This is a genomic window from Bradyrhizobium sp. Mp27, from assembly GCF_029953005.1.
GTDB lineage: Bacteria > Pseudomonadota > Alphaproteobacteria > Rhizobiales > Xanthobacteraceae > Bradyrhizobium > Bradyrhizobium barranii.
Genome location: NZ_JASAUS010000040.1, coordinates 1 through 54,649 on the forward strand (window position 1 = coordinate 1; position 54,649 = coordinate 54,649).

Annotated in this window: 51 protein-coding genes and 3 pseudogenes (1 of these 54 cut by a window edge); 27 read left to right on the forward strand and 27 right to left on the reverse strand. The window is 64.3% G+C overall.

Annotated features, from left to right (window positions below; all coding sequences use genetic code 11):
* The coding region (locus QJT78_RS21070) for an adenylate/guanylate cyclase domain-containing protein (protein ID WP_281460289.1) at nt 1–1,032 on the reverse strand (1,032 nt) is incomplete at its 3' end.
* 330 nt (nt 1,033–1,362) lie between these two features.
* On the opposite strand from QJT78_RS21070, the gene QJT78_RS21075 reads away from it, so the two are divergent.
* A complete protein-coding gene (locus QJT78_RS21075; protein ID WP_038945884.1) occupies nt 1,363–1,815 on the forward strand; it encodes a cupin domain-containing protein in 453 nt (150 codons plus the stop codon).
* A gap of 843 nt (nt 1,816–2,658) precedes the next feature.
* On the opposite strand, the pseudogene QJT78_RS21080 reads toward QJT78_RS21075, so the two are convergent.
* Nucleotides 2,659–3,105 (reverse strand): annotated as a pseudogene (locus tag QJT78_RS21080) (IS110-like element ISBj4 family transposase); the annotation flags it as partial.
* 158 nt (nt 3,106–3,263) lie between these two features.
* On the opposite strand from QJT78_RS21080, the pseudogene QJT78_RS21085 reads away from it, so the two are divergent.
* Nucleotides 3,264–3,727: pseudogene (locus QJT78_RS21085) on the forward strand (long-chain fatty acid--CoA ligase); the annotation flags it as partial.
* A gap of 79 nt (nt 3,728–3,806) precedes the next feature.
* Nucleotides 3,807–4,133 (forward strand): hypothetical protein, encoded by a 327-nt coding sequence (locus QJT78_RS21090; protein WP_028153156.1) that lies wholly within the window; start codon nt 3,807–3,809, stop codon nt 4,131–4,133.
* A gap of 95 nt (nt 4,134–4,228) precedes the next feature.
* Here the strand turns inward: QJT78_RS21090 and QJT78_RS21095 are convergent, their stop codons facing one another.
* Complete coding sequence (locus tag QJT78_RS21095; RefSeq protein WP_028153155.1) at nt 4,229–4,789, reverse strand: TetR/AcrR family transcriptional regulator; 561 nt, start codon at nt 4,787–4,789, stop codon at nt 4,229–4,231.
* Nucleotides 4,790–4,889: 100 nt separating this feature from the next.
* On the opposite strand from QJT78_RS21095, the gene QJT78_RS21100 reads away from it, so the two are divergent.
* The 3 genes from QJT78_RS21100 (at nt 4,890) to QJT78_RS21110 (ending at nt 8,114) form a co-directional block, all read left to right on the forward strand.
* Nucleotides 4,890–6,299 carry an amidase gene (locus tag QJT78_RS21100; RefSeq protein WP_038943280.1) on the forward strand — a complete coding sequence of 470 codons (1,410 nt, stop codon included), beginning with the start codon at nt 4,890–4,892 and terminating at the stop codon, nt 6,297–6,299.
* A gap of 228 nt (nt 6,300–6,527) precedes the next feature.
* On the forward strand, nt 6,528–7,493 hold the full coding sequence (locus tag QJT78_RS21105) for a LysR family transcriptional regulator (RefSeq protein WP_162136513.1): 966 nt from the start codon (nt 6,528–6,530) through the stop codon (nt 7,491–7,493).
* Nucleotides 7,494–7,679: 186 nt separating this feature from the next.
* On the forward strand, nt 7,680–8,114 hold the full coding sequence (locus tag QJT78_RS21110) for a cupin domain-containing protein (RefSeq protein WP_014490468.1): 435 nt from the start codon (nt 7,680–7,682) through the stop codon (nt 8,112–8,114).
* Between the two features lie 47 nt (nt 8,115–8,161).
* Here the strand turns inward: QJT78_RS21110 and QJT78_RS21115 are convergent, their stop codons facing one another.
* The gene (locus tag QJT78_RS21115; RefSeq protein ID WP_028153152.1) at nt 8,162–9,112 is read right to left on the reverse strand and encodes a LysR family transcriptional regulator; all 951 of its coding nucleotides are present in this window, start codon (nt 9,110–9,112) and stop codon (nt 8,162–8,164) included.
* A gap of 98 nt (nt 9,113–9,210) precedes the next feature.
* On the opposite strand from QJT78_RS21115, the gene QJT78_RS21120 reads away from it, so the two are divergent.
* Nucleotides 9,211–10,392 (forward strand): MFS transporter, encoded by a 1,182-nt coding sequence (locus QJT78_RS21120; RefSeq protein ID WP_038943283.1) that lies wholly within the window; start codon nt 9,211–9,213, stop codon nt 10,390–10,392.
* A gap of 10 nt (nt 10,393–10,402) precedes the next feature.
* Nucleotides 10,403–11,437, forward strand: a complete 1,035-nt coding sequence (locus QJT78_RS21125; RefSeq protein ID WP_028153150.1) for an aldo/keto reductase — start codon at nt 10,403–10,405, stop codon at nt 11,435–11,437.
* 7 nt (nt 11,438–11,444) lie between these two features.
* On the opposite strand, the gene QJT78_RS21130 is transcribed toward QJT78_RS21125, so the two are convergent.
* Nucleotides 11,445–13,055, reverse strand: coding sequence for an amidohydrolase family protein (locus QJT78_RS21130; RefSeq protein WP_212480769.1), 1,611 nt, complete (start codon nt 13,053–13,055; stop codon nt 11,445–11,447).
* Nucleotides 13,052–13,870, reverse strand: coding sequence for a uracil-DNA glycosylase (locus QJT78_RS21135; RefSeq protein ID WP_028153148.1), 819 nt, complete (start codon nt 13,868–13,870; stop codon nt 13,052–13,054). The genes QJT78_RS21130 and QJT78_RS21135 overlap by 4 nt, the downstream gene beginning before the upstream one ends.
* A 264-nt stretch (nt 13,871–14,134) precedes the next feature.
* Here QJT78_RS21135 and QJT78_RS21140 point away from each other — a divergent pair, with 264 nt between their 5' ends.
* From QJT78_RS21140 to recQ, 5 genes are all read left to right on the forward strand, one after another.
* Nucleotides 14,135–15,709, forward strand: coding sequence for an amidase family protein (locus tag QJT78_RS21140; RefSeq protein WP_028153147.1), 1,575 nt, complete (start codon nt 14,135–14,137; stop codon nt 15,707–15,709).
* A gap of 382 nt (nt 15,710–16,091) precedes the next feature.
* Nucleotides 16,092–17,393, forward strand: a complete 1,302-nt coding sequence (locus tag QJT78_RS21145; RefSeq protein ID WP_028153146.1) for an O-acetylhomoserine aminocarboxypropyltransferase/cysteine synthase family protein — start codon at nt 16,092–16,094, stop codon at nt 17,391–17,393.
* 12 nt (nt 17,394–17,405) lie between these two features.
* Nucleotides 17,406–18,407, forward strand: a complete 1,002-nt coding sequence (locus tag QJT78_RS21150) for a homoserine O-succinyltransferase (RefSeq protein WP_038943288.1) — start codon at nt 17,406–17,408, stop codon at nt 18,405–18,407.
* A gap of 103 nt (nt 18,408–18,510) precedes the next feature.
* On the forward strand, nt 18,511–19,254 hold the full coding sequence (locus tag QJT78_RS21155; protein WP_281460290.1) for a polysaccharide deacetylase family protein: 744 nt from the start codon (nt 18,511–18,513) through the stop codon (nt 19,252–19,254).
* 234 nt (nt 19,255–19,488) lie between these two features.
* A complete protein-coding gene (gene recQ / locus QJT78_RS21160) occupies nt 19,489–21,354 on the forward strand; it encodes a DNA helicase RecQ (protein ID WP_028153144.1) in 1,866 nt (621 codons plus the stop codon).
* A 104-nt stretch (nt 21,355–21,458) separates the two neighbouring features.
* Here the strand turns inward: recQ and QJT78_RS21165 are convergent, their stop codons facing one another.
* Complete coding sequence (locus tag QJT78_RS21165; protein WP_028153143.1) at nt 21,459–22,472, reverse strand: 1-aminocyclopropane-1-carboxylate deaminase; 1,014 nt, start codon at nt 22,470–22,472, stop codon at nt 21,459–21,461.
* A 163-nt stretch (nt 22,473–22,635) separates the two neighbouring features.
* Here QJT78_RS21165 and QJT78_RS21170 point away from each other — a divergent pair, with 163 nt between their 5' ends.
* Nucleotides 22,636–23,100, forward strand: a complete 465-nt coding sequence (locus QJT78_RS21170) for an Lrp/AsnC family transcriptional regulator (protein ID WP_038943290.1) — start codon at nt 22,636–22,638, stop codon at nt 23,098–23,100.
* Nucleotides 23,101–23,124: 24 nt separating this feature from the next.
* On the opposite strand, the gene QJT78_RS21175 is transcribed toward QJT78_RS21170, so the two are convergent.
* A complete protein-coding gene (locus QJT78_RS21175) occupies nt 23,125–23,700 on the reverse strand; it encodes a hypothetical protein (protein ID WP_038943291.1) in 576 nt (191 codons plus the stop codon).
* A 151-nt stretch (nt 23,701–23,851) separates the two neighbouring features.
* Here QJT78_RS21175 and QJT78_RS21180 point away from each other — a divergent pair, with 151 nt between their 5' ends.
* Nucleotides 23,852–24,412: a carboxymuconolactone decarboxylase family protein gene (locus tag QJT78_RS21180; protein WP_028149518.1), complete on the forward strand. Its 561-nt coding sequence runs from the start codon at nt 23,852–23,854 to the stop codon at nt 24,410–24,412.
* A 16-nt stretch (nt 24,413–24,428) separates the two neighbouring features.
* Here QJT78_RS21180 and QJT78_RS21185 read toward each other — a convergent pair whose 3' ends face one another.
* Complete coding sequence (locus QJT78_RS21185; protein WP_028149517.1) at nt 24,429–26,012, reverse strand: sensor domain-containing diguanylate cyclase; 1,584 nt, start codon at nt 26,010–26,012, stop codon at nt 24,429–24,431.
* 177 nt (nt 26,013–26,189) lie between these two features.
* Nucleotides 26,190–26,452, reverse strand: a pseudogene (locus QJT78_RS21190) (hypothetical protein); the annotation flags it as partial.
* Between the two features lie 285 nt (nt 26,453–26,737).
* Between QJT78_RS21190 and QJT78_RS21195 the strand changes: the two are divergent.
* Complete coding sequence (locus tag QJT78_RS21195) at nt 26,738–26,986, forward strand: hypothetical protein (protein WP_028149515.1); 249 nt, start codon at nt 26,738–26,740, stop codon at nt 26,984–26,986.
* 96 nt (nt 26,987–27,082) lie between these two features.
* Here QJT78_RS21195 and QJT78_RS21200 read toward each other — a convergent pair whose 3' ends face one another.
* Nucleotides 27,083–28,018 (reverse strand): alpha/beta hydrolase, encoded by a 936-nt coding sequence (locus tag QJT78_RS21200; protein WP_028149514.1) that lies wholly within the window; start codon nt 28,016–28,018, stop codon nt 27,083–27,085.
* A 104-nt stretch (nt 28,019–28,122) separates the two neighbouring features.
* Between QJT78_RS21200 and QJT78_RS21205 the strand changes: the two genes are divergently transcribed.
* A complete protein-coding gene (locus tag QJT78_RS21205) occupies nt 28,123–29,010 on the forward strand; it encodes a branched-chain amino acid aminotransferase (RefSeq protein ID WP_281460291.1) in 888 nt (295 codons plus the stop codon).
* Between the two features lie 21 nt (nt 29,011–29,031).
* Here QJT78_RS21205 and QJT78_RS21210 read toward each other — a convergent pair whose 3' ends face one another.
* Nucleotides 29,032–29,649 carry a class I SAM-dependent methyltransferase gene (locus QJT78_RS21210; protein ID WP_028149512.1) on the reverse strand — a complete coding sequence of 206 codons (618 nt, stop codon included), beginning with the start codon at nt 29,647–29,649 and terminating at the stop codon, nt 29,032–29,034.
* A gap of 103 nt (nt 29,650–29,752) precedes the next feature.
* Nucleotides 29,753–30,352 (reverse strand): polyhydroxyalkanoate synthesis repressor PhaR, encoded by a 600-nt coding sequence (phaR, locus tag QJT78_RS21215; RefSeq protein WP_028149511.1) that lies wholly within the window; start codon nt 30,350–30,352, stop codon nt 29,753–29,755.
* Nucleotides 30,353–30,656: 304 nt separating this feature from the next.
* Here phaR and QJT78_RS21220 point away from each other — a divergent pair, with 304 nt between their 5' ends.
* From QJT78_RS21220 to QJT78_RS21230, 3 genes are all read left to right on the forward strand, one after another.
* Complete coding sequence (locus tag QJT78_RS21220) at nt 30,657–31,835, forward strand: acetyl-CoA C-acetyltransferase (protein WP_281460292.1); 1,179 nt, start codon at nt 30,657–30,659, stop codon at nt 31,833–31,835.
* A 247-nt stretch (nt 31,836–32,082) separates the two neighbouring features.
* Nucleotides 32,083–32,808 (forward strand): acetoacetyl-CoA reductase, encoded by a 726-nt coding sequence (gene phbB, locus QJT78_RS21225; protein ID WP_028149509.1) that lies wholly within the window; start codon nt 32,083–32,085, stop codon nt 32,806–32,808.
* Between the two features lie 100 nt (nt 32,809–32,908).
* Entirely contained in the window at nt 32,909–33,778 is an 870-nt protein-coding gene (locus tag QJT78_RS21230; RefSeq protein WP_028149508.1) for an EamA family transporter, read from the forward strand.
* Between the two features lie 51 nt (nt 33,779–33,829).
* Here the strand turns inward: QJT78_RS21230 and QJT78_RS21235 are convergent, their stop codons facing one another.
* Together QJT78_RS21235 and gloB are read right to left on the reverse strand one after the other, a co-directional pair.
* Nucleotides 33,830–34,252: a cupin domain-containing protein gene (locus tag QJT78_RS21235; RefSeq protein ID WP_028149507.1), complete on the reverse strand. Its 423-nt coding sequence runs from the start codon at nt 34,250–34,252 to the stop codon at nt 33,830–33,832.
* Between the two features lie 23 nt (nt 34,253–34,275).
* Nucleotides 34,276–35,043 (reverse strand): hydroxyacylglutathione hydrolase, encoded by a 768-nt coding sequence (gloB, locus tag QJT78_RS21240; protein ID WP_028149506.1) that lies wholly within the window; start codon nt 35,041–35,043, stop codon nt 34,276–34,278.
* Between the two features lie 107 nt (nt 35,044–35,150).
* Between gloB and QJT78_RS21245 the strand changes: the two genes are divergently transcribed.
* Complete coding sequence (locus QJT78_RS21245; RefSeq protein ID WP_038943294.1) at nt 35,151–35,891, forward strand: methyltransferase domain-containing protein; 741 nt, start codon at nt 35,151–35,153, stop codon at nt 35,889–35,891.
* Nucleotides 35,892–35,949: 58 nt separating this feature from the next.
* Here QJT78_RS21245 and QJT78_RS21250 read toward each other — a convergent pair whose 3' ends face one another.
* Complete coding sequence (locus tag QJT78_RS21250) at nt 35,950–36,735, reverse strand: DUF4167 domain-containing protein (RefSeq protein WP_028149504.1); 786 nt, start codon at nt 36,733–36,735, stop codon at nt 35,950–35,952.
* Nucleotides 36,736–37,199: 464 nt separating this feature from the next.
* On the reverse strand, nt 37,200–38,096 hold the full coding sequence (gene prmC, locus QJT78_RS21255; RefSeq protein ID WP_038943296.1) for a peptide chain release factor N(5)-glutamine methyltransferase: 897 nt from the start codon (nt 38,094–38,096) through the stop codon (nt 37,200–37,202).
* Between the two features lie 90 nt (nt 38,097–38,186).
* Between prmC and QJT78_RS21260 the strand changes: the two genes are divergently transcribed.
* Entirely contained in the window at nt 38,187–38,612 is a 426-nt protein-coding gene (locus QJT78_RS21260) for an HIT family protein (protein ID WP_028149502.1), read from the forward strand.
* Nucleotides 38,613–38,747: 135 nt separating this feature from the next.
* On the opposite strand, the gene QJT78_RS21265 is transcribed toward QJT78_RS21260, so the two are convergent.
* From QJT78_RS21265 to QJT78_RS21285, 5 genes are all read right to left on the reverse strand, one after another.
* The gene (locus QJT78_RS21265; protein ID WP_028149501.1) at nt 38,748–39,689 is read right to left on the reverse strand and encodes a DUF5996 family protein; all 942 of its coding nucleotides are present in this window, start codon (nt 39,687–39,689) and stop codon (nt 38,748–38,750) included.
* Between the two features lie 156 nt (nt 39,690–39,845).
* The gene (locus QJT78_RS21270) at nt 39,846–40,544 is read right to left on the reverse strand and encodes an ABC transporter ATP-binding protein (protein ID WP_028149500.1); all 699 of its coding nucleotides are present in this window, start codon (nt 40,542–40,544) and stop codon (nt 39,846–39,848) included.
* The gene (locus QJT78_RS21275) at nt 40,541–42,385 is read right to left on the reverse strand and encodes a branched-chain amino acid ABC transporter ATP-binding protein/permease (RefSeq protein WP_038943298.1); all 1,845 of its coding nucleotides are present in this window, start codon (nt 42,383–42,385) and stop codon (nt 40,541–40,543) included. Before QJT78_RS21275 ends, QJT78_RS21270 begins: the two co-directional genes overlap by 4 nt.
* Nucleotides 42,386–42,396: 11 nt before the next feature.
* Complete coding sequence (locus QJT78_RS21280) at nt 42,397–43,272, reverse strand: branched-chain amino acid ABC transporter permease (protein WP_028149498.1); 876 nt, start codon at nt 43,270–43,272, stop codon at nt 42,397–42,399.
* A 99-nt stretch (nt 43,273–43,371) separates the two neighbouring features.
* On the reverse strand, nt 43,372–44,706 hold the full coding sequence (locus tag QJT78_RS21285; RefSeq protein ID WP_028149497.1) for a substrate-binding protein: 1,335 nt from the start codon (nt 44,704–44,706) through the stop codon (nt 43,372–43,374).
* 249 nt (nt 44,707–44,955) lie between these two features.
* Here QJT78_RS21285 and QJT78_RS21290 point away from each other — a divergent pair, with 249 nt between their 5' ends.
* Nucleotides 44,956–45,585 (forward strand): hypothetical protein, encoded by a 630-nt coding sequence (locus QJT78_RS21290; RefSeq protein ID WP_028149496.1) that lies wholly within the window; start codon nt 44,956–44,958, stop codon nt 45,583–45,585.
* A gap of 112 nt (nt 45,586–45,697) precedes the next feature.
* A complete protein-coding gene (locus tag QJT78_RS21295; protein ID WP_028149495.1) occupies nt 45,698–46,168 on the forward strand; it encodes a helix-turn-helix domain-containing protein in 471 nt (156 codons plus the stop codon).
* Between the two features lie 8 nt (nt 46,169–46,176).
* On the opposite strand, the gene prfA is transcribed toward QJT78_RS21295, so the two are convergent.
* The 3 genes from prfA to QJT78_RS21310 all read right to left on the reverse strand — a co-directional run bounded on the left by prfA (nt 46,177) and on the right by QJT78_RS21310 (nt 51,132).
* Nucleotides 46,177–47,262, reverse strand: coding sequence for a peptide chain release factor 1 (prfA, locus tag QJT78_RS21300; RefSeq protein ID WP_028149494.1), 1,086 nt, complete (start codon nt 47,260–47,262; stop codon nt 46,177–46,179).
* 57 nt (nt 47,263–47,319) lie between these two features.
* On the reverse strand, nt 47,320–49,587 hold the full coding sequence (gene ptsP, locus QJT78_RS21305) for a phosphoenolpyruvate--protein phosphotransferase (protein ID WP_028149493.1): 2,268 nt from the start codon (nt 49,585–49,587) through the stop codon (nt 47,320–47,322).
* Between the two features lie 288 nt (nt 49,588–49,875).
* Nucleotides 49,876–51,132: an aspartate kinase gene (locus QJT78_RS21310; protein ID WP_028149492.1), complete on the reverse strand. Its 1,257-nt coding sequence runs from the start codon at nt 51,130–51,132 to the stop codon at nt 49,876–49,878.
* A gap of 174 nt (nt 51,133–51,306) precedes the next feature.
* On the opposite strand from QJT78_RS21310, the gene QJT78_RS21315 reads away from it, so the two are divergent.
* The 3 genes from QJT78_RS21315 to QJT78_RS21325 all read left to right on the forward strand — a co-directional run bounded on the left by QJT78_RS21315 (nt 51,307) and on the right by QJT78_RS21325 (nt 53,568).
* Nucleotides 51,307–51,774 carry a PH domain-containing protein gene (locus QJT78_RS21315; protein ID WP_028149491.1) on the forward strand — a complete coding sequence of 156 codons (468 nt, stop codon included), beginning with the start codon at nt 51,307–51,309 and terminating at the stop codon, nt 51,772–51,774.
* Nucleotides 51,775–51,788: 14 nt separating this feature from the next.
* Entirely contained in the window at nt 51,789–52,562 is a 774-nt protein-coding gene (gene ubiG, locus QJT78_RS21320; RefSeq protein ID WP_038952113.1) for a bifunctional 2-polyprenyl-6-hydroxyphenol methylase/3-demethylubiquinol 3-O-methyltransferase UbiG, read from the forward strand.
* Between the two features lie 106 nt (nt 52,563–52,668).
* Nucleotides 52,669–53,568: an EamA family transporter gene (locus QJT78_RS21325; RefSeq protein ID WP_028149489.1), complete on the forward strand. Its 900-nt coding sequence runs from the start codon at nt 52,669–52,671 to the stop codon at nt 53,566–53,568.
* Here QJT78_RS21325 and QJT78_RS21330 read toward each other — a convergent pair.
* Both QJT78_RS21330 and QJT78_RS21335 read right to left on the reverse strand, forming a co-directional pair.
* Complete coding sequence (locus QJT78_RS21330) at nt 53,565–54,047, reverse strand: DUF1178 family protein (protein WP_028149488.1); 483 nt, start codon at nt 54,045–54,047, stop codon at nt 53,565–53,567. The genes QJT78_RS21325 and QJT78_RS21330 overlap by 4 nt on opposite strands.
* Nucleotides 54,044–54,649: the 3' portion of a carbon-nitrogen hydrolase family protein gene (locus tag QJT78_RS21335; protein WP_028149487.1), read on the reverse strand. It continues 273 nt past the right edge of the window; only the last 606 of its 879 coding nucleotides appear in the window; its start codon lies off the right edge, out of view; its stop codon occupies nt 54,044–54,046. Before QJT78_RS21335 ends, QJT78_RS21330 begins: the two co-directional genes overlap by 4 nt.

Sequence of the window (54,649 nt, forward strand, 5' to 3'; positions counted from 1 at the left end):
GCAGTAGTGGCTCAGGGGCGTATGCGGCTCATTCTCAAGTCGCCCGCGCAGCGCTCGCAGGAGGCGCGACTTGCCGATGCCAGGCTCGCCCGTCAGCAGAACCACCTGGCCCTCACCCTCCTTGGCGCGCTCCCACTGCTCGAGCAGCAGGCCGATCTCATGCTCGCGCCCGACAAGCGGTGTCAGGCCGGCGCCGTGCAGTGCCTCGAACCGGCTCTCGGCGGCGCCTTCTCCGACCACGCGCCACGCCCGCACCGGAACGGGAAACCCCTTCAAGATCTGCAGGCCGAACTCGGCGAGCTCGAACAGCCCACCAATGAGCTCGCGGGTCCGGGCGGAGATCATCACCGTACCCGGCTCGGCGAGGGCTTGCAGCCGCGCTGCGAGATTCGGCGTATCGCCGACCACCGTCTCCTCGCGCGCCGCGCCTTCGCCGATCAACTCGCCGACAACCACCGACCCGGTCGCGATGCCGACACGGGCCGCCAACGTCTCGCCGTGCCCCGATCCCAGGCTCTGCACCGCCACGACCGCGGCAAGGCCGGCCCGCACCGCGCGTTCGGCCTCATCCTCATGGGCGCGCGGGTAGCCGAAATAGGCCAGTACACCATCCCCCATGTACTTCGCCACATGCCCTTCGAACCGCGCGATCGCACCCGCCACTACGCTGTGATAGCTCCGCAGCACTTCGGCCATTTCCTCCGGATCGAGCCGCGCCGCGAGCGCGGTCGAGTCGACCAGATCGACAAACATCACAGTGAGCTGGCGGCGCTCGGCCTCGGATGCAAGTGAGACGCTGGCGGAGATGGCGGCGGGTGCGGCCGTAGCAGGGGCGGTCACTGACATTGAGCCGGCGCGCAGGGCGGCAATGGCGGCGAGCAGCTTGCGGCGATGGCCGATCGAGGCGACGCCGAGCCCGATCAAATCCTCGGCCGTGAGGTCCAGGAGGACCTCGGCATCGATGTCGTTCTCGCGGAACGCCTGTGCGTACTGTCCCAGCCCCAGACCACACAGCCAAGCTGTGACGTCCATGGGCTACTCCCGGCTCTCGTCTCCACTAAAGTGCGTCAGCTTACTGCAAAACAGTTTGAGCGAGGGCGCGATAAAAGGTCACGTGATCACTGCGGGGGAGGGCTAACTCCTGGCATCTTTTGAGGTCGCCGCTCCCTGGAAACGTCCGCTGGTAAGGAAAGAAGGGACGTCATCAGCGTCGGCTCCAAACGTCGCGAATGACCCAATTCGGACTTGGTTCGCGATGGATGGTTCAAGCCGATCCGAGAATGAATTTAAGCGCTTCAGTCTGAATTTTTTGCTGTATCCTATCGGGCCTTCCAGCTCCGCAACATTTGGGAGGAGGTTAGGATGAACAAGTCCTTTGTCGCCGCCGCTTTGATCGCGTTGGCAAGTTCTGCGATGGCTCAAGATGCGATGAAGGTGGTCAAGCCCGATGGGCTGACGTGGATAGAGCATCCGGTCTTCAGGGGCGTGCAAACCGCCATCTTGATCGGTGACCCAACAAGGGCCGAGACGATCGTCCAGCGGGTGAAATTCCCGCCGAATTATAAAGTTCCGCCGCACACTCATCCCTATGCCGAGGTCGTCACCGTGATGAGTGGCAGCTTTGGGAACGCCATGGGGGAAAAGTTTGATCCCTCGAAAGGCGAGATTTTGAAGCCGGGCTCCGTCTTCGCGCTGCCGGCGAAGCACCCCCATTATGTTTGGACGACAAACGAAGAAACGATGGTCCAAATTGTATTCACCGGGCCGGGGGGCATCGTGTTCATCGATCCAGCCGACGATCCGCGCAAGAAGTAAAAACGAAGCGCCGAAGCATATAAAGAGGCTACCTCAATCGGCGGCCTCTTTCGTCATTCCGGCACAGGCGCGATGTCGGCTGTTGGCCGATATTGTTGCAAAGGTCAATTTTCGCCGATGACCAAAATTCTGCGGGCCGCGGGCGCGACTTTCGCGTACAACATGCGAGGGACCTCACGGCCTCACGCAAAATTCACAGGCGACTTTGGTAACGCGATTGAGGTCATACGAATCAGCGATCGCTCGCTGCTTAGTGTTTTCGCGAAAAATCTTGAGCCCTACAACTTTCGACTTTTGCAACACAATCGGCCCTTAGCCGAAGGTCAATTGAGCGCGTGTCCTGTCGGCTGCCAGGGGCAAACCGGACGCCGATCCAACTTGGCGTCCATAGCTGCTTTTGACCCACATGTATGGTCCGGCCGTGCGTAGCAAGAGGTTCATCGATCAGGTGGTGAGTGGTCTTGCATCAATGTATCCGGCCTTTGATTGGAGCATTTGCTCCGGGCCATCATGGATATCAGCGCGTGCGTTCTCATTAGCGGACAGGCCTCGATTGGGCCATTTGGGTCACCAGTGTTCGCATGCGCCGGGAAGACCGAACCTCCATCTCGTCTCATCCTCTCGCAGACCTCGGCTGGAACCTGTTGATGGGGTTACGTCATCGCATGCTCCTCCTACCTCGCAGTTCCTGTGTTCGAGCCAGGGGCCGTTCCTTCGTCCCGGCCCGCAGGACGTGCGTCGCGTCGCGCGCACGGGCGGTCAAGGCCGGCCGTTGCGCTTGGCTTGCGGCTGGCTCCGGCGTTGCCAGGCCGCGCCTTGACCGCGCCGAGCACGGCGCGAGGATCAAGCGGGTCGGACGCCTGCATCGTTGGTCCTTGTCAGCTCGAAGGCGCGTCCTTTAGCCAGCACCGCCCAGGCGATGCGGGCAAGCTTGTTGGCGAGTGCGATCGCCAGCACGTTGTGGTGCAATCGCTTCTTGGCGGCTTCGATCCAGGATCTGAGTCCGTAACGTTCCCAGTTCTTGATCCTGACCAGCACAACCCATGCCGCCTGCACGAACAGAACGCGCAGGTAGCGATTGCCGCGCCGTGAGATTTTGCCGAGGATCGTGCGGTCTCCCGTCGAGATCTGCTTAGGCACCAGTCCGAGCCAGGCGCCGAAGTCGCGGCCTTTGGAGAAGACGTCTCCAGTGCCGATCGCGGCCACCATGGCGCTCGAAATGATCGGCCCGATGCCAGGCACCGTCATCAGGCGCGAACACGCCTGATCTTGACCGGCCAGTGCTTCAATTGTAAATAAGCGCCGAACTTTGACCCCCATCGGCTTCCAACATTGACCCCACACGAGATGAGCATTCCGGTGATGGTTTCAATGAATTGGGCGGTGTTGGGCGGGGTCAACCTTCGGCGCCGATCGGGGGGCAAGCCGTACGCCGAATAACAGTCAAACAAGGACGTGCGCTTTTCGGGGTCGAAATCGGCATTCGCGATGCCAACAACAGAAAGCTCCCCCACGATGGCAAGGCCGTTGGCGACCTCGTGGTTCGGGGGCCCTGGATTGCCCGCGCGTATTACAAGATGCCGGAGAGCGAGCGGGTTATATGCAGGTTACGGATCGCGCGAAGGACGTCATCAAGTCCGGAGGCGAATGGATATCGTCTATCGAACTCGAAAACCTGGCGATGGCCCACCCCGAAATCGTCGAAGCGGCGGTGATTGGTATTGCGCATCCAAAATGGGACGAACGCCCGCTCCTGCTTGCGGTCCGGCGCCAGGGGTCGAGGCTCAAGGCGCAAGATCTCCTGACCTTTTACGAGGGCAAGATCGCGAAGTGGTGGATGCCGGACGACGCTCTGTTCGTCGACGAGCTTCCGCACGGAGCGACCGGAAAAGTCCTGAAGACCAAATTGCGCGCGCTTTACGGAAACCGCGATTCCGCCGCGATCAGCCAGACGGGCAACCCGCCCGCCGCCGAAGCCAACGGAGGTTCCTATGTCAGTCCGCAGCTCGCTTCTCGCAGCCGCCGTCACCTTCGCCTCACTCGGAGCCGCACACGCTAACGGCCTGCGGCCGATCGAGGGCCTGAGCATCAATCTCGGCGATGTATCCGGCGTCGCCTACTACACGGTCGAGCCCGATGGATTCCGCGTCGTCACGACTCTTCCACAGGGTGAAGCGGGAACGCCGATCCGCTTTGTGACAGTACTGGCGCCCGGTCAGCGCGTCGTTGTCTCAACGCCATACCAGGCACCCGCGCTCGAAATCAGCCGAAAGGGCGATGAACTGCTCGTCCGCAAGGCGAGCACGTTCTCCAATTGACTGTCAATTGGCACGCAAGCGCCGATGTGAAGGAGCCAAGGATGTCCACGATTCATCTCCGCCAGCTATTTGGACGGCGCAGGCAGGATCGGCCTTCAAGTCGGGATCAAGCCTGATCCGCGATAGCTTTCGATCAGCACATCGAACAATTTCAGGTCGGCGCGGCTCCGCGCCATCAGTTGTGCGCCGGCAACGGCCGCATAGATCGCGCGCGCCCTCGCTTCTCGCTTGCCGGCGGGAATTGAAGCCGCAGCGAGCATTCTGGTTAGCCACGCCACGTTGACATCGGCGAATGCCTGCACCTCGGTCTTCACGGCGTCCGGCAGATCATCATATTCGGCTGCCATGAAGCTACAGAGGCACATGCGATTGTCGTGCTCGAGCGATCGACGAAAGAGCCCCGGGTAGGCCCGGAGCGCCTTTCTCGGATCTCCGTTCGCTTTTGAAAGAGCTTCAAGGTTCGCTGCCGTATCCTCCCAGTAGCGTCTCGCCACCGCCGCACCCAGCTCGGCCTTGCCGGGGAAGTGGTGATAGATGCTCGCAGCCTTGATGCCGACTTCAGCCCCGATGTCGCGGAAGTTCAACCCGCCATATCCGTGCGCCTGGGCCGTCCTGCGCGCCGCGGCCAGGATTGCTTCTCTCGCATTTTCGCTCATCGTCATCACCTTAACGTGTCCCTACCAAATGACAGGTAGGGATTGAAGTCCCCAAATGCGAGGGACATGTCCAGCCTACCAAATGACAGGTAGGATCGATATGACTGATGACATCGTTAGAATGGACGCCACCCGCATCGCACAGCTCATCGCTCAACGGGAGCTTTCGCCCGTCGAGGTCATGCAGGCGCATCTCGACCGCATCGCGGCGGTCAATCCCAAGCTGAATGCGATCGTGACGCTGGCCGATGGCGCGATGGAAAGCGCCGGGAAGGCCGAAGCGGCGGTGATGTCGGGCGCCCAGCTCGGCCCTCTCCACGGCGTTCCGTTCACCGTCAAGGATGGAATCGACACGGCGGGCGTGCTGACACAGCGCGGTTCGCCGATTTTCAGAGGGCGCGTGCCTGATACTGATGCCACCGTCGTGGCCAGGCTGAAGGCCGCCGGCGCCGTCCTCATCGCAAAGACGAATCCACCGGAATTTTCCTATTCGATCGAAACCGACAATCTCCTGACGGGCCAAACCAACAACCCCTGGAACCTCGACTACACGCCGGGCGGATCGAGCGGCGGTGAATCCGCTGCCATCGCAGCGGGCATGTCGCCACTCGGTGTGGGCAGCGATCTCTCGATCTCGTTGCGCGGCCCGGCAGCGCATACCGGTGTCGTCGGATTTAAAGCGACTCACGGTCGAATGCCGATGACGGGCCACTGGCCTCGGGTGCCGAGCCGTTTCTGGCACGTCGGTCCGATGGCGCGTTCCGTTCGCGATGTGGCGCTCGCTTATTCCTTGATGGCAGGCCCCGACGGCGCCGACGGCTTCTCGGTGAGCTCGCCCAACTTCGATACAGGGATAGGTACGAAATCGACCCGTGAGCTTCGCGTGGGCTGGATGGCCTCTCCGGGCTTCTTCGGACCCATCGATCCGGAAGTGGTCGCGACCGTGAAGGCAGCGGCACATTCGCTGAGCAATGCCGGCGACCACGTCGAACAGGTCCGGTTGCCGGTGGTGGAGCAGACCGATGCCAACAGCGTCCTCTGGCAGCTCCAGCAGATGGAATCCCGGCGCGAGTTCGAGAAGGTCACCGCCGGCCATGAGGCCGAGATCTTCAGGCACGCCAAACTGGTCCTTGGTGCACCTGATACGCCGATCGCCGACTTCGTCGCCGCCGAGCAGGCCATAGAGCGCCTTCGCGACAGCTTCGCCGAATACTTCCAGCGGTACGATGTGCTGCTATGTCCGGTGACCCCGTTCCCGGCGACCAAACACGGTCTCAAGGACCTCGTGGTCGATGGCGTGACGGTTTCGCCCTTCCACGTGATGAGCGCCACATCACCGTTCAGCTTGACGGGAATGCCCGCGCTATCAATGCGGTTTGGAACGAGCCACGACGGCCTTCCGATCGGCGTGCAGATCGTCTCGTCCTGGCTGGCGGAATCGACGGTGCTCAAGGTAGCCTCGCTCCTCGAGGAGTTGAGCCCGGTCCGCAACCTTCACCCGACTATCTGACGATGAGAGGGCGGGATTCATCCCGCCCTCTCCCCAGAGAGCATCCACCATGAACGATGAGCTGACGATATCGCGGCTTGCTCAATCAACCGACGGTCACGTTCAATTGCGTCGCAAATCCTGGTGCGCTCCGGTCATTGTTGCCGTCCATAGGTTCGCTATCGGTTGCCGCTCCCTTCCCTCATGAAGTTCCCGCGCGCGCCGGACCATCACCGGAAGCAGGACGTCATGAAGGCACACAGCAGCGCTCTCGAAGAGGCCGAGAAGGATGATCACAATGAACATTCAAGTCTCGCTCACACCGACGCGCAGCCGATCGACCTGAATTCCCTGCAGACATTCGTCGCTGTCGTGCGCGCCGGCGGATTTGCGGCGGCAGCCCGCGAAACCAACACGCCGAGGTCGTCCGTCAGCTTGCGCATCCGCAGCCTGGAGGCGGCGCTCGGTGCGCGGCTCTTCAAGAGGTCTACGCGCGCTTTTGCCCTCACGGCCGCAGGACGAGAACTCTACCAGCGTTCGGCTGGCGCGCTTGCCCTGCTTGTCAACGCGCTCCGGGGGGTAAGCGGTGCTAACGACCCATATGCCGGCGAAATCCGTATCACGCTGCCGGCCGACTTTCCGGTCAGGATCGTGGCAGCCGCGATCGGGGATTTCAGAAACGATCACCCCAATGTGCGCTTTGAGGTGTCGCTCACTAACGACGTGCTCGATCTCATCTCCCAGGATATTGATATTGCGCTCCGCATCGGAGCGGCCAATCCTCAGGAAGCCCTGATCAAGGGCGCAATCGACATGAAGTTTGGTCTTTATGCGAGCGCAGACTATGTGAGCAGTCACGGGATTCCCGTCGATATTCGCGAGGCGTCAACTTTGATCGGGCCATCGAGGCCGGAATTGCTGCGCCTTCTATCCCGCTCCTTGCCGGGCGGGGCAACGTGGCCCGCCTTTCATGTCGCGGTCGACTCCTTCGCTCTTGCTCGTGAGCTTGTGCTGAATCACCGGGGGATTGGTCTGCTTCCGGAAGCCCTCTGCAGAGTGGAATACGCATCGGGGCTCGTCGTGCCGGTTTTGCCAGAGCAGTTCTCCGGGACGATCCGCCTGCATCTCACATATCCGTCGCGGGCCGATCTAAGCGCCAAGGTCGCGGATTTTAGCCGTGTGTTCGAGCGACACCTTGCATCTGCGGGGCGGTGATTTCCGTTGTCGTCGTTGTTCATGCCGACAGTTTGAGGTGGACCGTTCGGGCAGCAGAACTGGTCTTCGGGAAACTCCGACGCCAATTGGCCAGAACTACAGCGGCTGTGGCTTGCGGAAGGGGACTAATCCGCAGCCCTCCCGCATGCAATCTATCGAGCTCCGAAGTCAATGGAGCCTTGGCCAATGCAGAGCGTCATCACGACGAAGTTCGAAACGACCGAATTTGCCGGTCTCACGACGAAAATTATCAATCCGCAGGAAAGCCCGTTCACGGTGCTGGACATGACCATCAAGCCGGGCTTCGGCGCACCCGCCCACATCTCCGAGGAGGAGGACAAGCTGTTTGTCCTCCTGGAGGGCCAGGTGAAATACCTCGTGGGAGACCAGACCGAGGTCGCGGGACCCGGCTCGCGGATTCTCGTGCCGAGAGGAGTTGTTCACGGCTTCACCAATGAGGGGCCGGCCGACGCGAGACACATCCTCGTCTCCACGCCGCGTCGTCACGAGGAATTCTTCCGCGATCTGCACAGGATCCCCGAGCCGCGCGAGCAGCACATGGACATGCTGCCGACGATCGCAGCGCGCAACGGCCAACGGATAGTTGGTCCGCTCCCATGACACGATGGGCAGCACCGAACGCGCGTATCGCCGCGATTTCGACGTCCCTAGGCCACCCTCCACCTCCCGTCCCCCGCGCGCTTCAGCACTGGGTCGCTCACCCGCACATGCTCGGCGAGGAAATCGATGAACGCGCGCACGCGCGCGGGCAGGGGGGCGGTGTGGCCGACATAGACGGCGTGGATGTCTTCGCGGTCGCCGGGATTGTAACTCTGCAAGACCGGAACGAGACGGCCCGATTCGATGTCGGGGCCGATGTGGAAGAGGGCGAGGCGGGCGAGGCCGACGCCGCCGAGGGCGAGGCGGCGGGCGATTTCGCCGTCGCTGGCGCGCGCGACGGGCGGTGGCAGGGCTTCCTCGGTGCGGTCGCCGCGCCGGAATGGCCAGCCGCCGCGGATGCGCGGAAAGGTCCAGCCGATGCCGCGGTGCTCAGTGAGATCCGCCGGCGTCTTCGGCGTGCCGAAGCGCGCCAGATAGTTTGGGGTGCCGACGACGACCATGCGGCTGGTGCCGAGCTTTCGCGCGACCAGACGTGAAGCTTTCAGGGGCCCGACGCGGATGGCAATATCGGCCCGTTCCTGCATCAGGTCGATCAGCGTGTCGGTCAGCACGAGGTCGAGTGTGACCTCGGGATGCCGTTCCAGGAAGCGGGGAATCAGCGGTAGGACGTGCAGCATGCCGAAGGGAATGTTGCAGTTGACCGTGAGGCGGCCGCGCGGCGCTGCGCCTGAAGCCGCCTCGCGCTCGGCCTCTTCCATCTCTCCGAGAATGCGCACGGCGCGCTGGTAGAAGGCCTGGCCTTCCTCCGTCAGCGTCAGCTTGCGCGTGGTGCGGTTGATCAGCCGCGAGCCGAGGCGCGTCTCCAGCCGCGAGATCAGCTTGCTGACGCCCGACGGGGTCAGGCGCAGTTTTCGCGCGGCCTGGGTGAAACCGCCGAGATCGACGACGCGGACGAAAACCTCCATCTCGGCGGAGCGGTTGGTGTCGAAACGGGCCATGTTGAATTCACGTCACAAATGGTTGGATTGCGGACATCCTAATGGTTTCGCTGCGCTGCGGCTATCTGCGTGGCTCGTCCCTCGCATTGGAGCCGCGCATGCCTCCCGCCGTCCTCGCCCTCACCGCCGGTGCCTTCGGCATCGGCACCACCGAGTTCGTCATCATGGGCTTGCTGCTCAAGGTCGCCGCGGACATGCACGTCTCCGTGCCGGTCGCGGGGCTGCTGATCTCCGGCTATGCGCTCGGCGTCTTCGCCGGCGCGCCCGTCCTGACGCTGGCGACGCGGCGGATGCCGCGGAAAATCGTTCTTCTCGCCCTGATGGCGATCTTCACGCTCGGCAATGCGGCTTGTGCGCTTGCGCCGAACTACGAATGGCTGATGGCGGCGCGGGTGCTGACCTCGCTCGCCCACGGCACCTTCTTCGGCGTCGGCTCGGTGGTCGCCACCAGCCTCGTCGCGGAGGAGAAGCGCGCGTCGGCGATTGCGACCATGTTCATCGGCCTGACGGTCGCGACGCTCCTGGGCGTGCCCTTCGGCGCCTGGTTCGGCCTGATGCTCGGCTGGCGCGCGGCATTCTGGGCGGTGACGGTGATCGGCGTGATCGCCTTCGCAGTGGTGGCCACATTCGTGCCCGGCCATGTCGGCAATGGCGACAAGCCGATCTCGCTCTCCGAGGAGGTCGCGGTGCTCGGCCGTCCGCAGGTGCTGCTCGGCCTCGCCATGACCGTGTTCGGCTTTGCCGGCCTGTTCGTCGTCTTTACCTATATCCAGCCGATCCTGACGCGCTTCACCGGTTTCTCGGAAGCCGCGGTGTCGCCGATCCTGCTGGTGTTCGGTGCGGGTCTCGCGATCGGCAACGTCGCCGGCGGCAAGCTCGCTGATCGCGGCCTCGCGCGTGCCCTGATCGGCACGCTCGCCGCGCTCGCCATCGTGCTGCTTGGCCTTGCCGCCGTGCTGTCGGTCAAGATCGCAGCCATCGCGCTGATCCTGCTGCTTGGCATTGCGGCCTTTGCGACCGTCGCGCCGCTCCAGCTTCGCGTGCTGGAAGCTGCCGGCCCCAGCGGCCGCACGCTCGCTTCCAGCCTCAACATCGCCGCCTTCAATCTCGGCAACGCGCTCGGCGCGTGGGTGGGCGGCGTCACCATCGACCGCGGCCTCGGTCTCTCCGCGCTGCCGCTGGTCGCGGCCGGCATCACGGCCCTCGGTCTTGTGCTCGCGCTATGGAGCCTTCAGCTCGATCGAACGCAGTCCGCAGTCGCGGCGTGCCCGGCGGAATAGGAGAATGATCATGGAACATCGCAATCTCGGCGCCTCCGGCCTTAGGGTACCTGTCCTCAGCTTCGGCACCGGCACGTTCGGTGGACAAGGGCCGCTGTTCTCGGCCTGGGGCCGCAGCGGCGCCGACGAAGCGCGCAGGCTGGTCGACATCTGTCTCGAGGCCGGCGTCAATCTGTTCGACAGCGCCGATGTCTATTCGAACGGCGCGTCAGAAGAGATCCTCGGCGCCGCGATCAGGGGACGCCGCGACAAGGTGCTGATCTCCACCAAGATGAGCCTGCCGATGGGCGACGGTCCGCTCGATGCCGGCTCATCGCGGCATCGCTTGATCGCTTCGGTCGAATCGGCGTTACGGCGGCTCGGCACCGATTACCTCGATCTGCTCCAGCTCCATGCCTTCGATGCGTTCACGCCGATCGAGGAGGTGCTGTCCACGCTCGATACGCTCGTACGCGCCGGCAAGCTGCGCTATGTCGGTGTCTCCAATTTCGCCGGCTGGCAGCTGATGAAGTCGCTCTCCATCGCCGACCGGCACGGCTGGCCGCGCCATGTCGCGCATCAGGTTTATTATTCGTTGCTCGGCCGCGACTATGAATGGGAGCTGATGCCGCTCGCACGCGACCAGGGCGTCGGCGCGCTGGTCTGGAGCCCGCTCGGCTGGGGCCGGCTCACCGGCAAGATCCGGCGCGGCGAGCCGCTTCCTGCGGGCAGCCGTCTGCACGCCACCGCGCAGTTCGGCCCGCCCGTGGACGAAGAGCGGCTCTATGCCATCGTCGACGTGCTTGATACGATCGCCGCGGAGACCGGCCGCACCGTGCCGCAAATCGCGATCGCCTGGCTGCTGTCGCGTCCCACCGTATCCTCGGTGATCATCGGCGCCCGCGACGAAGCGCAGTTGCGCGACAATCTCGGCGCGGTTGGCTGGTCGCTGAGCGCTGCGCAGATCGCGCGTCTCGACGAGGTCAGCGCCGTGATGCCGCCTTATCCCTACTACCCCTATCGCATCCAGGAAGGCTTTACGCGCCTCAATCCGCCGCTGGTGTGACGAACGACTAGTAAAAAGCAGCGATCGCAGTCGCGATTCCCGCTGGAAGATTCGGCTCGTTCCTCAGCGTGTCCAGAAACGCGGGATCGCCTGATACCGTGAGGCCATCCAGCTTGATCGGATGCAGCGGCTCGGCCGCTGCCGCGACCGCCGCCAAATCCGGACCGGTCCTGACACCGTTGAATTCGAGCCGCGGGCGCAGTTGGACATTGTTGCCGAACTGCTCGTCCAGCGCGAGGCGCCATCCGGTGCGTGACACCGCTCCGCGGGCGATCGCATCGCTCATGGCGAGGCTGTGCGGCTGCAGCGTGCCGAGATTGCCGAGCGCGGCGCGAAGGCGGCTCGTCGCCTCCGCCAGCGTGATCCTCTCGATGCCGGGATCCTGGTCGGGCGAGGTGAAGTCGATCACCCGTGCGCTGCTGCCGATCTTGAGCGCCTCGCCGATTCCGCCCGCCTTCTGCATGACCGTCTTCGTCCCATAACGGGCTCGTCCGCCGATGGTGACCAGAACGATGTCCTGCTCGCGCGATTTGATCAGATGAGCGTAGGGATCGCCGGTGACTCCCTTCACGACCAGAAGGTCGGCGAACTTGCCCTTGGCGATCGTTCCCAGCTTCGCATCCCACTTGAGAATGGCGGCCGGATTGCGCGTCGCCATCGAGACGATGTCGTAGTCGCTGAAGCCGAGATTGAAATGCGCGGACACGACCTTGGCCGCCTTCAGCTCGTCGAGCAGGTTCTTGCTGCCGGACGGCGACCAGTCCGAACCGAGCGCAATCGTGAGGCCGGCCGTGCGCGCGGCAACGACATTGGTCGTCTTTCCGTAGAGCAGCAGATTGCTCAGGGGCGACCAGACGACCTTGGCATGGTTTTCGGCCATCGTTCCGAAGTCGGTCGCATCGAGTGCCGTGCAATGAATGCCGGCGAGCGACGGCTCGATCGCCCAATCTCCCTCGGAATTGCGCAAGGCGAGGAAGTGGCTATGCGCCTTGGTGTCGATGCCTTCGCTGAGATGCAGCAGGAAGCACGATGACGATTTCAGCTCGTTGTCGAACTTCGCCCAATCCTCGGCATCGATGTCGGGAATCTTCGAGTGGGCCTTCGGCAGATCGGGCGGGCTGCCGATCTCGGCGGCGCGCAACGCACCCTTGTAATATTTGTGGATCGTGCCGCTCCAGTTCGACAGCGTGATCCCCTGGCTCCTCGTGGTGCCCGCGACCATGCACTTGGCTTCGACATAGCGGACCAGGGCCGGCAGCAGCGAGCCGTCGTCGGCCAGCGCGATCGCACTCATGGGGCCGGTCACCGACGTCTTGTACGATTTGGCGTTCTGCCATTGGTCGCGATTGCCGTAGGGCTGCGGCACGCGCCAGAGCGGCAGGATGTTGTAGCTCAGGTGATTATGCAGCTCGATCAGGCCGGGATAGATGGTGCCGCCGGTCGCCACTGCAACGACGGCCTCGAAGCCTGCCGGGGCCGGCTGTCCCTTGGGTACGATCGCCGCGATGCGATTGTCCTCGATGAAGATCGTCCCGCTCTTGATGACGTCGCCCTCGGCGGTCATCGTCACGATCCGCCCGCTCAGGGCCCATCGCTTCGGGTTGGCAGCCGGGCTCATGGGATCACTCCGTCGGGGATGGTGATCGTGATCGTGCGCCGCTTGGTGGCCGCGTCGGCGCCCTGGCGCACGGCCCACGGCGTGTCTCCACGCATCCACGCCGGCAGCCCGGCGGGGAGATCCTTTGCGATGATGTCGAAGAGCTCGGTCGGCTTGAAGGCGTCGCCATATGGCACGAGCGTCGTCGGCTCGTCGGGATGCAGGACCTCAGGTGCGAGAGCCGCGAGCGCGGCGTTCCACTTGGTCAGCATGATCTTGGTGTTCGCGGCCCGCGTCGCGTTATCGTGGGCCGAGCTTTCCGGCCAGGTCGGGTGCGTGATGTGCTGATAGGCGAGGGTCTTGTAAGCCGTGCCATCGGGCGTCTTGAGCCAGGCCTTCCAGGCCTCTTCGGCGAGGCCGCCGAGCGAGACAACGGCTTCGATATTGCCCGGCGCGAGCACGGCCTTGAACCATTTGTCGCGATACTCGACGATGCCCGGCTCGTTCTTGTGCTTGTTGCCGCCGCTCTGCCCGTAGACGCTGTACAGGAAGGTGTTCACCATCACGTAGCTCTGCGTGATGCCGAGCTTGGCGAGAAAGCCCTGAGTGCGGCGCCCCGCGGTGCCGACCAGGATCCGGCGCACGATCGTCTCGTGCTGGGCGGGATCCTGACCGACGACGAGCACGCGCGCCGATCCGTCGAGCCGGCCGCGATGAAAGATCGGCCCCCATTCAATCCGGAAATCGTCGGGATCGTAGGTTTCAGCGGTCGGATAGTCGGCGCACAGATCGCGAAATGGCTGCTGGTCGTATCCGCTGTCGAATTCCACCAGCATGGCAAATGCTCCGATGTATCGCTGTCAGAATAGCTAGGTCAAAAACCTAATCGCCATGGCACAATCTTGATGGCACAATCTTGGCGGTGGTTTGTTCCACCATTCAACCAGTATATGGGTCAGGAGAGCGGGGCCAAAGGTTCACGCGCGTCTCTCGCGCCGGCCCGTGGCAGAGCGTCGCGGCGACGCGCCATGCAGAAACGCGCCTGTACACGCTCGCGTGATCTCCATAACCTCCGCCGCGCAATTTTTTGGAGATGCGGCGTGGCGAAGAAGACGGCGACGAAGAAGAAAAGTGTTGCAAGGAAAGTAACGAAGACCTCGGTCAAGACGAGCACCGCCCGCAAGGGGGCCGTTGCGAAGGCGGCCAAGAAGACGGTCAAGAAGCCGGCGCCGCGCAAGTCGGCGACGGCGCGCCGTCCGAAAGGTCCGGTCTGGCAATGGTCCGCGGTCGACACCGCAGCTGCGATCCGCAACGGCGCGATCTCCGCGGTCGAGACCGTCGAAGCGCATCTGGAACGAATGCGCGCCGTCAATCCGCGGCTGAATGCGGTTGTCGTCGATCTCAGCGAGGAAGCGCTGAAGGCTGCGCATGCGGCCGACAAGCAGCGCGGCAGGGGCGGCGCGCTCGGCCTGCTGCACGGCGTGCCCATCACGATCAAGGAGAATGTCGACTACGAAGGCCGGCCGAATTTCAACGGCGTGCCCGCCAACAAGGATTTTGTCGCGCCGTCGGACTCGCCCGTGGTGCGCAATCTCAAGAAAGCCGGCGCGATCGTCATCGGCCTCACCAACACGCCGGAATTCTCCTTCCGCGGCTTCACCGACAATCCGCTGCACGGGCTGACGCTGAACCCCTGGGACCCGAACATCACCTGCGGCGGCTCTTCGGGCGGCGCGGGCTCGGCGGTGGCCGCCGGCATCGGCACCATCGCCCATGGCAACGACATCGGCGGCTCGCTGCGCTGGCCGGCGCATTGCAACGGCGTCGCCACGATCAAGCCGACGCAGGGCCGCATCCCCGCCTTCAACGGAAGCGCCACAGCCGAGCGGCCGATGCTGGCGCATCTGATGTCGGCGCAGGGCCCGCTCGCCCGTCACGTCGGCGACGTCCGCCTCGCGCTCGATGTGATGAGCGAGCGCGATCCGCGCGATCCCTGGTGGGTGCCGGCGCCGCTGGCCGGGCCGAAGCCGAAGGGACCGATCAAGGTCGCACTGGCCAGGATCCCGGAGGATATGGACGTCGATCCGTCCGTCCGCGCGGCGCTGCGTCAGGCCGCCGATCACCTGGAGCGTTCCGGCTATCGCGTGACCGAGGTCGATGTCCCCGACATCGACGGCGTCTGGCAGACCTGGTGCGACATCATCACCAACGAGACCGTGGTGATGCAGGAGGCCGGCATGCTGAAGGTGACGTCCGAGGACTTCCACAAGGCCTGGGGTGGCATGAAGACCAAGGCCAATATGCTCGATCTCAAGGCGTGGATGCAGGCGACGGCCGCACGCAACGGCCATATCCGCGCCTGGCAATTGTTCTTCGAGGAGTATCCGGTCGTGCTGGCGCCGACCACGGTGAAGCCGACGCCGGGACCGCGCGACGACACCGTGAGTGCCGATCGCGTCAAGGAAATCTTCTGGGGCGAGATCCGCTTCATCTCCGCCATCAACGTGCTGGGCCTGCCCGGCGCGGTGGTGCCGGTGACCCTGCATGACGGCCGGCCGATCGGCGTGCAGCTCATCGCCGGCCGCTATCGCGAGGACCTCGCGCTCGATGCGGCGGCCGCGATCGAGAAGCGTGCCGGTGTGCTCGCTCACCGGCTCTGGGAGACGATGGAGTAGGGTGTACTCTCACCCTCTCCCCTTCTTGTGGGAGAGGGTGGCTCGCCGCAAAGCGGCGAGACGGGTGAGGGGCATGTCTCCGCGAATGCCCCTGCTGCAGCAAATGCGCGGAGAGAGACCCCTCATCCGGCGCTTCGCGCCACCTTCTCCCACAAGGGGAGAAGGGAAGAGACCCAGCGAGCCTAACGGATTCTCAGCAATTCATTAATCCAATTCGATTCAAGTTTTAGCCAATTCACCAACAATCGTTAGGGTTACTTCCTCGATCTCTAGGCGAATTATTGTCCGCTTTACCACCCGCCTCTAACAGAGGAACGGCGGACAACGCACATGCCTCATACAGGCCAAATAAGTGCGGCCCGCTCCACGCGGAGGTGGCACGATGCGCAACGAGACGATCGCTATTCACGCCGGCTACGAGCCCGAAGCCACCACGCACGCGGTTGCGGTGCCGATCTACCAGACCGCGGCCTATGCCTTCGACAGCGCCGATCATGGCGCCGCGCTCTTCAATCTCGAGGCCGAGGGTTTTCGCTACAGCCGCATCGCCAATCCGACCAGCGCGGTGCTGGAGAAGCGTATCGCCCAGCTCGAAGGCGGCGTCGGCGCGCTCGCGGTTGCGACCGGCCAGGCTGCGCTGCATTTCGCCTTCGTCAACGTCGCCGATCACGGCGGCAACATCGTTTCCGTGCCGCAGCTCTACGGCACCACGCACACGCTGCTCTCGCACATCCTGCCGCGGCAGGGCATCACCGGCCGTTTCGCCGAGAGCGACAAGCCGGATGCGATCGCAAAACTGATCGACGAGAACACGCGCGCCGTGTTCGCCGAGACCATCGGCAATCCTGCCGGCAACGTCTGCGACATCGAGGCGCTCGCCAAGATCGCGCATGCGCATGGCGTGCCGCTGATCGTGGACAACACGGTCGCGACCCCGATCCTGCTCAAGCCGTTCGATTACGGCGCCGACATCGCCGTGCATTCGCTCACCAAGTTTCTGGGCGGCCACGGCACCACGCTGGGCGGGGCCATCGTCGATTCCGGAAACTTCCCCTGGGCCAAGCACGCGGACCGCTTCCCGGCCTACAACAAGCCCGACGCCTCCTATCACGGCCTCGTCTATGCCGAGCGCTTCGGCAGGACCGCCTATATCGAGCGCGCCCGCAGCGTCTATCAGCGCACCATGGGTTCGGTGCTGTCGCCGTTCAACGCTTTCCTGCTGCTCCAGGGCATCGAGACCGTCGCGCTGCGCATGGAACGCCATGTCGAGAACGCCCGCAAAGTCGCCGAATTCCTGCGCAAGGACTCGCGCGTTGCCTGGGTCAACTACACCGGCTTTCCGGACAGCCCCTATTACCCGCTCGTTCAGAAATACCTCGACGGTAACGCCTCCTCGCTGTTCACCTTCGGCATCAAGGGCGGCATGGAGGCCGGCAAGACCTTCTACGATGCGCTGAAGCTGATCACGCGCCTGGTCAATATCGGCGATGCCAAGTCGCTGGCGTGCCATCCGGCCTCGACCACCCACCGGCAGATGTCGGCGGAGCAGCAGCGCGTCGCCGGCGTGCTGCCGGAGACGATCCGCCTGTCAATCGGCATCGAGCATTCCTCAGATATCATCGACGACATCGACCAGGCGCTCGAGAAGGCCTGCCCGTCGGCACGCCTCCAGGCCGCGGAGTAGGCGACGGCGCCGATGACGATCTTGATCGACAGGGATCAAGGTATATCGAGCCCTGCGCTGGTACCGGCCGAGGGCGATCTCGCGCGCGACCACGGTTTCGCCGATCTCACGATCGGTCTGATCAACAACATGCCGGATCCGGCGCTGAAGGCGACCGAGCGGCAGTTCATGCGGCTGCTCCAGGCGGCCGCAGGTCCGCGCCGCATCCGTTTCCATTGTTTCTCGCTGCCCTCGGTGAAGCGGTCACCCGAGGCGAAGTGGCATGTCGAAAGCGAATATTCGGAACTCAGCGAGCTCAGGCACCACAAGTTCGACGGGCTGATCGTGACCGGCGCCGAGCCGGTCGCGCCCGAGCTCGACCAGGAGCCGTACTGGCGCGACCTCACCGAGCTGATCGACTGGGCCAAGGTCAACACGCGCTCGACGATCTGGTCGTGCCTCGCCGCGCATGCGGCGGTGCTGCATCTCGACGGCATCGCGCGGCGGCGGCTCCCGGCCAAATGTCACGGCATTTTCGACTGCGAAGCTGCGACGACCGATCCGCTGACGCGCGCTGCGCCTGCGCCCCTCAAGGTCTCGCATTCCCGCCTGAACGAGATCGCTGAGAGCGACCTCACACAGGCCGGCTACCAGGTGCTGACGCGTTCGGCAAAGGCCGGCGTCGATATCTTCGTCAGGCAATATGCCAGCCGCTTCGTGTTCTTCCAGGGCCACCCGGAATACGATGCGCTGTCGCTCCAGCGCGAATATCTGCGCGACATCGGCCGCTATCTCGCGCGCGAGCGCGAGGCCTATCCGCACCTGCCCGTGAGTTATTTTGACGCAGCGACCGAAGAGAAGCTCACCCGCTTCGAGAAGAAGGCGACCCAACAGCGCCACCCGGCGCTCACCAACGAACTGCCTGCGCTGAATCTGCGCGCCGATATCGCTGCCGGCAGCGCCGCGGCGGCGCTTTTCCGCAACTGGCTGCAATATCTCGGTGCGGAAGCCGATATTTCGGTCCTGGCACGCTAGACGAAGGGCGTTGGTTCCGCATTAGGATTACCCGGGCGTTAGGCTTGCCTCGACCAGCGCACGAATGTTTCAGTAGATAGATAGGAAACCGCAGGAAACGACGGTGTGGTCGGCACTCCAGGGACGCGTGAGCAATCGGCTGGCCCGGCATTTCCGTGCCGCGCCGCACCGGCTGCCTGCGCATGCGCCGATGGTGAGCTTCACGTTTGACGACGCGCCCGATAGCGCCGCAGGCGAGGGCGCCGCGCTTCTGGAGGCGCATGGTGGCCGCGGCACCTATTACCTCGCCGGTAGCCTGATCGATCGTCCGTCGGATCATTGGCACGGCCTGTCGAACGACGCGATCGTGCGGCTTCACCGGGCCGGTCACGAGATTGCCTGCCATACCTTTTCGCATCAGAGCTCGGCCGATCTCGACGAGGCCGCCATGGCGCGCGAGATCGAGCGTAACCGCAGCCATTTCCACGCCATCGATTCCTCGATCGTGCTGGAGAACTTCGCCTACCCCTATGGAATCGCCTCGGTCTGGCGCAAGCCGCAGCTTGCAAAGGCCTTCCGCTCGGCGCGCGGCATCCTCCCCGGCGTCAATCGCGACGTCATTGACCTCCAGTTCCTGCGCGCCTCGCCTCTGATCGATTGCGAGATCGATATTGCGGGCGTCGATCGCTATTTCGACGAGGCGGTGACGAGCGGCGGATGGCTGATCTTCTACGGCCACGACGTCGCCGACGCGCCAAGCCCCTACGGCTGCACGCCGCACCTGATGCGCCATGCGCTGGAGGCGGCTGGGAAGCGCGACATGCCGATCGTGACGGTCGCGGAAGCGCTGCGACGGATCGGGGCGTAGCTTTCTTACCTCTCCCCGCCTGCGGGGAGAGGTCGAATTCGATCGCAGATCGAATTCGGGTGAGGGGGTACAGGTCCATCGGCAATCTCATCTGTGGAGAGAGGCCCCTCACCCCGTAAGAACGGGGAGAGGGAGAGGAAGCAGCGGTGCAAGCCCCGCAAACAGTCTTGCCATGCCCGCGCGGTCATGCGACTGGCCTTGTGAAGAATCCTACGGCCTTGCACCGACGCACCCATGTCCGCACCTTCCACCGCCCCGCTGCCTGCGCCCGCCAACGGCCGCGACGCGCTGTCGGTGCTGCATTCGGTGTTCGGCTTGCCGGGGTTCCGCGGCGCGCAGGGCGAGATCATCCGGCACGTCACGGATGGCGGCAATTGTCTAGTTTTGATGCCGACCGGCGGCGGCAAGTCGCTGTGCTATCAATTGCCGTCACTGCTGCGCGAAGGCTGCGGTATCGTGGTGTCGCCGCTGATCGCGCTGATGCGCGACCAGGTCGCCGGCCTGCTCGAGGCCGGGGTCAACGCCGCGGCGCTGAACTCGTCGCTGACGCTCCAGGAAGCTTCCGACATCGAGCGCCGCCTGATCGCGGGCGATCTCGACCTGCTCTATGTCGCGCCGGAACGCCTGGTGACGCCGCGCTGCCTGTCGCTGCTGGCGCAGGCGAAGGTCGCGCTGTTCGCGATCGACGAGGCGCATTGCGTCTCGCAATGGGGCCATGACTTCCGCCCCGAATATGTCGGCCTCTCCATCATCGCCGAACGTTTTCCGAACGTTCCGCGCATCGCGCTGACCGCGACCGCCGACGAGCTGACCCGCAAGGAGATCGTCGAGCGCCTCCGGCTCGCCGACAGCCCGCAATTCGTCTCCAGCTTCGACCGCCCGAATATCCGCTACGAGATCGTCGACAAGCGCAACGCCGTGTCGCAGCTGAAAGAATTCATCCGGGAGCGGCATGCCGGCGACGCCGGCGTGGTCTATTGCCTGTCGCGCAATCGCGTCGAGGAGGTTGCCGCCGCGCTCGACGACGCCGGCATTGCGGCGCTGCCCTATCACGCCGGGCTCGACAGCAGCATACGCTCGCGCAACCAGGACCGGTTCCTCAACGAGGACGGCATCGTCATCGTCGCGACCATCGCCTTCGGCATGGGCATCGACAAGCCCGACGTGCGCTTCGTCGCCCATCTCGATCTGCCGAAGAGCATCGAGGCCTATTATCAGGAGACGGGGCGCGCGGGGCGCGACGGCAAGCCGTCGGCGGCCTGGATGGCCTATGGTCTCTCCGACATCGTGCAGCAGCGCCGCATGATCGACGAGTCCAGTGGTTCTGACGATTTCAAGCGGGTGTCGATCGGCAAGCTCGACGCACTGGTCGGCCTCGCCGAGACCGCGCAGTGCCGGCGCAAGCGGCTGCTCGCCTATTTCGGCGAGGCGGAGACGGCGAACAATTGCGGCAATTGCGACAACTGCCTGACGCCGCCCAAGATGCGCGACGGCAAGGTGCTGGCGCAGAAGCTGCTGTCCTGCGCCTATCGCACCGGGCAGCGTTTCGGTGCGATGCAGCTGATCGACGTCCTGATTGGCCGCCTCACCGAAAAGGTGACGCAGTTCGGCCACGACAAATTGTCCGTGTTCGGCATCGGGAGCGAGCTGAACGAGAAGCAGTGGCGCACGGTGCTGCGGCAGCTGGTGGCGATGGGGCATTTGTACAGTGACAGCGAGGCGTTCGGCGCGCTGAAGCTGACGGAGAGCGCGCGCGGCGTGCTACGCGGCGAGACCGAGGTGTGGCTGCGCGAGGAAGCGCCGGGCACGCGTGTTCGCGCGAGCCGGACGAAATCCCGCCGCGGTGACCTCGCGCCTGCGGCCAACGCGCCGCAGGGCGATGTCGATCCCGAATTGCGGGCGCGGCTGAGGTCCTGGCGCTCGGACATCGCGCGCGAACGCGGCGTGCCGGCCTATGTCGTGCTGCACGATGCCACCATCGACGGCATCGTCCGGGCCTGGCCGACGACGCTCGACGAGCTCCGCAACGTGCCCGGCATCGGCGACAAGAAGCTCGAGCATTACGGCGAGGAACTGCTCCAGATCGTCAAGACGCGGTAGGGCATCCTGACGAGGAGCCCGGATGGAGCGAAGCGCAATCCGGGGAAGTCTTTCCGTATTGTACAAGTCCCGGATTACGCTTCGCTCCATCCGGGCTACAGACCTCAGCCGTTCCGGAATGCGTAACCGTAGCCATTGAGCGCCGGCGCGCCGCCGAGATGGGCGTAGAGAATCTTTGCGCCCTTCTCAAAATGGCCCTTCTGGGTCAGGTCGATCAGGCCTTGCATCGATTTGCCCTCATAGACGGGGTCGGTGATCATCGCCTCTAAACGTGCGGTGAGGCGGATCGCTTCCTTGGTCTCTTCCGACGGCACGCCATAGGCGGGATAGGCGTAGTCCTCGATCAGCACGACGTCGTCTTCGACGATATCCTTGCCGAGCTCGACGAGCTTGGCGGTGTTCTGCGCGATCGAGAGCACCTGCGCTTTCGTTTGCGCCGGCGTGAACGACGCGTCGATGCCGATCACCTTTCGCGCGCGGCCGTCGGCGGCGAAGCCGACCAGCATGCCGGCATGGGTGGAGCCGGTGACGGTGCAGACCACGATGTAGTCGAACTTGAAGCCGAGCTCGGCTTCCTGCTTGCGCACTTCCTCGGCGAAGCCGACATAGCCGAGGCCGCCGAATTTGTGCACGGAGGCGCCGGCGGGGATCGCGTAAGGCTTGCCGCCCGCCGCCTTCACCTCCTCGATCGCCTGCTCCCAGCTCTTGCGGATGCCGATGTCGAAGCCGTCGTCGACCAGACGCACGTCAGCGCCCATGATGCGCGACAGCATGATGTTGCCGACGCGGTCATAGACGGCGTCCTCGTGCGGGACCCAGGCTTCCTGCACCAGGCGGCACTTCATGCCGATCTTGGCGGCGACGGCGGCGATCATGCGGGTGTGGTTGGACTGCACGCCACCGATCGAGACCAGCGTGTCCGCGTTCGAGGCGATCGCGTCCGGGATGATGTATTCGAGCTTGCGCAGCTTGTTGCCGCCATAGGCGAGGCCGGAATTGCAGTCCTCGCGCTTGGCATAGATCTCGACATTGCCACCGAGGTGCTTCGACAGCCGCTCCAGCTTCTCGATGGGCGTCGGGCCGAAGGTCAGCGGATAGCGCGCGAATTTGTCCAGCATCATTGGGTCATCCCGATTGGCGTTGAATTGGCTCAAGCGCCTAGCACTGCCGTGGGCAAATGTGCTTTCAAATATTGCGCAGCAACTGTCGCAAAGCTTGCGCTCTGGCGTCCAATAGATCTATTTTCTCCCGAATTTGAGCCAAATATCGAAAGTATCTTCCATGGCTGCCCGACTCGATCGCACCGACCTTAAAATGTTGAGATTGCTGCAAAATAACGGTCGGCTGAGTAACGCCGAGCTGGCCGAAACCGTCGCCATCAGCCCCGCCACCTGCCATCGCCGCACCCAGCGCCTGTTCGAGGACGGCTTCATCGCCGCGGTTCGCGCCATGGTCGCGCCGAAGAAGGTGGCGAAGGGCACGCTGGTGATGGTCGGCGTCGTGCTCGACCGCTCGACCCCGGAGAGTTTTGCTACCTTCGAGCAAGCGATCACCCGGCTGAAATGCGTGCTCGACTGCCACCTCGTCGCCGGCGATTTCGACTATTTCCTCAAGATCCGCGTCGGCGACATGGAGGATTTCAACCGCATCCACGGCGAACAGCTGATCGCGCTGCCCGGCGTGCGCCAGACCCGCACCTTCTTCGTGATGAAGGAGGTCGTCGACAACGCGCCGCTGGAGTTTTGAGCGGCTCGACGTGCAATCCGTCGATCAGGGACGACTCCCGCTTTGGGCCGCGCGGGGCCCACCTAGATGGGTACAGTAGAGAAGATAACTCCCCTCTTCGTGCCACGCATCGGTCTTGGCAACCTCTTTCCATCCGCGCTTCTCGGGATCTCGTTCGAAGTGCTTTGGCTTCGTTTCAATTAGAGGACCTATTTCCATCTCGATCTTGTTGATCGTCCAATCGTAAACTATGGCGGGTGCGCCTGGTTGGTGCGCATGACTTTCGAAGTAATAGAATGGGTCTACTCCGATGGAGACTAGTCCTCCCAACCACGTGCCTGGGCGAGCATTGTCAGGAGGCTTTCCGTCGCAATACATGAGAAGGCCGGCGTCTAGCACCCACCAGTCATCTTGTGCATGCACGACCTGAGCAACAATTTCGTAAGAGCTCTCGAACAGGTGAGTGATTGACGGCGCTTTGTGGTCAGGTCGACCGTACTTGGGAAGCGGGACGACTGGCCAGAATTCGAGCGCGAATGAGGCGTTTGTCGCTTGCGCGAAATCACCATAGTTGCCGTCCTGAACAACCCAATTATCGAGTCCGACGACTAGATCGGCCATCGCATGCCTCGCCAATGAATGATGGGACATAACATGGTTGTGTTCGCATCTTCATACCACTTGCAAAATGGCACGATCGTCACGGCAACTTCACTTGCCTTGCGCATGCATGCAGGTGACCGTTGCGTCTTCTCAACGAGGAGATCCTGCCGTGCGCCTTCCCATTCTCGATCCGAAAGATCTGACCGACGAACAGAAGCCGCTCTATGACGACATGCGAGCCGGCATCAAGGACCACTTCAAGGGCTTCGTGAACATGCGCGACGACGGCGCGTTGCTTGGGCCCTGGAATCCCTGGATCCGCGAGCCGCGTTTCGGCAAGCCGGTGTGGGAGCTGGTCAAGGCAATCGCGTCGAACCCGCTGCTGCCGGCGCCGGTGCGCGAGGTCGCGATCCTCGTCACCGGTTCGCATTTCCGCTCTGGCTACGAGCTCTATGCTCATGTGCTCGTTGCCGAGCAGCGCGGCCTCTCCGACGAGAAGCTCGCGACCATTGTCGCCGGGCAGCGGCCGGTCGATCTCACCAAGCAGGAAGCCGTCGCCTACGACGTGGCGTCCGCATTGGTCAGCGGCGGCGTGCTGCCGGAATTGACCTGGCGCGCCGCGGTGAAGGAGTTCGGCGAGCACGGCGCGGCCGAGCTGTCCTATCTTGTCGGCGTCTATTGCATGGTCTCGGTCACGCTCAACACGTTTGACGTGCCGGTGCCGGAGTAGACGCTGCGTCCTTCGATCACTCCGCCGCCTTGCTTGCAGGCGGCGGGGGCGCCCAGGCGATGCAGCGATTGCGGCCTTCGGCCTTGGCCTGGTAGAGCGCATGATCGGCCGCGCCCATCAGCGCGTCGATGCCGGACATGCTCACGGTGGCTTCCGCCATGCCGATGCTCACGGTGAGGCCGAACTGAACCTTGTCGGCAAAGACCTGCGCGCTCATCACGCGCTTGCGGATGCGTTCGGCCACCGTCCTCGCGCGGGACAGGCTGGTCTCGGGCAGGAGAACCGCAAATTCCTCGCCGCCGAGGCGGCCGACGATGTCCGACTTGCGCTTGCCGTCGAGGCACGCGGCCGCAACCGCCTTGATCGCGGCGTCACCCACCGCATGGCCGTAGCGATCGTTGACCGACTTGAAGTGGTCGATGTCGAGCATCAGCACGGAGACGGAGCGGTAATAGCGCTGAAAACGACTCCATTCCGCATCGAGGCTTTCGAGGAAGTGGCGGCGGTTGTAGAGACCGGTGAGCGGATCGGTGGTGGCGAGCGTCTCCAGCATCGCGGCCTTTTGCGTCAGATCGGTGATGTCGACATAGGTCAGCATGCGGCCGCCATTCGACATCGTGGTGCAATGGGCCCTGATGCGCCGGCCGTCCGGCGTCTGCAGGTCGCGCACGTGATCGCCGGCCTTGACCTCTTCGACGCGTCTCGCCGGAAATTTCGCGAGTTCGCTCGTTGGAAGGTGGGGCGCGCTGGCGCGATGCAGGCGTCGTACCAGCGACGAATAAGCCGGCCGGTTCGCGGCCTCGTCTTCGCTGACCTCCCAAAAGCGCCGCATGCGCCGGTTCATGAAAGTGGCGCGCAGGTCGGGGTCGAGAAGGAGGACCCCATCCTGAACATTCTCCAGCGCATCGCGCAGCAGCTTCAGTTCGTCGGAATAGCGCACGATGTCGGTGACGGGCGTATAGGTCAGCATGCGCCCGCCATCGGGCAACGGCGTGACCTGGACGCGCACGACATCGCCGTTGGTCCGGCGCAGATCGATCGGCGTCGGATCGCCCGCCTCGATCACACGAACACGCTCCGTGATCAGGGCATCGAGGTTGGGGTCCGGCACCTCATAGGCTCCGGTGTCACGTCCATGATGGAGCAGCGTGAGAATGGATGGATTGCTGTCGGCAACCTCGTCAGGCAGGCGCCACATCTGGCGAAACGACCGGTTGATCAGGCGCGCCCTGAGGCTTGAGTCGAGCAGCACGATACCGGTCGGCACATGATCGAGCGCGGCGCGCAGCGCCAGCATCTGGCTGCGCATCAACGCGTCGGACGAGCGTTCCCGTTCCTCGCCGGCTGGTCGCTCGACGCTGCCCAGCTGCTCGCAGGCGACCCCGACCTGACGGTCGGATCGCCAGACCACGCGGCAGGTCAGGCTCTCGCGCCCCGCAAGCCTGAGCTGGAATCGCTCGGGCACGCCGATGCCGCTCTCCATCTCGAGCGTTGCGGCTTCCTCGGACAGCCTGCGCACGACGCAATCGATCGACGACTGGCCGAAGTTGAAGAAGATCTTCCCAGCGAGGAACGTCCGTTCCGGGACCAAGCGGGACATTCTCAGCCTCCAAGGCGAAACGCGATGCGAAAGGTCGGTCCAGTTTCGCGCAAGGATCCTTGCGGCAGTGTAACGCAATCGATGTTTTGGGATGAGGATTAACAACCGGTTGACGCGCAATGCGAAGCGGCTGATGCCTTAAGCTTTGAGGGGCCGATTCCGTGCCGAGCCATCCGGTCAATTGCGGGTGCTGCGTACCGGGTAGAGCGGTGTGCGCAACGTCATCTGGTCGGCCGGCTTCGGCATCCAGGCGATCTGGGCGGTGATGCCGAACAGGCGGTTGTCGTTGTCATCGATGCGGTCGAGATCGAGCCGCAGGATCGGCTGGGTGAAGGCTCCGCAAGCGTTCGGCCTCCGAACTGCGCGCCGAGGCGTCCCGTGAACTTCCAGTTGCTCGGCCATTGGTAATAGCCGCCCGCATAGAGGATCGTGTTCGGCCTGAATCGTCGGCAGCGAAGGCAGTGCCTGCCGAGATCGTCAGACAAAGCAGTCCCATCGCGACAGCGCGCGAAGCCTGGCGATGCGATGGGCGGTGATGGGCCACGTGACAATCCGACGCGTGGCGATTTCATGACGGAACCGTTGTTAGATGGAACGTGATCGCTCGTGTGGGCAAGCGGTATCCGTAAGCGATGGACGGCACGGATGTGCGCGGCTACCCTGCCGTGATCGCACCGACACACGCGCCGGCCGGAGTGCGGGCCGGACATTGGAAGGACACAGCCATGAACACGTCACGCCGCATCCTGCTCACTGGTCTGGCGGGCCTCGCTGTCGCGCCGACCGCGGTGGCGGCTAGCGTACCGTCGGCCGAGCCCGGTGACGTGACGGTCGCCGAAGAGCGGTTCGCGCGCACGATTGCCGCCGCCCATGCCCCTGACGTCACCTGCGCACGGCAGGCCGAGCGCTATGCGGATGCGCATTGGCTGGAATATGTCGTGGCGGCGCGGGCCGTGCTCGGCGCGCGCGCGTGATGCTTTCTTCCCTTCTCCCCTTGCGGGAGAAGGTGGCGCGAAGCGCCGCTACGCGGCGATCCACCCTCTCCACAGGGGAGAGGGTAGGAAAGCGCCTCATTTCTCCACCGCCCGCCGAACCTGTTCGCCGATCTGCGACAGCACGAGCTGCGCCTGCGGCAGGATCGCGCCCATGGCGTGGAAATTGTGGACCATGCCGTCATGGCAGACGTGCTCGACCGCGACGCCCGCGGCGAGCAGCTTGCGCGCATAGGCATTGCCCTCGTCGCGCATCGGATCGAATTCGGCGGTGTGGATGATCGCGGTCGGCAGGCCTGCAAGCCGCGTCGCGCGCAAGGGCGAGATGCGGGGGTCGGCGGTGTCGATGCCATCAGGCAGATAATCGGCGAGATCGGCTTCGATGGTGGCGCGATCGATCAGATGGCCTTCGGCGAATGCCTCGCGGGAAGGCGAGGTCTCCTCGAAATCCAGCACCGGGCAGATCAGGCATTGCGCGACGATCGAGAGGCCGGCGCTCTGCATCGCTTCCTGACACACGATCGCAGCGAGGGTGGCGCCGGCGGAATCGCCACCGACCACCAGACGTTCGGCGTCGATGCCCAGCGACGAGGCTTGCCGCGCGACCCATTCCGTGGCTGCGATCGCATCAATGACGGCGGCAGGAAATTTGTGCTCAGGCGCGAGCCGGTAATCGACCGAGACGAGACGACAGCCGGTCACCTGCGCCAGCGCCGCTGCGATGCGGTCATGCGTCGCAATGCTGCCGGCCACGAGCCCGCCGCCATGAAAGAACACGAAGCCCGGTGCGCGGTCGCCGGCTGATGCGGGCGAATACAGGCGATAGGGCAGCTCTCCACCGGGACCCGGAAGCGTGCCGTCGGCGGTGGTCACATCCGGCGCATCGGTGCGCGCAAACTGCATCAGCTTGGCCAGCGACTGCCGCCGTGCCTCCACGCTCGGCCGGCTCCGCCCCTGCGGGGCGGCCGCAGCCATCATGGTCAACAAACGCCTTGCAAGCGGATCGAGCGGCATGGATCCTTCTCCCCTCGTCGGAGAGGGTAACGCAACATATCCCAGCAGGGAATCATTTAGACATTGGGACAATAGTGCCCGGATATGTCCAAGGGAGGCCGGTCATGGCCGAGATCAAGAAACCGATCGAATATTCGCCGAGCTGGACCTTCTTCGAGGGCAAATGGCACGACGGCAACGTGCCGATCATGGGCCCGCGCACGCATGCGGCCTGGCTCGGCTCGGTCGTGTTCGACGGTGCGCGCGCGTTCGAGGGCGTCGCGCCCGACCTCGAGCGTCACGTCGCCCGCGCCAACCAATCCGCGATCAATTTTGGCCTGAAGCCGGTGGTCGACACCGGCACCTGGCTCACGCTCGCACACGAGGGCATCGCGCGCTTCATGGCGAATGCCGAGCTGTACGTCCGCCCGATGTACTGGGCCCAGAACGGTTCGGGCGGCGGCGTGCTGTTCGACCCCGAGACGACCAATTGGTGCCTGTGCATCTACGAGGCGCCGATGCCGAAACCCGTCGGCAACGCCATCACGCTGTCGCCGTTCCGCAGGCCCACCGCCGAATGCGCGCCGGTCGAGGCCAAGGCCGCCTGTCTCTATCCGAACAATTCGCGGGCGCTCGCGGAAGCCGCCGGGCGCGGCTTCCAGAACGCGCTGATGCTCGACATGCTCGGCAACGTCGCGGAGTTCGGCAATTCCAACGTGTTCATGGCCAGGGACGGCGTGGTCTACACGCCGGTCCCGAACGGCACGTTCCTGAACGGCATCACGCGCCAGCGCGTCATCAGCCTGCTGCGCGGCGACGGCGTCACCGTGGTCGAGAAGACGCTGCGCTATGCCGACTTTCTCGCCGCCGACGAGATCTTCTCGACCGGCAATTTCTCCAAGGTCGCCCCCGTCATCCGCATCGACGATCGCGAGCTGAAGCCGGGGCCGTTCTACACCAAAGCGCGCAAGCTCTATTGGGATTTTGCACATGCGGTGAAGCTGGCGGCGTAGGGCGCCGCACTTTTGTTCGTCCTAGCCGAGTCGCTTAAACCGGCTGAACTGAAACGCCTGGGTCGACTTCCACGGCGTGTGATGCGTCTCGCTCCGCGTCTCGACCAGCTCGAACTCCGGCCCAAGCTCCGTCGCAAGGCTCGCGCTGTCGTGCCGCTGCACCGGCAGGCCGCTGCATTTCTCCGGGCCATCAAGTGCAAATGTCGCGATAATGATTTGGCCGCCGGGCGCAATCGCCGACCGCAGGCGCTCGACGTAAGCGGCCCTGTCGCGCGGATCGGTCAGGAAGTGAAATGCCGCGCGATCGTGCCAGATGTTATAGCTGCGCCCCGGCCGCCATGTCGTGGCGTCGGCAACGATCCAGTCGACTGCTGAAGCCGCGCGGCCTATTCGTTTCTTCGCCGCTTCAAGTGCGTTGGCGGAGAGATCCAGCACGGCGAGGTCGCGGTATCCGTCCCGCAGGAGAGCGTCCACCAGCCGCGAAGCGCCGCCGCCGATGTCGATGATGGCGGCGCCATGGTCAGGACAGGCCGAGCGGATCATCTCGAGCGAGATCGCCGGGCTGTCCTGAAACCAGCTTACCTCCGCCTCGCCCTTGGTGGCGTAGACGTTGTCCCAGTGTGTGCTGCGGTCGGACATGGCGGCTCCGGCCTGGCCGGGACGACAGCGCGCAAGTCGCGCCGTTACGAACCGGCGGCCCGCGCGCCCGCCGCAGGTGGACGCGCCGGCGCGAACGAAATCCCTACTCGTCCTTCTTCGACATCCGCTCGAGGCGTTCCTGCATGTCCTTCATCTGCTGTCGCAGGTCGTCGATGTTGCTGCTGCCCGTCGGCGCCGCAGCGCTTGCGTCGGCCTCCGGTTCGGGGCTGGTCGCCGGACGGCCCGCGTTGGGGGCAAACGGCTTGAACATCGAGAAGGTCTGCTGGAACAGCTCCATGTTGCGGCGGACCTGTTCTTCCAACGGAGCAAAAGGAGTGCCGGAGAGTGTGTTGGCGATCTGCTTACGGAACTTCTCCTGCTCCTGGGTCAGCGTCGCGATCGACTGCTCCAGATATTTCGGCACCACCATCTGCATGCTGTCGCCGTAGAAGCGGATGAGCTGGCGCAGGAAGGTGGTCGGCAGCAGGTTCTGGCCGGCCTTGTTCTCCTGCTCGAAGATGATCTGGGCGAGCACGGAGCGGGTGATGTCGTCGCCGGTCTTGGCGTCGTAGACTAGGAAATCCTCTCCGTCCTTGACCATGGCGGCGAGGTCTTCGAGCGTCACGTAGGTGCTCGTTCCGGTGTTATAGAGCCGGCGGTTCGCGTATTTCTTGATGGTGGTGGGTTGGTCTGATTTCGCCATGGGCTCTCACTTGCAGGCGCGGAGAACGGGAACCCGGCGGATAATGCCGCAGGGCGGGAAGAGTACGCAACGCAACAAAATAAGCATTTTCAAAGGGGTCACGCTACCGTTTTGTGCGCCACGGTTAATCGGGCAGCAAAAACGTGCTTGCGAAAGCGCCAAGAACGCCATTTTTAATGCGTTGCGGCATGAATTCGGTCGCCGGCCGATTGACATGCCTCAACGACGTTAACAGGATGCCATTCGAGACTGGCGAGCCGTTTCCCCAGCCCCGCCTGCCCCCTTTCAACACCAGGAGATGCCCATGTCAGACGATGTCGTCATCGTCAGCGCCGCCCGCACCCCGGTCGGAAGCTTCAACGGAGCGTTCGCGACCCTTCCCGCCCATGACCTCGGCGCCATCGCCATCAAGGCCGCGCTGGAGCGTGGTGGCATCGAGCCTGGCCGGGTCTCCGAAGTCATCATGGGTCAGATCCTGACCGCGGCTCAGGGCCAGAACCCGGCTCGCCAGGCCTCGATTGCCGCCGGCATTCCGGTGGAGAGCCCGGCCTGGGGCGTCAACCAGCTTTGCGGCTCGGGCCTGCGCACCGTCGCGCTCGGCTACCAGGCGCTGCTCAACGGCGATTTCGAAATCGTGGTCGCCGGCGGCCAGGAATCCATGAGCATGGCTCCGCACGCCCAGTATCTGCGCGGCGGCGTCAAGATGGGCCCGGTCGAGTTCGTCGACACCATGATCAAGGACGGCCTGTGGGATGCCTTCAACGGCTATCACATGGGCAACACGGCCGAGAACGTCGCGCGCCAGTGGCAGATCACCCGCGCCCAGCAGGATGAATTCGCCGTCGCCTCGCAGCAGAAGGCCGAGGCCGCGCAGAAGGCCGGCAAGTTCAACGACGAGATCGTTCCCGTCACCATCAAGTCCCGCAAGGGCGACGTCGTCGTCAGCGCCGACGAATATCCGCGCCACGGCGCCACCCTCGACGCCATGGCCAAGCTCCGTCCCGCCTTCGAGAAGGAAGGCACGGTCACCGCGGGTTCGGCCTCCGGCATCAACGACGGCGCTGCCGCCGTGGTGCTGATGACCGCCAAGCAGGCGGCCAAGGAAGGCAAGAAGCCGCTCGCGCGCATCGTGTCCTGGGCGCAGGCCGGCGTCGATCCGAAGATCATGGGCTCGGGCCCGATCCCGGCCTCGCGTGCCGCGCTGAAGAAGGCCGGCTGGAGCGTCGGCGATCTCGACCTGATCGAGGCCAACGAGGCCTTCGCGGCGCAGGCATGTGCCGTCAACAAGGATCTCGGCTGGGACACCTCGAAGGTCAACGTCAACGGCGGTGCGATCGCGATCGGCCATCCGGTCGGCGCTTCCGGCGCACGCGTGCTGGTGACGCTGCTGCACGAAATGCAGAAGCGCGATTCGAAGAAGGGCCTCGCCACGCTGTGCATCGGCGGCGGCATGGGTATCGCGATGTGCCTGGCGCGCGACTGAAGCTGACATCTAACTTACGTGTCACTTGCGCGTGCGCTGCACACATAGATGAGTGCGTTGCACGCGACTAAAAAGGCGGCGGTTGCAAATCAAATATTCTTCGCAACAGCGCCAGCCTCGACTAAATACAAACGCCCGGCTCGACGCCGGGCGTTTTGTTCTTGATGTCCGTCAAACCAACCGCATAATCCACCACTAAAAACGATCACTCAGAAACGTCCGCAGAGTCCAAGGGAAGGAATACGATATGGCACGTGTTGCACTGGTGACGGGTGGTACGCGGGGCATCGGAGCTGCGATCAGCAAGGCGCTGAAGGCGGCCGGCTACAAGGTCGCGGCAAGCTATGCCGGCAACGATGCGGCGGCGGAGAAGTTCAAAGCCGAGACCGGCATCGCCGTCTACAAATGGGACGTCAGCAATTTCGATGCCTGCGCCGAAGGCGTGAAGAAGGTCGAGGCCGAGCTCGGCCCCGTCGACGTGCTCGTCAACAACGCCGGCATCACCCGCGACACCGCCTTCCACAAGATGACGCTCGAGCAGTGGAACGCCGTGATCAACACCAATCTCGGCTCGCTGTTCAACATGACGCGCCAGGTCATCGAAGGCATGCGCGCGCGCAAGTTCGGCCGCGTCATCTCGATCTCGTCGATCAACGGCCAGAAGGGGCAGTTCGGCCAGGTCAACTATTCCGCAGCAAAGGCCGGCGACATCGGCTTCACCAAGGCGCTCGCGATCGAGAACGCCAAGGGCGGCATTACCGTCAACGCGATCGCACCGGGCTACATCAACACTGAGATGGTGCAGGCGGTGCCGAAGGACGTGCTGGAGAAGAATGTCATCCCGCAGATCCCGGTCAACCGGCTCGGCGAACCCGAGGAGATCGCGCGCGCCGTGGTGTTCCTTGCCGCCGACGAGGCCGGCTTCATCACCGGCTCGACGCTGACCATCAATGGCGGCCAGTATCACGCCTGACAGGACGTCAAGCCTGTAGATTCAGGCGCGACAAGGCGATAGTGAAGACGAAATGCCCGGCCTCGTGCCGGGCATCATCGTCCTCAGAGTCTTTCGATTGATGACCCCGCGCACAGCCACACTGATCGGATTGACCGCGATCCTGATGTGGTCGCTGCTATCAGTGATGACGGTAGCGACCGGAAGGATTCCGGCGTTCCAGCTTGCCGCCATGACGTTCGCGATCGGCGGTCTCGTCGGGCTCCTCACCTGGGTCGGCCGCGGCGATGCGGCGAGGAGCTTGCGTCAGCCGCTGGTCGTATGGGTCGTCGGCGTCGGTGGCCTGTTCGGCTATCACGCACTGTATTTCCTGGCGCTGCGCTTTGCGCCGCCGGCCGAAGCCGGTCTTTTGAATTACATGTGGCCGCTCCTGATCGTGCTGTTCTCGTCGTTCCTGCCGGGCGAGCGGCTTGCGGTGCATCACATCATTGGTGCCGTGCTCGGCCTCGTCGGCACCGTGCTGCTGTTCGCCGGGAGCACCTCCGGCTTCGCGCCGGGCCAGCTGCCGGGATTGATCGCGGCGTTCATCGCAGCGTTCGTCTGGGCGGCCTATTCGGTGCTGTCGCGACGATTGAACGCGGTGCCGACCGATGCGGTCGCGGGCTTCTGCCTTGCCACCGCGGTGCTCGCCGCGCTGATGCATGGTCTGCTTGAAACCACGGTGTGGCCGGAGACGCCGCTGCAATGGCTCTCCGTGGCCGCCCTCGGCATCGGGCCCGTCGGCGCCGCGTTCTACGCCTGGGACATCGGCATGAAGCGCGGCGACATCCGCGTGCTCGGCGCCGCATCCTATGCGACGCCGCTGCTCTCGACCGGATTCCTCATCGCCGCCGGTTTTGCAACAGCCAGCGCCAACATCGCCATCGCCGCGGTTCTGATCGCCGGCGGCGGCCTGATCGCGGCGAAGGATATGGTGCTGCGGAAGCGGTGACAGTTGTTGTCGGGCGCGCCGCCATGCGGCGCCCCGGAATGACAGTGCGCCTTACGGCTCCCAGCCCTTCGGCGCGAGCTCGAATTTTGCGAACTCGAATGCGGGCGCGACGGTGCAGCCGACCAGCGTCCACTCTCCCATGCTCTCCGCCATCTGCCAGGCATTCGCCGGCACGATTCCCTGCGGCCGTTCGCCGCTCACAAGGTCCGTGCCGAGCCGCACCTCGTGTTGCAAGCAGCCTTCATGCGCGATGCGCAGCGTCAGCGGACTGCCGGCGTAGTAGTGCCAGATCTCCACGGCGTCGATGCGATGCCAATGCGAGCGTTCGCCGCGCGCGAGCAGGAAATAAATGAGGGTCGAGCGCGACCGGCCGTTGGTATCAGTGGTCTGGTCGCGAAACGTCTCGCGGTAGTGGCCGCCTTCGGGATGCGGCCGGAGTTCGAGGCGTGCGATGATCTCGGCTGCGGTCGGCATCGATCCCCGTCAGGATTTGTTCTTCAGGACTTGTTCTTGCGCTCGCGCAGTTCGCCGAACACCGCGGCGGGATCCGCGCCCCTCATGTGTAGCCTGGTTGCGACCGAGAGTTCATCAGCCCGCAGGAACACGTTTGCTCGCTTCTCGTCACCAAGCAGTGATGGAATGGTCGGCTTGTTCTCGGCCCGCAGCTTCGCCACCTCCGCCGCGCGCGCCTGGAGCGCCGCATTGTCGGGATCGATCGTGAGCGCGAACTTGACGTTGGAGGCCGTGTACTCGTGCCCGCAATAGAGCTTGAAGTCATCGGGCAGGGCGCGCAGCTTCAATAGCGAGTCCCACATCATCGGATAGTTGCCCTCGAACACGCGGCCGCAGCCGATCGAGAACAGCGTGTCGGCGGCGAACACCGTCTTCTCGGTGTCGAACACGTAGGAGATGTGGTCGAGCGTATGGCCGGGCGTCTCCACCACGCGTCCCAACAGGTTGCCGATCTTGACGATATCGGCATTGACGACGCGCAGGTCGACATTCGCAATCTTCGTCGTCTTGTCATGCGGCGCGACGACGCGGCAATTGTATTTCTGCTTGAGTTCGGCGACCCCGCCGACATGATCGCCATGATGATGGGTGATCAGGATGTCGGTGAGCTGCCAGCCCTCGCGCTCAAGCGCCTTCAGGATGGGGCCGGCCTCCGGCGCGTCGATCGACGCCGTCGCCTTGGTTTCCACATCGTGGATCAGATAACCGAAATTGTCGCTTAAACAGGTGAAAGTACGAATTTCGGCGGCCATGTCATCTCCATCGCGCTCAGCCCCGCTGACAAATATGGCGTTAACGTTGCGCAGGCAATGCAATATTCCGCGCGCGGGAGCCGCCTCGTGCATGTTACATTGCCGTCATGACCATTGATGTCGTCGACCTCCGCGAGTTCTACTCCCGTCGCCTCGGGATTGTGGCGCGGCAAATGATCAATCGCGGCATCAGGGAGCGCTGGCCGACCGCCGCGGGCCAGCGTGTGCTTGGCATCGGCTATCCCACGCCCTATCTCGGCCTGTTCCGCGAGGACGCGGAGCGCTGTATCGCCTTCATGCCGTCGGCGCAGGGCGTCTTGAAATGGCCGACGGGCCGGCCGGCGCTGGCCTCGCTGGTCGACGAATTCTCGCTGCCGCTGCCTGACGCCGCGGTCGACCGGATCCTGCTGGTTCATGCGCTGGAGATGTCGGACGACCCGGCCGCGCTCTTGCGCGAGGTGTGGCGGGTGCTGTCGCCCTCCGGCCGCGTGATCGCGGTGATCCCGAACCGGCGCGGGGTCTGGACCCGCACCGACAGCACGCCGTTTGGTCACGGCCGGCCATATTCGCGCTCGCAGATCACCGACCTGTTGCGGCAGACCTGGTTCACGCCGACCGCCTGGGGCGAGGCGCTGTTCATGCCGCCCTATGCCGGCGGCTGGGTGCTGAAATCGGCGCAGGTGTGGGAGCGTGCGGGCGCGGCGCTGTCGTTGCCTTTTGCCGGCGTGCACATTGTCGAAGCCACCAAGCAGGTCTATCGCGCGATCCCCGCCAAGCGCGAGCGCGCGCGGCTGATTCCCTCGTTGAAGCCGGTGCTGGTGCCGTCCTCGACGGTGACGCGCACTTGAAAACAAATCGTCCCGGCGCGAGGCCGGGACGATTGCAGATCAGAATATCGGAAGAAGCTTACTCGCCGGAGGCGACTTCGTCGCTGGAGCCGGCCGGAGCCGCCTCGCGCTCGGGGCGCGGGCCATGCGGCCGGCGGCGCCGCCGCGGAAAGCGTTCGCCGCCACCGCCGCCTTCCAGGCCACCCTGACCGCCATTCGCGGCACTGTTCACTTGCGGCTGTGCGCCGGTGATGAAGGAGGGCAGGCGATCGACGCTGCCGGTGTCGGCAACGACGGGCTGCGGCTGGTTCAGCGGCAGCGGCTGCGGCTGATATTGCGGCTGCGCACGATGGTCGCGTTCGCGATGTTCGCGCGGCTGCTGGTTGTCGCGCTGATAGGGCTGCTGGCCGTCGCGCGGCTGATGATCACGCTGGTGATCGCGCTGGCCGTCGCGGTCGCGCATGAAGGGCTGCTGCTGCGGCTGCGGGACGAAGCCCGGCTCCTGGCCGAAATTCGAGAAATTCTCGCCGTCGTCCTCGCTGTCGTCGCCGCTGTTGCTGACGGGCTCGTCGCCGCGCGGCTGCTGGTTCTGGCGGAACTGTTCCTGGGCCGCCGCGATCAGGCGGAAATAATGCTCGGCGTGCTGGTAGTAGTTCTCGGCGGCGACCGGGTCGCCGGAAGAGCGCGCATCGCGCGCGAGCTGAAGATATTTTTCGGCGATGTGCGAAGCCGTGCCGCGGATCTTGATGTCGGGTCCGTTCGATTCGTAAACCCGGGTCATCGGGTTCTGGCCGCGCCGGTTGTTGTTGTTGTTATTATTGTTATTGCGGTTGCGCATCCGCTGCTTGTTCTGACCGTTTCTCATGTCCTGCCTTTAATTCCAGCCCTAAAGGTTGCACGCGTTACTGATTGCTCGGAGTGACCTGATGACAGCGGTTCACATCTCTCGTGCGCACCGCGCGCAAGAGCGGCTTGAACCCTGCCAATGTTCGTCGACCGTCGCGTTCAACAAAGACGCGTTCCCCACCCGCCAGCATCCATTGCCAGCGAACCCATTCATATCGCCTGCCGAAACAAGCCCAGCTTTGTTGCGTAAGTCTTCAAGCGCAATATCAGGCTTTCGTTCACTTTGCGGTCGGAGAGCAGCGCAGCTCCAATGGCCATCGCGCTCAACAGGACCTGCGGCTTGGAACCTTTAAATCAGTAAAGCTCTCGCCCGAGAGCCCGGCTTTTGCCCGTAGGTCTACGGGGCCGGCACCGATGTGTTGACCGGAACGTAGTCGTTCCCAAGGGATATTCCAAGAGGTTTTTTGCCGCCCAATCCGGCTTTTATGGGGGCATTTTTCGGGCCGAAACCGCCCGTGGGATGCCCGCCAAATCGGCCTTGGGCGGCCTGTCCACAGACAACGCGGCGGCCGTCATCAAGGTTTCAATATCCCGGGCCTGCCCTTGCCCGGCCTCGACCATCAACGCCCCGCCGGGTGCGAGCCGCTCGGCCGCCTGCGGGATCAGGGCACGGTAGGCGTCATAGCCGTCATTGCCGCCGTCGAGCGCCAGATGCGGATCGTGCTCGCGCACATCGAGGCTCAGTTTCGGAATTTCCCCTGAGGGAATATAGGGCGGATTCGACACGATGAGATCGAACGGGCCGCGCAGCGCCGCCGCATAGGAGCAGGCAACGAAGCCGGAGCGGCCGGCGAGGCCCAGAGCTGCGGCATTGCTCCGCGCGGTGGCGAGCGCGGAGAGGCTGAGATCGGTTCCGACGCCGAAGGCATCGGGAATTTCGTGCAGCAGCGCGAGCAGGATCGCGCCGGATCCGGTGCCGATATCCGCGATTCGCGGGTGCGGCCCCGATATCGTGGCCTCCCGAAGGATCTCCAGTGCCAGTTCGACCACGGTCTCGGTGTCCGGCCGCGGTACCAGCGTCGCTTCGGACAGTTGGAACGGCAGGCCCCAGAATTCGCGCGCGCCGAGAATGCGGGCGACCGGCTCATGCGCGAGCCGGCGCTGCGCATAGGCTTCGAGCCGCGTGGCCTCTTCGGGCGTGAGTTGGCGCGCCGCCTGCGTGACGATGCCGGTCAAATCAAGCCTCAGCGCGGCTCCGACGAGCAGGCGCGCGTCGAGGGCGGGCTCTTCGATGCCGGCCGATTGCAGCCGCGCCGCAAGCGCGCGCCGGGCACTCTCGATGCTGTGTCCGGAATCGAAACCTGTCGCCAATGGAGCCATCCTGCCTGGTATCGTGGATAGATCGGCGGCATTGCTTGCGTCAACGGAAAGGAGCGCGTCTGATCGCACCTCGCAGCGAGGGAGGGATCCATGGCGGCTTACGACGATCAGAACGTCTTCGCAAAGATCCTGCGCGGCGAGATCCCCTGCTTCGAGGTTTTCAGGGACGACCGCAGCCTCGCCTTCCTCGACATCATGCCGCGCTCGCCCGGACACACGCTGGTCATTCCCCGGGCGCCGGCGCGTGGCATCCTCGACATCGCGGATGACGATCTCGCCGCGGTTGCCCGAACCGGCAAGCGGATCGCGATTGCGGCGATGAAGGCGTTCGACGCCGAGGGTATCATCCTGCAGCAGTTCAGCGAACCGGCGAGCGGACAGGTGGTCTTCCACCTGCACATGCACGTCATGCCGGTCAGGGCCGGAATCGGGCTGCTGCCGGCGCAGACGCGCAAGGAAGACATGGCCGTGCTCGCCGATCACGCCAAGCGGATGATTGCGGCACTTGGCAGTTGATCGAGATAGCGCTGCAGCAAGACCGTAGGACGGGTAGAGCTGTTGCGAAACCCATCATCGAGACAAACTCGAAATTGACTGGCGCAGCTTCGCTCCACTGAAACTGCGAGCCAGCGATCCTTCAATGAGCCTTTATCAGTTCTTGTTCAGCGGGCGGGGTCGAAGGGGAGAGCCAATCGGACATTCGAGCGCGGCGCGATCCCAGCGCCCGACATCAGCTGCTGCCTGATAGGTTGTTTGCAGAAACGCCATGAGCGCGGCCTCTGGCTCGCTGGATTTTCGCACAAGGTCGTAGGGCAGGAGATATTCGCCGAGCTTCCGATCGAAATATGCGCCCGCCGGCATGACCTGTCCGTCAGCAAAGCCATTCGGGGTGGGGTAGGCATAGGAGTAGAAGGCCGCAAAGTCTGTACCACCTCCGCCCGGCCAAAAGCCGGCGGACGAGACCTCATCGCTATAGGCCTCGCGTGTCACGACGTCCGGCAAACCCGGGACGCCACCCGGGTGAAGCGGAGCGGAACGCCCAGAGAAGCGCGTCACCGCGAGATCGAAGCTGCCCCAGAAGAGATGGACCGGACTGACCTTCCCGGTGAACCCCGTCCGAAACCGATAAAACACTCCGCTGATCGCGACGAGGGCGCGGAAGAACCGCGTCACGGCGTCTGCGTCATAGGGCCTGATTTGGCGGTCGTCCGTGAACGGGATCGGATCCGGGACCTCACTGGGCCGACCGTCAAATTCTGGTGTTCCGCCGAGATGTCCTACCAAATCACAGAACCGGGCGTGAAATTCGGCGACGGACATTCGCCCGAGCGGCATTTCCGCCCTGCACCCATCAGCTGCTTCTCCGATCAGGACGTGACGGGAGAGATCGAAGACGATCTCGATACCTGATGCGTCTGGAATCAGCGAAGTCGTGAGCCCGTGTGCATTCACGTAAAAGGTCGCGTGCCAGGAATGGTTGACCCATGGCGTTCTCGCGAGCCGATACTTGCCGACAATCTGGCAATACAGATGAAGTGCGGAACAGGTTTCGCGCCATGCCTCGAAGGGAATCTCCGGCCAGATCGCACTCATAGCGTCTCCTCCCTCAGGTTCGGTTCGGCTTGGCAAGACCTCACCTCGGCTAAAGGCGACCCTGTGTCCGCTTTGGGCCCAAGGCGACATTCCGGGGACGAGGCCGCATGCTCCCCCCCTCGAAAGCAGATATCCCGGAGTTTAGGGGGACTCGACCTAGACGCCAAGGTATCGCTGCAGCAGCTCCGGCTGGGCCTTGAGCTCCTGCGCCGGTCCCTCGTGCACGATGTGGCCGTTGTTGATGATGTAGATCCGTGTCGCCAGCGCCAGCGTTGCTGCCAGATTCTGCTCGACCAGCACGATGGTCTGGCCGGCGGCCGCGAGCTCGCGGCAGGCCTTGACGAGATCGTGGACGATGACGGGCGCGAGCCCCTCGAACGGCTCGTCCAGCAGCACGATCTTGGGATCGCGCACCAGCGCCCGGGCGATCGCGAGCATCTGCTGTTCGCCGCCGGAGAGCTCGGTGCCGCGGTTGTTGCGCCGCTCCTTCAGCCGCGGAAACATCTCGTAGATGCGCTCGAGCGGCCAGCGCTTCGGTGCGGTGATCCCGGCGAGGACGATGTTCTCCTCCACCGACAAGCTGCCGAAGATCCGGCGCTCCTCGTGCACGAGCTGCATGCCGGCCTGCGCGATTCTGTGACTCTTGCGTCCGGCGATATCGATGCCGTCGAACTTCACGCTGCCGCTGCGGGGCGTCACGACGCCCATCAGGCTCTTGAGCGTCGTGCTCTTGCCGGCGCCGTTCCGCCCGAGCAGCGCCACCACCTCGTGCCGCTCGACGCGCATGGCGACGTCGAACAGGATGTGGGAGTCCCCGTAATAGCTGTTCAGGCCGTTGACCTCGATCAGGCTCATGCGGCGATCTCTCCGTGAACGCCGCCGAGATAGGCTTCCTGCACCGCGGCGTTGGTCCTGATTTCCTCCGGTGTGCCATCCAGCAGCACCTTGCCCTCCTGGAGCACCGTCACGCGCTCGACCAGCTCGAACAGCGAATCCATGTCGTGGTCAATGATGATCATGGTGCGCCCGCGCGCGATCGATTTGAGCAGCTTGACGGTCTCGACCCGTTCGCGCGGGCTCATGCCCGCGAGCAGTTCGTCCAGCAGCAGCAGGCGAGGCGAGGTGGCGAGCGCAAGCCCGATCTCCAGCCGGCGCTTCTCGCCATAGGCGAGCTCGGATACCGGCGTGTCGGCGCGGCGGGTCAAATTGACCAGGGCGAGCGTGTGCGCCACCTGCTCCGTCAGGCCCTTGACGCCCGAGAGCTTGCGGAACAGGTCGAGCCGGAATTTGCCGCGCAGCTCGGCGAGTGCGGCGATCGTCAGGTTCTGCCGCACCGTGAGGCCCGTGAAGAGCTGGTTGACCTGGTAGCTCTTGGTGAGGCCAAGCTGGCAGACCTCGGTGACCTTCAGTCCCGTGATGTCGCGGCCCTCGAACACGATCTGGCCGGAGGTCGGCGCGATCTCGCAGGTCAGCATCTTGAAGAAGGTCGATTTGCCGGCGCCGTTGGGGCCGATGATGCCGCGCAGCTCGCCCTGATTGACGCTGAAATCGATGTCGCTGTTGGCGACGAGACCGCCATAGCGCTTGGTGAGGCCGGTGGCTTTCAGGATCGGCCCGGAATAGGCGGGATGCGCGACTTCCTTGGCCTGCATCGGCGCAGGAGGAGCTTGCTGCGGCGTCTCGATCTCAGCCTCCTCCTCCGTCTCCGCAGCCCTTCGCGCTCGCTTGCCGGACACGAGGCCGTAGAGATCGACGAGGCCGCCCACAATGCCGCCGCGCAGGAAGCAGACCAGCACCACGAACACGACGCCGAGCACCAGCTTCCAGGCCGCCCCAAGGCCGAGCGCGGACTGGAGGAAATCCTGAAGGAAGAGCCAAACTGTTGCGCCGACCAGCGGTCCGAACAGCGTGCCGCGGCCGCCAATGGCAGTCTGCATCACGAGCTGGCCCGAGGTATCGAAGGTGAAGGCGTCGGGCGGCATGAAGGCCTGCAATACGCCGAGCAGGCCGCCGGCGAAGCCCGCATAGGCCGCAGCGATCACGAAGGCGGTCAGCTTGTAGCCGTGGATGTTGTGGCCGACGGCGGTCGCGCGCAACGGATTGTCGCGGATCGCGCTGAAGATGGCGCCGACAGGCGAGCGAACAATCCTGAGTGCGATGATGACGCCGATGAAATAGCACAGCGCGATGAACTGATAGAGCGACCAGCCATTGGTGAAGTGGATGGTGGTGAAGCCGAGATTGAAGCTCGGCGTCGGTACGCCCGGCAGGCCGTTCTCGCCACCGGTGAAATCCGAGAGCGGATTGAACTCGACGAAGAAGAACACCTGCGCGATCGCCACGGTGATCATGGCGAAGTAGATGCCGGTCCGGCGCAGCGCGATCAGGCCGACGAGATAGCCGGTCGCAGCCGCCGCGATCATGCCGATGATCAGCGCGCCCAGCACATTGCCGAACCCGGCGCGGGTCAGGAGGTAGGCCGCGACAAAGCCGCCGGTGCCGTAAAAGGCGGACTGGCCGAACGACAGCAGGCCGGTGAATCCGAACAGGATGTCGAAGCCGAGCCCGAACAGGCCCCAGACCAGGATCCGGTTCACGGTGTTCGGGGCGAAGCCGAGATGAGGCAGCACGAACGGGGCCGCGATCAAACCGATCGCGGTCAGGGTTTCGATCAGGAACGGGCGTTGCTTGAGCATCAGGAAATCGCTTACTCGCGGCCCTGGATGCCGAGCAGGCCATGCGGTCGCACCACGAGCACGAGCGTCATCGCCGCAAATAGCATCACATAGGCATAGCCGGGGTTGAACATGGAGGTGACGCTGATGATCTCGCCGGCGATCAGGCCGCCGAGGATCGCGCCTGGAAACGAGCCGACGCCGCCGATCACCACCACGACGAAGGTCTGGACCAGGATGCCGTCACCGATGCCCGGTGTCAGCGACACCACCGGCGCGTTGACGATGCCGGCAAATCCGGCGGCCATTGCGCCGATGCCGAACACGACCATGAAGACGCGGAAGACGTTGATGCCGAGCGAATCGACCATCACCGAATCCTCGATGCCGGCGCGCACGATCATGCCGAGCCGGGTCCGGTAGAGGACGATGAACAGTGCGCCGAGGGCGACCGCGACGATGCCGACGACGGCGAGGCGGTAGGTCGGATAGAACATGAAGCCGAGATTGGTGATGCCCTGGAACAGGGCCGGCGGCGGCACCAGCTGCGACTGGCTCGAGAAGATCAGGCGCACGAGCTCGACGAAACAGATGCCGAGCCCGAAGGTCACGAGCAACTGATCCTCGTGGGGACGATGATAGAAATGGCGGATGATGACGCGTTCCATCGCGACGCCGAGCAGCATCACGAACAACGAGCCCGCGATGACGGCGATGATGAAGGACTCCGTGTACTGGTAGGCGACGAAGCCGGCATAGCCGCCGATCATGAACATCGCGCCATGCGCGAGGTTGAGCACGCCGAGCGTGCCGTAGATGATGGTCAGGCCGGAGCTGATCAGCGCGAGCAGGGCGCCGAGCGCGAGCCCGTTGAAAAGCTGCGAAACAAGGTTGGGCCAACTGATCATGCGACAATCGCCGTTGTGACGCGCCATGGTGCGCGTCAGAAAAAGGTGACGCCGCAGGACCAGAGTGCAGCCCGCGGCGTCACAGGGGTTAGCGCGGGCTCAGCTGTAATCGCCGGGATGGCAGCCGAACGCGTCCGGCTTCTGCATCAGCCCCTCACCGGGGACGATTTCGACGACGTCGTACCAGTCTTCCTTGTTCTTCATGTCCTTCTGCTGCTTGCCCTTCACGATGATCACCGGGCGGACGCATTGGTGATCCTCGGGGCGGTAATGCACGTCGCCGACCAGGGAGGGGATCGTGTCGCCCTTCTCGTAGGCCTTGATCACGTCAGGCGGATTGAAGCTGCCGGCCTGCTCGCACATGCGGGCCCAGTGCGCGAAGCTGACATAGGCGTTCTCGGCGCCCCATTCGGGCTTGTAGCCGTACTTCTTCTCGAAGGCCTCGTTGAACATCTTGGCGAGCGGGAACTTGTCCTCGATCGTCCACCAATAGTCGGTGGCGGCGTAGACGCCCTGCATCAGGCCGCCGGTCTCGCGCGCGATAAAGGGCACCTGGTAGGGGACGACCAGCTTCATCTTGTCGAGCACGCCGAACTGCTTGGCCTGCTGGGTCGACAGTACCGCGTCGTGGCCCCAGTTGACGTTGATGAGCACGTCGGCGCCGGAATTCGCGACGTTCAGCAGATAGGAAGAGTAGTCGGGCGCGCCGAGCGGTGCGACCTGGTTGGTCACCGTCGTCCAGCCCGCAGCCGCGAGGAAGTCCTGCATCGACTTGGTGACGGTGTGGCCGTAGGTGTAATCGGGCGTCAGGTAGGCGGCCTTCTTGTTCTTGCCGAACTCCCTCACCATCACCGGGCCGATCGCCGCGGCGGCGGTCTGGCCGAAGAAGTTCTGGCGGAAGCCGTAGCGAACGCAGTCCTTGCCGGTGGTGTCGTTCGAGCCGGAAATGCCGCACACGAACAGCACGTGTTCGCGCTGCGCGAGCTTGTTGAGCGCGACCGCAACGGCGCTCGACGTGCCGCCGGTGATCATGATCGCCTTGTTCTCGCTGATGAAGCGTTGCTGCGCCTGCACCGCCTCGTTCGGCTTGGCCGCGGAATCCGCGACGCCGAACTTCAGCTCCTTGCCGAGCACGCCCTTGCTGGTCTTCGGCGAGATCTTCTTGATCAGGTCATGGCCGCTGTTGATGTGCTCGATCGCGAGCTGGTAGCCCTTGAGCTCGTCCTCGCCCTGCACGGCGTAGGTGCCGGTGCGCGGGACCGAGATTCCGATGAAGGCAGTGGAACCCGAAACGCCGGCGGGATACGAGCCGATCGCCGGCTTGTCCTCGGCAAAGGCCGGCATCGCGGGCAGCATCGAGCCGCCGATGAGGCCAGCTGTGGTCTGCAGCAGGCCACGGCGCGAGAGGCCGCGGCGGATGAGATCGTCAGTCATGGTCGTTTCCTCCGAACATCGTTCTTGTTTGCAGGCGCAAGCACGACCTGTCCGGCCAGCCGACCTCGCTGGCCTGCTGCGCCGGGCACGTCACATCCGCGTGTAGCTCTTGGCCCTAAGCATTGCTTGTGAAGCCCTTCTGTCAATTTCGTCTTTGGTCGAACGACGAAAATTATCACGTGAAAACATATCGGATCACGATATATATTAGTCTTTGTGAGTACGAGGCTGGCGGGTTCGGCGAGAGAAATGGCGCGGCAGACGACAGTGGCGGGTGCCCGGAAGCGACGATCCTGGCCGCAGGAGGCGGAGCGGCCGGAGGCCGCGTGGCCCGCGGGGGAGGGCAGCGACCAGCGCGCGGCGCCGCAGTCGGGCGATGCCTCCCGCGTGTCCGAGCCGCGCAGCCGGTCAGCCGGCCGGCGCGGACCCGTCGTCGGCTCCGTCCAGGCCAAGGTCCAGGCCAAGCGCGCCCCCGGCCCGATGCAGAAGCTGAGCGTGCGCGCACAGAATGTTCTGAAGGAGCTTGCGGTGGAGCTCACCGGCGAACAGCCGCCGAAGGGGAATTGGCTGCCATCGCGCGAGTTGCTGCTCGCGCTGACGGCCGAGCGCCTTGCGACAGCGCGCAACTGCGGACCTCACACGATGCGGGAGATCGTGGATTGGGCACAGGGCTGCGGCGTGACCATCAAGCCGGTGATCCCGCCCGGTGGCTCGCTGTCGCAGATGTGGGCGGAGTTGATCGCCAATGCGTCGGCCGGCGCCTTGACCAGCGCCGAGATCGCCGGCGCGCTGCAGCGCTCGATCAGGCGGAAGAGCGTCCGCATCCCGATCGCGTTTCAGGTCATCCTGGTGAAGATCCTGCTCTCCAGTTTCGAATAGTCCCCGATATTTGTGCATCCGCGGCGCCGCTCGGTTGGTTCCGCCTGTCCTTCCTTGCTAGTCTCGGCAGCGACCGCTTGCTTCACCGGCGGGCTCGACGTTGCAGGCAGGAATGACTCAATCGAAGCGGAAGACGACGCGCCCCTCGTCCGCGGCGCCCTCAAAGGGCGGCGCGATGCGCGAGGTCGACTATGCGGCGCTTGCACAGTTCCGCTATCAGCTCCGGACCTTCCTGGCATTCAGCGAAGCCGCGGCCCAGAGTGCCGGGTTGACGCCGCAGCAGCATCAGGCGCTGCTGGCGATCAAGGGGCTGGCCGCCCCTGACGGCGCAAGCGTCGGCGACATCGCGCGCTTCCTCCTGATCCGGCACCATACCGCGGTGGAGCTGGTGGATCGCATGGCAAAGCTGAAGCTGATCGGCCGGGAAGCCGATCCGCAGGACGCAAGACGCGTCCTGGTCAGGCTGACGGCCAAGGGCGAGCAGAAGCTGCGATCGCTCTCGCGCATTCACCTGGACGAGCTGAGTGCCGCCGCACCCGCCCTCGCCAAGATCCTGCGATCGTTCCGCGCCAAAGCGCGCTGAGGCGCGGTTCAGGCGGCTGCGCCTTGCGCGGCGAGCTGTGCGGCCTGATGCTCGGTGGTCAGCGCGTCGGTCAATTCGCCGAGCGCTTCGCCGGCGATCACCTGCGGCAACTTGTAGAGCGTCAGGTTGATGCGATGATCGGTGACGCGGCCTTGCGGAAAATTATAGGTGCGGATGCGCTCGCTGCGGTCGCCGGAGCCGACCTTCTCCTTGCGCTCGGCGGAGCGGGCGGCATCGACGCGCTGGCGTTCGGCATCGTAGATGCGTGAGCGCAGGATGTTCATGGCGGAGGCGCGGTTCTTGTGCTGCGAACGGCTGTCCTGCATCATCACCACGATACCGGTCGGGATGTGGGTGATGCGGATTGCCGACTCGGTCTTGTTGACGTGCTGGCCGCCCGCGCCTTGCGCGCGCATGGTCTCGATCCGCAGATCGTCGTTCTTGATATCGACGTCGACCTCCTCGACCTCCGGCAGCACGGCGACCGTCGCGGCGGAGGTGTGGATGCGTCCCTGCGTCTCGGTATCGGGCACGCGCTGCACGCGATGCACGCCGGATTCGAATTTCAGTTTTGAGAACGCGCCGCGGCCCTGGATCTCCGCGATGATTTCCTTGTAGCCGCCGACCGTGCCTTCGCTGGCCGAGATCACCTCGACCTTCCAGCCCTGCAAGCTGGCGAAGCGCTCGTACATCCGGAACAGATCGCCGGCGAACAGCGAGGCCTCGTCGCCGCCGGTGCCGGCGCGGATTTCCAGCACCACGTTGCGGTCGTCCATGGCGTCCTTGGGCAGCAGCGCGACGCGAATCTTCTGGACCAGCTCTTCGATCTTGGGTGTCAGCTCGTCGCGCTCGGCTTCCGCCATGCCGCGCATCTCGGCATCGGTCGCGGGATCGGCGATCAGTGCCTCGGTGTCGGCGAGCTCTTTCACGGCGGAGCGATAGGCCTTCACCGCCTCGATCAGCGGGGTGAGCTCGGCGAGCTCGCGGGTGATCTGCACATAGCGTTCGGAGGCGAGCTGTCCGAGCGATTCGGCCTCGAGCGAGGCGTGATGCGCGAGCAGGACGTCCAGTTTGGCTTCGGGGAGTGACGACATCGGTTCAGTCTCAAATGGCGGAAGAGGGCGAGGCGGCGGGAGGGGGCGACAGGCCCGCTACAACGCCAGGCCTTCGGCCTCGGCAAATTCCGTCAGCTTCTGCCGGATCGAGACGCTGCCGGAGGGCGCGTCCAGCAGCGGGCCGAGCATCGCCTCGGCCTTCTTGGCGTCGAGATCGATGACCATCGCCTTGACCGGACCAAGGGCCGTCGCCGAGAGCGACAGCGAGCGATAGCCCATCGCGATCAGCGCCAGCGCACCGATCGGCTTGGAGGCCATCTCGCCGCAGAGCGACAGCGACTTCTTGGCCGCGTTGGACTTCCGGGCGATCTCGCGCAGCACGCGCAGGATCGGCGCCGACATGGTGTCGAAGCGCTCGGAAACCTTGGCATTGCCGCGGTCGACTGCGAACAGGAACTGGAACAGATCGTTGGAGCCGACCGAGATGAAGTCGACCTTCTTCAGAAGCTCGTCGAGCTGGTAGAGCAGGGCGGGCACCTCGACCATGGTGCCGATGTCGATTCTTTCAGGCAGGGTGTGGCCGTGCTGGCGCAGATAGGTCAGCTCGCGCTCGACCAGCGCTTTCGCCGAGTCGAATTCGGCGACCTCCGAGATCATCGGAAACATGATGCGCAGCGCGCGGCCGCCGCCGGCGCGCAGCAGCGCGCGGATCTGGCCGCGCAGCAGGCCGGGGCGATCGAGGCCGAGCCGGATCGCGCGCCAGCCGAGTGCGGGATTCTCCTCGATCACCGCTTCCATATAGGGCAGTGCCTTGTCGCCGCCGATGTCGAGGGTGCGGAAGGTGACGGGCTTGGTGCCTGCGGCATCCAGCACCGTGCGATAGAGCGCGAGCTGGTCGCTGGTGCGCGGCAGGCTCTGTCCCACCATGAATTGCAGCTCGGTGCGGAACAGGCCGATGCCGGCGCTGCCGGTGTCCTCGATATGCGGCAGGTCGATCGCAAGACCTGCGTTGATCATCAGCTCGACCTTCTGCCCGTCCTTTGTGACGCAGGGAAGGTCGCGCAGCGCAAGGTATTGCGCCTGGCGGCGGGCGCGGAAACGCACGCGTTCGGCGAAGGCGGCTTCGACCTCCTGCGACGGGCGCACATAGATCGAGCCCGAGGTGCCGTCGACGATGATGGCGTCGCCGGGATCGGCGATGCCGGGCGCGTTCGGGACTTCGCCGACCGCGGGGATGCCGAGCGCGCGGGCCACGATCGAGACGTGGGAGTTGGCTGTGCCTTCCTCCAGCACGATGCCGCGCAGGCGCTTGCGATCGTAATCGAGCAGCGCCGCCGGGCCCATCGCGCGTGCGATGACGATGGCATTGTCGGGCAATTGCTCGCGCGAGGGCGCGTGGTCCTGGCCGACCAGCTGCCGCATCAGGCGGTAGCCGAGATCCTCGAGATCGTGCAGCCGGTCACGCAAATATGGATCGGTGGAGCGCAGCATCCGCGCGCGGGTGTCGGACTGCACGCGCTCGACGGCAGCTTCCGCCGTGAGGCCGGTGGCGACCGCCTCATGCAGCTTGTGCGACCAGCCCTGGTCGTTGGCGAACATGCGATAGGCTTCCAGCACCTCGCGGTGCTCGCCGCCCTCGGCAACGTCGCCACGCTCCAGCATGCGATCGAGATCGGCGCGCAGCTTGGCGAGCGCGGTGTCGAGCCGCTTGATCTCCTTCGGCAGATCCTCGGCGATGTAGTCCTTGATGACGACGCGCGGCTCGTGCAGCACGACATGGCCGAGCGCGATGCCTTCCGAGAGGATGGCGCCGACCTTCTGCGCCGAATGGCGCGCGGCCGGCTCCTGGCCCGGCTGGGCCAGCGCGGACAATTCGCCGGAGGCGATCAGCTCCGCCAACACCATCGCGGTGGTCTGGAGCGCCTCGAGCTCCTCCTCGACATAATTGCGCTTGGCGCGGTTCTGCACCACCAGCACGCCGAGCGTGTTGCCGGCGCGTAGGATCGGCACGCCGAGGAAGGAGTGGTAGATTTCTTCGCCGGTCTCCGGGCGGAACGAGAAGGCCGGGTGGCTTTGCGCGTCGCTGAGGTTGAGCGGGGTCGCCTCGCTGGCGACGAGGCCCACCAGGCCCTCATGGGCGCTCAGCACGGTGTGATGCACCGCCTCGCGGTTGAGGCCTTCGGTGGCGTAGAGCTCGAGCGTGTTGTCGATGCGCAGCACATAGACCGAGCACACCTCGGCCACCATATTGGCGGCGATCAGCACCACGATCTTGTCCAGCCGCTCCTGGGCCGAGACCTGCTCCGCCATGGTTTCGCGGAGCCGTCTCAACAAGACGCGGGGACCTCCCGACGCGCTCCGCATGAACCGTCAATCTCCTCCGTCTGCCTGGCCCGGCGGTATCGGCCGGCGGCTGGCCCAAAATTCCAGAAAAACAACCAAATTGTTCGTCCGGCGCAGGCACAAACACAAATCTACTCAAGATTTAGCGCTTGCACCGAATCAGCGCCGCCTGAACTGGGACACAGTCTGCGGCAGCCCACCCTGTTCGCCGTATAGCGAATTGAGGCTTGTTTTGCCAAGCAAAACGCCTGCCAAACGCGAAGGTGTGTACACCTTCGCGTTTGCTGCGACCGCTAAGAGAAAATTCGTCTAGGCCTGATCGAGACCGTAGAGCGTATGCAGGGTGCGCACCGCAAGCTCGGTATAGGCAGTGTCGATCAAAACCGAGAATTTGATCTCGGAGGTTGTGATGGCCCGGATGTTGATATTCCGTCCGGCGAGGGCCGAGAACGCCTGGGCCGCGACGCCGGCGTGGCTGCGCATGCCGCTACCGATTACCGATATCTTGGCGACGTCGGTGGCGGTATCGAGCCGGGCATAGCCGATCTTGCCCTTGGCGGCCGTGATCGTGTCCTTGGCGCGGGTGTAGTCGGCCGCCGGCACCGTGAAGGTGAGATCGGTGGTCTTGCCGTCCTCGGAGACGTTCTGCACGATCATGTCGACGTTGATGTTGGCATCCGCCAGCGGGCCGAAGATCGACGCTGCCACGCCGGGCTTGTCCTCGATCTGGCGTACCGAGATCTGGGCCTCGTCCTTCGAAAAGGCGATGCCGGTGACGACGTGGCTTTCCATGATCTCCTCCTCGCTGCAGATCAGCGTGCCGGGCGGCTGGTTGGCATGCGGGTCGATATCCTCGGGCTTGTCGAAGCTCGAGCGGACGAAGATCGGCATGTTGTGGACCATGCCGAGTTCCACCGAGCGGACCTGGAGCACTTTTGCGCCCTGGGAGGCCAGTTCCAGCATGTCTTCGAACGCGATCTTGTCGAGGCGGCGGGCCTTCGGCACGATTCGCGGGTCGGTGGTGTAGACGCCGTCGACGTCGGTGTAGATGTCGCAGCGGTCGGCCTTGACGGCGGCGGCGATCGCCACGGCCGAGGTGTCGGAGCCGCCGCGGCCGAGCGTGGTGATGCGATTGGTGTCGGGGTTGATGCCCTGGAAGCCGGCGATGACCGCGACCTCCTTGCGCTCCTGGAAGCGCTTGATGATCTCGCTGCCGTCGATGTCCTCGATCCGGGCCGAGGCATGGGCGTCGCTGGTCTTGATCGGGATCTGCCAGCCCTGCCAGGAGCGGGCCTGGATGCCCATGCCCTGAAGCACGATGGCGAGCAGGCCCGACGTCACCTGTTCGCCGGAGGCGACGACGGCATCATATTCGCGCGCGTCGTGCATCGGCGAGGCCTCGGTGCACCAGGCCACCAGCTCGTTGGTTTTGCCGGACATCGCCGAGACGACCACGGCCACTTCATGGCCGGCGTCGACCTCACGCTTCACATGGCGTGCGACGTTGCGGATACGTTCGATATTGGCGACGGACGTGCCGCCGAATTTCATCACGAGGCGGCTCATGACGACGCGTGCATTCCCTCATAAGGATCAGTATGGTGACCCGCGCGAGGCAATGCCTGCGGACACCGACCGCGCGTATACATAGCGGCGGGGCCGGGGGCAAGCGGGTTCCTGCGGGGGGCAGGGTAAGGTCCGGCCTAAGGTCTGGCTTGGGGGTATGGGTTAACCGAGATCATGGCGCGTTATATCGACGAGATCCTGCAACCGGGCGAGCGGGTGCTGTATTCGACCAATGCGCACTGGATCTTCTATTTTCCGGCCATCTTGGCCTGGATCGTGGCTCTCGCCTTTCTCGTCCTGATGCCGCAGGCCACGGCCGATGGCCTCAGGGTGCTGTGCCTCATAGCCGCCGGCGTCGTGGCTCTGGCCGCCCTTTACTGGACCATCAAGGGCTGGTTCCATCGCTTCACGACCGAGACCGACGTCACCAACTTGCGGGTTGTGCACAAGACGGGGTTCATCAAGCGCCGGACCTTTGAAATGGCGCTGGACAAGGTCGAGAGTGTCGACGTCAACCAGTCGATTCTTGGACGTATTCTCAACTACGGCGACGTGACGATTCGCGGCGTTGGCGAGGGGATCGAAAAGATCACGACCGTCGACTCGCCGCTCGCCTTCCGTAGTTCGATCACCACGCGGTAGGACCGCGCCTGACCATGAGCATGCAGCAAAATACTTCCGCAACCGCCACCGCCCAGCCGGGCTCGACCGTCGACGCCGCCGAGATCGCGAGATTCTCGAAACTTTCGGCCGAGTGGTGGGACCCGAACGGCAAGATGGCCCCGCTGCACCGGATCAACCCGCTGCGGCTCGGCTACATCCGCGACGCTGCCTGCCGCAAGTTCGAGCGCAACGTGCGCAGCCTCAACTGCCTCGGCGGCCTGCGCGTGCTCGACATCGGCTGCGGCGCCGGCCTGTTGTGCGAGCCGCTGTCGCGCCTCGGTGCTCAGGTCATCGGCGTCGATCCTTCGGTCAGCAACATCGCCGCCGCGAAGCTGCATGCCGACAAGAGCCATCTGTCGATTGATTACCGCTGCACCACGGTCGAGGAGATCGACCCGCGCGAGCGCTTCGACATCGTGCTGGCGATGGAAGTGGTCGAGCACGTCGTCGATGTCGGCGTTTTCCTCAGGCGGTGCGCGGCGATGCTGAAGCCGAACGGGCTGATGGTGGTCTCGACGCTGAACCGGAACTGGAAGAGCTTTGCGCTCGCCATCGTCGGCGCCGAATATGTCCTGCGTTGGCTGCCGCGCGGCACCCATGAATGGAACAAGTTCGTCACCCCCGACGAGCTGACGAAGTATCTTTTGGACAACCGTCTCGTCATCACCGAGCAGACCGGCGTCGTCTACTCACCCTTCGCCGACAAATGGACCCTCTCGTCGGATATGGACGTGAACTACATGGTCGTGGCGGAAGGGATGGTGTGAGGGGGTCCGCGAGGCGTGAGCATCGCTCCTATGATCTGGGCGTGATTGACCTGCTTCGCCGCTAGCGGCAGGTTGGCCACGGCGTCCCCTCCTACCGCTCCACCCCATGCTCACCATCGCCAGCCTCTGGATTCCCTTCACCGTCATTGCTGCGCTCGGCCAGGTCGCGCGCAATGCGATGCAGCGGTCGCTGACGAAGCCGCTGGGGACCTGGGGCGCGACCAATATCCGCTTCCTGTTCGGCTTCCCGTTCTCGCTGCTGTTTCTGGGTGTGGTGCTGCTCGCAACCGGTGATCACCTCGGTATGCCGCCGACCGTGTTCTGGCCCTGGCTGCTGCTCGGGGCGCTCAGCCAGATCGTCGCCACCGGCCTGATGCTGCTCGCAATGAACGATCGCTCCTTCGTGGTGACTACGGCCTACCTGAAGACCGAGGCGATCCAGACCGCGATTTTCGGCTTCGTGTTCCTCGGCGATCATCTGACCTGGCTGAAGGTGCTGGCGATCGTGATCGCGACCGTCGGCGTCGTCATCACGGCGCTGCGGCCCGGCGGCGAGAAGAGCTTTGCGGAATTGAGGCCGACCATCACGGGCCTCGTTGCAGCCGCAGCGTTCGCGCTCTCAGCCGTTGGCTTCCGCGGCGCCATCATCAACGTGCCTGACGTCTCCTTCGTGACGGCAGCGTCGTTCACGCTGGTGCTCGGTCTGCTCGTGCAGACGCTGATCCTGACCATCTATCTGCTCTGGCGGGCGCCAAAAGTGCTTCAGTCGATCCTGGGGCTGTGGAAGCCGTCGCTGCTCGCCGGCTTCATGGGCGCCTTCGCCTCGCAGTTCTGGTTCCTGGCCTTCGCGCTGACGGCCGCCGCCAATGTCCGCACGCTCGCTTTGATCGAGGTGCTGTTCGCGCAAGGCGTGGCGTATTACTCGTTCAAGCAGCCGATCGCGCCGCGCGAGATCTTTGGTATCGCGCTGATCGTGGTCGGCGTTGCGGTGCTGGTGGGGGCCTAGTTCCGATCTTCTGGCAGCGTCGGCAGCGGTGACACCTCGATGCCTTCGTCGATCAGCGACTTGGCCTCGTCGGGCGAAGCCTCGCCATAGATCGGGCGGTGCTCCTTGTCGCCGTAATGCATCGCGCGGGCTTCATTCGCAAAGCGCTCGCCGACATTGTCGGCGTGCTTGACGATGTGATCGCGCAGCTCCTTGAGCTTGGCGCGCAACTCGCGCTCCTGCGCCATCATCAGCGAGGTCGGTCCCGACGGCGCAGCCTCGGGCGCAGGCGTTGAGGCCGGCTCCGGCGGCGGCGTCGCCCGTCCGCGGCCCTTCTTGCCGATGATCCGCGGGGCCATGATCGCCTTCTCGACCTTGGCCGAGCCGCAGATCGGGCAAGTCACGAGCTTGCGCTTCACCTGCGAATCATAAGCCGACGAGCTCTGGAACCAGCTTTCGAATGCGTGGCTTCGGTCGCAGTGGAGCGCGTAGCGGATCATGCCGATCCCCGCACGAGGTGGAGATGGTCCGGCCCGGCCTTGGGATCGGCGACGCCGAAGCGGCGGCCGTGCTGGAGCGAGGGGATCGCGCGACGGGCGGTCTCGACCTTGGCCGGGTCGATCTTGGCCATGATGATACCGGGCTCGACATCGCCCTCGGCGAGGATCTCGCCCCAGGGGTCGATGATCAGCGAGTGGCCATAGGTCTCGCGCTTGTTCTCATGGGTGCCTGCCTGCGCCGCCGCGAAGATGAAGCAGCCGGTCTCGATCGCGCGCGACCGCAGCAGGATGTGCCAATGCGCCTCGCCGGTCTTGCGGGTGAAGGCCGAGGGCACGGTGATGAAATACGCGCCGCTCTCGGCCAGCGCGCGGTAGAGCGCGGGGAAGCGCACGTCGTAGCAGATCGTCAGCCCGACGCGGCCCCAGGGCAGGTCGGAGATCACGGCGGTCTCGCCCGGCTGGTAATTGGCGGATTCGCGATAGCTCTCGCCGTCCGGCAATTCGATGTCGAACATGTGGATCTTGTCGTAGCTCGCGAGCACATTGCCCTCGGGGCTAATCAGGAATGACCGATTGACCGCCTTCTCCGGCGAGAAGCGCAG

What these genes read in the sequence shown, in the direction of transcription:
- QJT78_RS21075 (WP_038945884.1), top strand. Translation starts at nt 1,363, where the DNA reads ATGAACAAGTCCTTTGTCGCCGCCGCTTTGATCGCGTTGGCAAGTTCT.
- QJT78_RS21090 (WP_028153156.1), top strand. Translation starts at nt 3,807, where the DNA reads ATGTCAGTCCGCAGCTCGCTTCTCGCAGCCGCCGTCACCTTCGCCTCA.
- QJT78_RS21095 (WP_028153155.1), bottom strand. Translation starts at nt 4,789, where the DNA reads ATGAGCGAAAATGCGAGAGAAGCAATCCTGGCCGCGGCGCGCAGGACG.
- QJT78_RS21100 (WP_038943280.1), top strand. Translation starts at nt 4,890, where the DNA reads ATGACTGATGACATCGTTAGAATGGACGCCACCCGCATCGCACAGCTC.
- QJT78_RS21105 (WP_162136513.1), top strand. Translation starts at nt 6,528, where the DNA reads ATGAAGGCACACAGCAGCGCTCTCGAAGAGGCCGAGAAGGATGATCAC.
- QJT78_RS21110 (WP_014490468.1), top strand. Translation starts at nt 7,680, where the DNA reads ATGCAGAGCGTCATCACGACGAAGTTCGAAACGACCGAATTTGCCGGT.
- QJT78_RS21115 (WP_028153152.1), bottom strand. Translation starts at nt 9,112, where the DNA reads ATGGCCCGTTTCGACACCAACCGCTCCGCCGAGATGGAGGTTTTCGTC.
- QJT78_RS21120 (WP_038943283.1), top strand. Translation starts at nt 9,211, where the DNA reads ATGCCTCCCGCCGTCCTCGCCCTCACCGCCGGTGCCTTCGGCATCGGC.
- QJT78_RS21125 (WP_028153150.1), top strand. Translation starts at nt 10,403, where the DNA reads ATGGAACATCGCAATCTCGGCGCCTCCGGCCTTAGGGTACCTGTCCTC.
- QJT78_RS21130 (WP_212480769.1), bottom strand. Translation starts at nt 13,055, where the DNA reads ATGAGCCCGGCTGCCAACCCGAAGCGATGGGCCCTGAGCGGGCGGATC.
- QJT78_RS21135 (WP_028153148.1), bottom strand. Translation starts at nt 13,870, where the DNA reads ATGCTGGTGGAATTCGACAGCGGATACGACCAGCAGCCATTTCGCGAT.
- QJT78_RS21145 (WP_028153146.1), top strand. Translation starts at nt 16,092, where the DNA reads ATGCGCAACGAGACGATCGCTATTCACGCCGGCTACGAGCCCGAAGCC.
- QJT78_RS21150 (WP_038943288.1), top strand. Translation starts at nt 17,406, where the DNA reads ATGACGATCTTGATCGACAGGGATCAAGGTATATCGAGCCCTGCGCTG.
- recQ (WP_028153144.1), top strand. Translation starts at nt 19,489, where the DNA reads ATGTCCGCACCTTCCACCGCCCCGCTGCCTGCGCCCGCCAACGGCCGC.
- QJT78_RS21165 (WP_028153143.1), bottom strand. Translation starts at nt 22,472, where the DNA reads ATGCTGGACAAATTCGCGCGCTATCCGCTGACCTTCGGCCCGACGCCC.
- QJT78_RS21170 (WP_038943290.1), top strand. Translation starts at nt 22,636, where the DNA reads ATGGCTGCCCGACTCGATCGCACCGACCTTAAAATGTTGAGATTGCTG.
- QJT78_RS21175 (WP_038943291.1), bottom strand. Translation starts at nt 23,700, where the DNA reads ATGGCCGATCTAGTCGTCGGACTCGATAATTGGGTTGTTCAGGACGGC.
- QJT78_RS21185 (WP_028149517.1), bottom strand. Translation starts at nt 26,012, where the DNA reads ATGTCCCGCTTGGTCCCGGAACGGACGTTCCTCGCTGGGAAGATCTTC.
- QJT78_RS21195 (WP_028149515.1), top strand. Translation starts at nt 26,738, where the DNA reads ATGAACACGTCACGCCGCATCCTGCTCACTGGTCTGGCGGGCCTCGCT.
- QJT78_RS21200 (WP_028149514.1), bottom strand. Translation starts at nt 28,018, where the DNA reads ATGCCGCTCGATCCGCTTGCAAGGCGTTTGTTGACCATGATGGCTGCG.
- QJT78_RS21205 (WP_281460291.1), top strand. Translation starts at nt 28,123, where the DNA reads ATGGCCGAGATCAAGAAACCGATCGAATATTCGCCGAGCTGGACCTTC.
- QJT78_RS21210 (WP_028149512.1), bottom strand. Translation starts at nt 29,649, where the DNA reads ATGTCCGACCGCAGCACACACTGGGACAACGTCTACGCCACCAAGGGC.
- phaR (WP_028149511.1), bottom strand. Translation starts at nt 30,352, where the DNA reads ATGGCGAAATCAGACCAACCCACCACCATCAAGAAATACGCGAACCGC.
- QJT78_RS21220 (WP_281460292.1), top strand. Translation starts at nt 30,657, where the DNA reads ATGTCAGACGATGTCGTCATCGTCAGCGCCGCCCGCACCCCGGTCGGA.
- phbB (WP_028149509.1), top strand. Translation starts at nt 32,083, where the DNA reads ATGGCACGTGTTGCACTGGTGACGGGTGGTACGCGGGGCATCGGAGCT.
- QJT78_RS21230 (WP_028149508.1), top strand. Translation starts at nt 32,909, where the DNA reads ATGACCCCGCGCACAGCCACACTGATCGGATTGACCGCGATCCTGATG.
- QJT78_RS21235 (WP_028149507.1), bottom strand. Translation starts at nt 34,252, where the DNA reads ATGCCGACCGCAGCCGAGATCATCGCACGCCTCGAACTCCGGCCGCAT.
- gloB (WP_028149506.1), bottom strand. Translation starts at nt 35,043, where the DNA reads ATGGCCGCCGAAATTCGTACTTTCACCTGTTTAAGCGACAATTTCGGT.
- QJT78_RS21245 (WP_038943294.1), top strand. Translation starts at nt 35,151, where the DNA reads ATGACCATTGATGTCGTCGACCTCCGCGAGTTCTACTCCCGTCGCCTC.
- QJT78_RS21250 (WP_028149504.1), bottom strand. Translation starts at nt 36,735, where the DNA reads ATGAGAAACGGTCAGAACAAGCAGCGGATGCGCAACCGCAATAACAAT.
- prmC (WP_038943296.1), bottom strand. Translation starts at nt 38,096, where the DNA reads ATGGCTCCATTGGCGACAGGTTTCGATTCCGGACACAGCATCGAGAGT.
- QJT78_RS21260 (WP_028149502.1), top strand. Translation starts at nt 38,187, where the DNA reads ATGGCGGCTTACGACGATCAGAACGTCTTCGCAAAGATCCTGCGCGGC.
- QJT78_RS21265 (WP_028149501.1), bottom strand. Translation starts at nt 39,689, where the DNA reads ATGAGTGCGATCTGGCCGGAGATTCCCTTCGAGGCATGGCGCGAAACC.
- QJT78_RS21270 (WP_028149500.1), bottom strand. Translation starts at nt 40,544, where the DNA reads ATGAGCCTGATCGAGGTCAACGGCCTGAACAGCTATTACGGGGACTCC.
- QJT78_RS21275 (WP_038943298.1), bottom strand. Translation starts at nt 42,385, where the DNA reads ATGCTCAAGCAACGCCCGTTCCTGATCGAAACCCTGACCGCGATCGGT.
- QJT78_RS21280 (WP_028149498.1), bottom strand. Translation starts at nt 43,272, where the DNA reads ATGATCAGTTGGCCCAACCTTGTTTCGCAGCTTTTCAACGGGCTCGCG.
- QJT78_RS21285 (WP_028149497.1), bottom strand. Translation starts at nt 44,706, where the DNA reads ATGACTGACGATCTCATCCGCCGCGGCCTCTCGCGCCGTGGCCTGCTG.
- QJT78_RS21290 (WP_028149496.1), top strand. Translation starts at nt 44,956, where the DNA reads ATGGCGCGGCAGACGACAGTGGCGGGTGCCCGGAAGCGACGATCCTGG.
- QJT78_RS21295 (WP_028149495.1), top strand. Translation starts at nt 45,698, where the DNA reads ATGACTCAATCGAAGCGGAAGACGACGCGCCCCTCGTCCGCGGCGCCC.
- prfA (WP_028149494.1), bottom strand. Translation starts at nt 47,262, where the DNA reads ATGTCGTCACTCCCCGAAGCCAAACTGGACGTCCTGCTCGCGCATCAC.
- ptsP (WP_028149493.1), bottom strand. Translation starts at nt 49,587, where the DNA reads ATGCGGAGCGCGTCGGGAGGTCCCCGCGTCTTGTTGAGACGGCTCCGC.
- QJT78_RS21310 (WP_028149492.1), bottom strand. Translation starts at nt 51,132, where the DNA reads ATGAGCCGCCTCGTGATGAAATTCGGCGGCACGTCCGTCGCCAATATC.
- QJT78_RS21315 (WP_028149491.1), top strand. Translation starts at nt 51,307, where the DNA reads ATGGCGCGTTATATCGACGAGATCCTGCAACCGGGCGAGCGGGTGCTG.
- ubiG (WP_038952113.1), top strand. Translation starts at nt 51,789, where the DNA reads ATGAGCATGCAGCAAAATACTTCCGCAACCGCCACCGCCCAGCCGGGC.
- QJT78_RS21325 (WP_028149489.1), top strand. Translation starts at nt 52,669, where the DNA reads ATGCTCACCATCGCCAGCCTCTGGATTCCCTTCACCGTCATTGCTGCG.
- QJT78_RS21330 (WP_028149488.1), bottom strand. Translation starts at nt 54,047, where the DNA reads ATGATCCGCTACGCGCTCCACTGCGACCGAAGCCACGCATTCGAAAGC.